The organism is Novosphingobium sp. BW1, from assembly GCF_008107685.1.
In the GTDB taxonomy this organism is placed as follows: Bacteria; Pseudomonadota; Alphaproteobacteria; order Sphingomonadales; family Sphingomonadaceae; genus Novosphingobium.
Map to the genome: position 1 here is coordinate 1 of NZ_VIRF01000084.1, position 57671 is coordinate 57671.

Genomic DNA, 57671 nt, shown 5'->3' on the forward strand with positions numbered 1-57671 from the left:
AGTGGGAAGGGCGGGCAGGCGGTCGATGTGTTCATAGAGAACATCGGCGGCGTAGGCGAGGATGAGTACGGGGCGGGTTTCGTCATTCGCGGCGGGCACTTCGCGCGGGGCGCGCAGCACCGCGCCATAACCCACGCGGTAGGCATCGCCCGAATCGAGCATCTCGCGGATTACGGCATCCACGCGCACCGGATCGGCATGGGCGACGCCAATGCGCGCCTCCTTGCGGGTGTCGAACCAGGGGAAGAACCAGGTCTGCTCCAGAATGCGGTTCCACAGCCAGGTCAGGTGTTCGCCGTAGCCGCGGGGCTGGAAGGGCGGGAGGTAGCTTGCCGAGAAGGCCTTGCTCTCCTCCTCGGTCCAGATCGCGTAGCCGCCGATGGCGAGCGCGGTGAACCGCTGGGGCGCGCGCTTGAGCGTGTTGACCAGGATCGTGCCGCCCGAGTGAAAGCCGTAGGCCGCGACTTTCTCCAGCCCCAGCGCGTCGAGCAGGTCGACCAGCGCGTCGGAGAAGTCATCAATGGTGGCATCTGCGTCGGGCAGGGGATCGGACTGACCAAAGCCCGGCGTGTCGGGCGCTATGCAGGTGAAGTTCGCGCCCCAGGTGCGCATGAGCGCCTCGTACTCGGTCGAGGAGCGCGGGCTCTGATGTACCATGAGCACGACGGGGCCCGCGCCGCAGCGGCGATAGTGGACGCGCCGGGAGCCGACATCGACGAAGTGGCGGGTAATTTCCATGGAAGCGAGGTCTTTCGGTTGGTTCAGGCGAGAGGGCAGGGGGGGCTCAGGCGTCGCCGAGTGGCGCGCCGTCAATGTCAACGAGTTCGAAGACCGAGGCCAGGTATCCTTGCGCCTCGCCTTTGATGTAGAGACGGTCGGCGTCGCGGCTCAGCCACATGTCGTAGGGCGGATGGTCGTTGACGATGCCGCGCAGGCGCACCCGGTTGCATTGAAAGGTGCCGGCCGGGACCGTCACTTCCTCCGTCCCCAGGAATTCGAAGCCCGAAGTGGTGGTCGCAAGGCTCGGCCCCGTGGCGCCCAGGTGATGCAGGCTGTGCATCAGGTTGCGGCCCTTGAACTCGACATGGCCCACACCCTTCTCGAAGGGGAACGTGGCGGCGAGCCAGCCATCGGACTGCACGGCATGCAGGCCGAAGCCGCGCATCGGGCGCTGAATCTCGATAGTCTGGCTGACCCGGCCCAGATCCTGCGAATAGCTTTCGCAGTGGGCCTCGGTGTCGGTGAAGCGGAACCAGCCGCTGCCTGTCAGCTGCCCCTTGTTCATGATCCGCACGTAGGCCTCGCAAGGGTGGAAGTCGGCGTGGACCGAGATCACGCTGTCACGCACCACGACGTCGCCCGCAATGGCGAGTTCACAGTGCGAGGTGAGGGTGCGCATGCCATCGGCGCCGAGCGTGATGTCCCATTCCTCGAAGCCCCAGGGCGCGGTCTCGTCGACCTTGCGATAGTTGATCCGGCCGCGGCGGCGCGGGAGCGGAGCAAAGGCCGCGCTGGCCGAACCGGCAGGAGTGGAGGTGGGGTTATTCATCGGTCGACGGTCTCCCTTTTTCAGATGTCAGGCCATGGGTGAGCCGGACTCTCAGGCATGCATATGACGATGCCGTATTCGCCCGTCGGACAGGGTCTGGGGCCTGCGCTTTGCGGTCTCCTGCCTTGGATATGTCTGGACAAATTATCGCCTGTCAAGCGCTCTGGAATGCCCTGCGGGTCTCGCTGCGCTGTCCCGTCTTGCCAATAACATGCCGTAAAATCGGCACTTTAGTTTTATAATTTGTATGATTCGTACGGCCTGCGGGCATTTTGTAATGGGGTTATATCAAAAAAGTCAAGTGGCGCCATTTCTGGCTTGACAGAATGCCTCCCGGGACGAACCTTCGTAAGGGAAATCCGGAGCAGTTCGACGCAGATCGAGCGGTCCGGCGCAAATGGCTCCTTCTAGGGTGTGGAGCCAGCCCGAACGGCCACTTCGGTAGCCGCGCTACACAAAGGGATGGAACATGAGGAAAGCAGTACTGACGGCCAGCACCGCGCTTTGCGGTCTCCTCGCAATTGCGACCCCGGCACTTGCCCAGGACGGGGATGGTGAGAGAGTTCGCCGCCCCGCGGCCCAGGTCGCGGAGATCGTCGTCACCGCACAGCGCCGCGAGGAAACCGCGCAAAGCGTGCCGATCGCAATCTCGGCCATTTCGGGGGCGGAGCTCGATGCGCGCGGCGTCACCAACACGCTTCAGGTCGTGCAGTACATCCCCAACATGATCGGCATGAACAACACCGGCGTGGGGTCCTCGAACACCTATTACATCCGCGGTATCGGCAGCACCGAATCCATCGCGACTTTCGATCCCCCGGTCGGCACCTACGTCGATGACGTCTACATCTCGCGCCAGGGCGCCAACAACTTCTCGACCTTCGACATCGACCGCATCGAGGTCCTGCGCGGGCCGCAGGGCACGCTGTTCGGCCGCAACACCACGGGCGGCGCGGTCTCGGTCCACATGGCGCAGCCCGAGTTCGATTCGATCGGTGGCTTCATCGAGGGCGGCTACGGTACCTATGAGGCCAAGACCCTGCGCGGCTCGATCAACGTGCCGCTCAGCCCGACTTTCGCGGCCAAGGTCTCGGCCTACTGGCAGGACAGCGATGGCTATGTGAAGAACACGACGACGGGCGACCGGCTCAACGACATCGACGGGTGGGGCGCGCGCCTCGCGCTGCGCGGCGAGCTCAGCGATTCGGTGCGCTGGGCGGCGGGCTACACCCACATCGTCGACGAGTCCGAGAATATCCTGAACTTCGACTGCGACCCGGCGGATCCCAGCAAATGCAGCGGACGCTACGCCTCGAGCGGCTACACCGAGGCCTCCTCGGATGTCTTCCGCAACTTGGGCGTGACGGGCGACAAGGCCGACTATGGCCAGCACAGCAAGTCGGTGACCGACCTCATCACCTCCAAGTTCTCGGTGGACGTGTCCGACGGGGCGACGGTCGAGTTCATCACAGGTTACCTGCGCCAGAACATGGAGTATGGGCTCGACTTCTACGACGGCCGCTCCGCACCCTCGACGGCTAACCCCTATCCGGCGGTGGGCGGCTATCCCTTCGGCGGCTTCACCATCCTGGCTGACATCTGGACTGACCAGATCAGCCAGGAAGTGAAGGTCAACGGGTCGCTCTTCGATGGCTTCCTCGACTACGTCGTGGGCGGCTTCTACATGAAGGAGAAGAACAACACGAACACGGCCGACATTTTCGGCCTGTCGTCCTCCTTGGCGCTGCTGCTCGATGACAAGGTCATCAAGAACTCGACCGAATCGCTGGCGGGCTATGCCCAGTTCGATGCCAACGTCACCGACCGCCTCAAGCTGACCGTGGGCATCCGCTACACCGACGAGACCAAGAAGGTGGGCGTGACCGACCTTCGCGAGCTCTGCTTCACCGGCGGTGCGGCCTGCCTTAATAACGGCAACCTTCAGGCCGCGGGCATTCCGCTGCAGCAGAAGACCAAGATCTGGACCCCGCGCTTTGCGATAAACTACCAGATCAACCCGGACGTGCTGCTCTATGCCAGCGCCACCAAGGGCTTCAAGTCGGGCGGTTGGGCCTCGCGCGCGACGCGCCCGAGTGAGTTCCTGCCCTTCGGCCCCGAACGCGTGTGGAGCTACGAGGCGGGCATCAAGTCGGAATGGTTCAACCGCATGCTGCGCGCCAACCTCACCGTTTACTGGATGGACATTTCGGACCTGCAGACCCCGGCGGGCTTCGTGCGTGACGATGGCTCGATTGCCTTCCTCACCCGCAACTTCGCCGACTACCGCAACAAGGGCGTGGAAGCCGAGTTCGTGCTCGTGCCGACGCCTGGCCTGAACCTGCACCTCACCGCAGGCTACCAGGACGACAAGTACATCATCGACCGCGACGCGCCAGTTGCCGACGAGTACGGCGTGCTCTCGGTTGCGGCGCAGCAGGCTGATTGCCTCTCGGGCGTAGCCTCGCGCTGCGGCGTGGGTATTGTGACCGACAGCGGCGCTATCTCCACTCCGGTCCGTACGCCCGATTGGACGCTGGCCGTGGGTGGCAGCTATGAGATCCCGATGGGCGATCTCTCGCTCGTTCCTTCGGTCGATGCCACTTGGCGTTCGGCCATGGAAGTCCAGTCGGCCAACCGCACCATCTATTACGACGCCGATACCGGCACGGGCACTTACGAGGCTTCGGGCAACCGGTATGTCGTCGGTTCGCACGCCAAAGCGCAGTGGATGCTGAATGCCGGGGTCGCGCTTAAGGGGGCTGACAACCAGTGGCAGCTCTCGGTCAACTGCCAGAACTGCACCAACGAGGTCTATGCCCAGAGCTATCTCGGCTATTCCTACATTAATGCACCGCGCACCATCATGGGTAAGCTGCGCTACAATTTCTGATACCATGAAACCCAAACACGATCGTCGAGGCACAAAAATTGGCTAGTGAATTCAAGAAGGGGGGGAAGGTCGTCTTCGCCGCCCTCCTCGCAACCGCGTGTGGCGCCTCGCCGATCCCGTTCAACGTCTTGCCGCTCGTCATGGGGCCGATCCATGACGAGTTTGGCTGGGACTATACCCAGATCAGCGCCGCCACGCTGATGTGGGGTGTGCTGGGCGCCATGCTGGCCCCGGTCTATGGCGGCTTTTGCGACCGCTTCGGCGTGCGCCGGGTCGGCATCCTCTCGATGCTGGCCTTCATTGTCGTCTTTGCCTCGTTCTACTTCGTGCCCGATTGGCTGCCCGGCTGGTACATGTGGTGGGCCGCGCTGGGCCTTGTCGCCATCGGCTCGACACCGGTGACCTGGAGCCGCGCGGTCGCGATGTGGTTCGACCGGCACCGGGGCCTTGCTCTTGGCATCATGCTTCTGGGCACCAGCGCGACCGCCATGTTCGTGCCCCACTTCGTCAACTTCGCAATCAACCTGGGCGGGTGGCGCGCGGCCTTTCCGGCGGCCACCGTCTTCGCGCTGTTCCTGGCGATGCCATTCATCCTCGCCTGGTTTCGCGAGCCGCGCCCCGAGGAGCGCCCCGCCACGCTGGAGCAGGCCGCCGATGGCGATGTGGCGGGCCTTTCGCTGCGCCAGGCTATGCATGGCCGCCAGTTCTGGATCCTGTTGGTAAGCACGCTGCTGATCTCGTTCTCCTATGGCGGTGCGCACATCCACATGGCGCAGATGGTCGAGCTGCACGGCTTTACCGCGGGCGATGCGGCGACGGTGATGAGCTGCGTGGCGCTGGGCATCCTGACCGGGCGCCTTGGCATCGGCTATCTCTTCGACCGCTTCTGGGCGCCAGGTGTCGCGTTCCCTGCGATGTTGCTGCCCGCGATCGCCTGCTACCTGCTCATGGGCACCAGCACGAGCTTCCCGCTCATCCTCCTCGGTGGTTTCCTGATCGGTGTTGCGGCCGGGACCGAGACCGACATTGTCGCCTTCATGACGGCGCGCTATTTCGGCTTGCGCCACTACGGGCGGATCTATGGCTTCCTCTATGCCCCCTTCGGCATCGGTTCGGCGATTTCGCCCATGCTCTATGGCTATGTGCGCGACACGACTGGCAGCTACGATCTCATGCTGACGGTTGCGATCGTGCTCTTTGCCATCGGCGGCGCGGGGCTGCTGGCGCTCGGGCGCTATCCGGGGCGTGAACAGCTCTCCCGCCGGGACGTGTGATTTCAAGGGTCTGAGCCTATCCTCCTGACCTCATCCGAAGATCACGAGACGAGGCCTGCGCACATGACGACATCGATCCAGCCATCCCTACCCAGTTCGGCGCTGATCCGTTCGACCATCTTCGTGCGCGATATTGCGCGCTCGGCCGCCTTCTACCGGGCCATCGGCCTGTCGGAGACCTATATCGAGGCGCATCTCGCGCACCCTTCGGCAACCACGATCCTGGGCTTCGACGATCCGCGACCGTTCGACATCTGCATCCTCAAGCGGCCGGGGCCGAACTACGGCATGGTCGGCCTGTTCCAGCTTGCCGACGGGACAACGCACGAAGAACTTCCCGCACCGGCCGGCCCCGCGCGCATCGGCGAGGTGGCGCTGGTCTTCTACGTCACCGATATCCTGGCCACGATGGAGCGCTTGCGGGCGCTGGGCGCGACCTGGGCGCCCGAGCCGCAGACGTTCGCGATGGAGCACCGCGCCCAGCTCGAGGTGTGCCTGCGCGATCCCGACGGGGTTCTGATCAACCTCGTTGAAACCGACCCGGCCGAGCAGGAACGCACGCGCCCCGAACTCGACTACGCGGGCCCCGATAGGACCGCTTGAGGCAGGTTAGCCCTGCGCCGCAAACTGCGGCTCTGCCGCGCGTTCGCGGCGGCGCAACTGCAGGACTTCGGGGCCAAGGAGGGCAAGCGCGCCCAGAACCAGAGCCGCATCAATGAGGACGGAGCTGAACGGCAGCGGGCCGGCAAAGACGGCATGGCCGATCCCGGTCAGCGCCAGTCCTGCGGCCAGGACCCGCCGCAAGGTGGGTGAGGGGGCAAGGCCAGGGCGCACCGCGGCCAGAAGGCTCGCCGCCGCCAGAGCAGACCAGAACAGGGCCGCGAAGGGCAGCTGTGGCCCCGCAGTCACCCGCAGCCAGTAGGCCGCGAGCATCAGAATCGGGCTCCCCCAGATCGTGACTGCCCAGACCGCCTCGAGGCGGGGCGAAGCCAACCCCTTGGCGCGACGCTTCATCAGCCACAGCGTGGTGCCGGTCGAGATGATGGCGCACAAGGCGAAACCGAAGACGAGGTAGGCCAGCTCCACGGGGATGCCGCCATAGGTGCCGAAGTGCAGCTTGTAGACCGAGGCGGCCGCCTGTTGGCCGAGAGCGCCATCGGCAAGGCCCAGAGTCTTCTTGAAGTTGCCTTCGCCGTCGAAGAGATAGTTCTCGCCGTAGATCAGGCGACGGGGATGCTCGGCAAGGACCGAGATCTGCTGGCCTGCGGTCCCGGTCTCCTCGATGGTGACGTAGCTGACGAACAGGTCGGGGTGGTGCTGCGCCATCCATTCGAGCGCGCGGTCCGCTCGGGCAATCGGGGCTGGCGCGGGGTTGTGGGCCGGGTGCGCGCCGAAGATCGGGGCGAAGGCCTCTTCCAGATTGCCGTCGTGACGTTCCTGTGCGGCCGTATAGAAGACCAGCTGGCCCAGGCCTATGACGGCGCCGGTAAAGCCGAGCGCGGCGATGAAGGGGAGGAGCCAGACGCCGAAACGGTTGTGCAGGTCCGCGCGGGCGAGCTGGGGCTGGGCGCGCAAGCGCATGCGGAAAGCGTCGCGAAAGATGCGCGGGTGGGCCAGGACGCCGGAGACGACGGCCGCGACCAGCATTGCGCCGAGCGCGCCGGTGACCATGATCCCCCAGAACGCGGGCAAGTTCAGGTAATAGTGTAAATAGAGCACGAACTGCGTCCAGGCGTGCGCCTCGGGCCGATCGTAGTCGCCTCGCGCATCGACATAGTTCGCGCCGTTGTCGGTGGTGACGACGGTGCGGGGCAGGCCGCGGGTGGGCATGTGGACATAGGCATGGTCGGTGGCCTTGCCCTGGCGTTCGAGGGTGCCCTCGATCGCACGCTGTATGGCCGCGGGCGACATCGAAGTCATCTCGGCCGCGCCGGGTTCTTCCCAGCGCTGGAGTTCCTGCTGGAACACGGCCAGCGCGCCGGACAGGCAGACAAGATAGAGCAGCGCGCCCGTGAGCAGGCCAAGGGCTGCGTGCCCGTTGAGTGCACGCGCTACGAAGCCGCCCTTGGGGGCAGGGGCAGCCTCCGCCTGGACGTCGGGATTTACAGCGTCAGCCATGGAAGTCCTCCGGCGATGGCCACGGCAAGTGTGGCCAGAAGCATGTCGGTGATGCGAATGCGGGTCAATTGCCAGCTCGCCAGAAGCGCCCAGCACAGCGGCAGGGCAAACAGGCCCACGATCAGGGCGTCGGCCTCAGCCATGCCCGAAAGCCAGGCCAGGCGCTGTGCGCCCCAGCCAAACGCCAGCGAGGCGACCAGATCGGCAAGGCCAACGATGAGGAAGATGCCAATGCGCCGCGCGATATCGGGCAGGTTCGGGCGCGCCGCGCGCCGGGGGGCGGGTTCACGCGGAGTCCGGGCGCGGGCCGGGGCGGGGCTGCGCAGGGCCTCCACGGCAAGAAGACCAAGCGCGACCAGCGAAGCCAGCGTTGCGCCTACCGCAAGGCCCCAGGCGCCGCCTGTCGTCAGCGTCAGGACGAGCGCAAAGCCCAGCGCCGCCCAGCCCAGCGCGACCGCCGGGCGCGGACCGTTCCAGCCTATCCGCAGGAGGAGAGGGCCTCCCGCAGCGAGCACGAAGCCGGTCGATAGGAGAAACGCCGAGCCCATCAGAAGCTGACGCCGAGCGTGCCGCGCCAGGTGCGCGGCGCATCGTAGAGCCCCTGCGCGAACTGGATGCTCTGCCAGTACTTGGCATTGGTGACGTTATCGAGGTTGAACCCGAGCGAGATGTTGCGGGTCAGCTGGTAGCGCGCCATCAGGTCTACCACGGCGTATTCGTCCTGAACGGCTCCATCGTTGGTGATGCGGCTCTGGTAGCGGACCGAACCGCCCAGGCGCAGCGCTTCGAGCACGGGGGGATTGTAGACCGTGCTGAGGCGCACGGTGTGGCGCGGGATGAAGGTGCGCGCGTCGATCCCGTCCTTGTCCTCGATATCGACATAGGCATAGCCGCCGGTCAGCTGGAGGCCCGGCAGGAGTTCGCCCGAGACATCGAACTCGACCCCGCGCGAGGAATTGTCGACCTGGATATAGGCGTTCTGGACCGAGTTCTCGACGAGCTCTCCGGTGGCCTCGGCCACGTTCTGCTGGTCGGTCTTGAAGACGGCGATGGCGGCGTTGAGGCGCCCGGCCAGCCATTCGCCCTTGATCCCGGCCTCGTAGGTCTTGCCCTCGAGGGGATCGAGGACCGACCCGTCGCGGCGCATGTTGATTTGCGGGTTGAAGATCGTCGCGTAGCTCGCATAGGCGCTGAGCGAGCCGGTGAGATCGACTGTCAGGCCAGCGAAGGGGAGGACGCGCGTCTTGGTGAAGTAGTTGGGTGTGCCGTAGGACTGGCCCTCGCGCTCGGTGCGCGTGACATTGCCGCCCAGGAGCAGGTGGACCGGATCGGCCAGCGAGAGGCGCAGCGTGCCGTACCCGCCGTAGGTCTTGGTCGTGTAGGCCGCTTGGAGGCTGTACGCACCAAAGTCAGGGCGCGCGAAGGCGCCGCCGAAGGCCTCTTCGGGGGTAAGGGGAAGGTTCGTTCGCGTGGGCGCATCGGCCTCGTCCTCGCGCAGGTGCGCCTCGCCATAGTTTGCGCCCAGAACCAGGTCGTGGCTGCGCCCGAACAGGGTGAAGTTGCCCGTCAGGTGCGCATCGAATGTGGTTTGGGTGTGACGGTCGATGTAGGCGCCCGGCCACGAGTAGAGGCCGTTGCCGTCATCGTCCTGCGCGCCATAGAGGTAGAAGAGTTCCGCCTCCATTGTGCGCACGCGGCGAAAGACAGAGACCTTGCCCTCCCATCCGTTGCCGAAGTCATGGGTGATGTCGCCGAACAGGTCGCGGCTGATCGAATGCCAGCTGGACCAGGGCTGGGCCGTGGTGATCGAGCGGTCGTATTCGAGCATGTCGCCGTTGGCATCGAGGAAGGGCACGCCGCCCCAGGTAACGCCGGCCGGATCGTTCTCCTGCCAGCCGTAGCCGACCGTGGCGACCGTGCTCGGCCCGAGGTCGGCTGAGAGCGTGCCGTAGAGCGTCAGGCGCGAATCGTGGTAGAAATCGAGATGGCTCTCGCCGTCCTCGTAGGCGCCCACAAAGCGCGCGCGCACGCCGCCATCCTCCGTCAGAGCCATGTTCACGTCGACATCGCCGCGCACGCGATCGAAGCGGGCGTAGGCGAGGCTGGCATGGCCGCCGGTTTCGCGGCGCGCTCGCTTGCGCACGTAATTGACTGCGGCCGACGGGTTGCCGGTTAGCGAGGTCAGGCCGCTCGAGCCGCGCACGACCTCGACGCGCTCGAAGGTGGCGGTGTCAATCGCGCCGATCTGGAGGCCGGAGGGCAGCGGCTGGCCCACGCCGTCGTACTGGAAGTTGATGATGTCGAAGCCGCGCGCGTTGTAATAGGTGCGCGTCGTCTCGGCGCGTTCCACATTCACGCCCGGGGTCATCAGCAAAACATCGTTGATCGTGTCAAGGTTGAAGTCCTCGATCTGCGCGCGCGAGATGACCGTGGTCGCCTGCGGTGTCTCGCGCAGCGAAAGATCGAGGCGAGTCGAGGTCGACTGGTCGTCCACCGTGTAGTCATCGGGGACGGCCCCAGTCACGATGATCCCGTCGGCAGGGGCGGCGTCGGCGTGCTCGGCCCGGGCGGTCGTCGCGCCGAGGGCGGCAAAGGTGGCGAGCGTGCCGAAGGCACAGCTGCGCAGAAGCGCAGACTGGCGGGAGCGACGCACTTCCTTCGCAGAATGCTTTATCAGGAGTGCCCCACACATCGCGGCCATTGCTTGAATCCTTATATTGAGAATGCGTTGCATTAACTGCATTGCCGCGAGTTAGCATGCACGGGTTCACTGTCAAGCCATGCCGGACATCGCGGTTCGGGTTGCGCGCGCTCAGGCCTGGATGCACCCGTTCCGAAGATGGAGGGCAGGCCGCTGTCGGGGCCGGCGCATTACGGCGAGAGACCGTGGCCAAGGGGAGGCAAATGCGGTCAGGCTTCGGGTGAGGGGCGCTCGAACAGGGCAAGGATGTCGACGAACTCGGCGCGGATCTGGTCGCAGATGTCGTAAGACGGGAACAGAGCGTGACGGCGGATCTGGCCAAGGCTGAAGTCCGAGAACAGTGCGTCCTCGGTCGCCGTGATCGTGCGGTGCGGGCCCACCAGCGATTGCAACAGGCCGCGGCCGGTGCGGCCGCGTAAGTAGCGCAATTGTCGTCCGAAATGGGACAGGGCCGGGTCGCGGGCGACTGCGAGGAACAGTTCATTGCGCGCTCTCTCGCGCGTCGCGCTGGAGATGCTGTCGGCAATCGCGTGGATCACGGCGTCGAGATCGGCAGAGGAGAACCTGCGTGGGTCGAGCTTGTCGACCGTCGCGCTGTAGGCGCCTTCGAAGGCGGCTCCCAGCAATTCCGACTTGGTCGGGAACTTGTGGGATACCGTGCCCAGCGTCAATTCGGCCCGGCGGGCCACGCGACGGTGGGTGAGGTGCGGGCTGCCCCCTTCGGCGAGGACCTGCTGCGCGGCGACAACAATGCGCCGGGCCGTCTCGTCACGCTCGGGAAGCGCGGGCATCGTCTCCAGTGCGAGCGCGTGGGTATGGTCACGCCATGGGGTCGGCGGTGGCGGAGTGCCCGCGAACCAACTGCCAAGTGTACGCGACAATTCGCCCAGCGCGGCCTGGTCAATGGCGCGGTGCCATCGCATCAGGTGAAACATGCTCTCGGTATCGAAGATGCGCTTGGTGATCACGTGGCCGTGAACCACCTGAAAGTGGGCGCAGGCCTCGCGCCAGAACTCATACCAGAGTCGCTGCCAGGCCTGGGCCTCACCTTGAATGAGGTGTTCGGTATCGGGGGCGGAATCGCACTCGCGCCAAGCAAAGGCGAGATGGCGCTGCCCTTCGCACCACGCGTCGATCACATGCGCGAAGAAGCTGCCGAACGCCACGGGGCTGGCGGGAAAATCGCCGATTGCCTCGAGCAGTGCGGCGCACCAGTTCTCAGCCTCGTGGCGCGCGCGCTGCTGCGCGTAGACCTGCAATTCGTCAAGCGAATCAAAATGATGATAGATCGAGGAGACCGGCACATCGGCAAGCGCGGCCAAGCGACGGGCCGTGATGCCCGAGGAGCCTTCAATCTGCCATTGGTTCAGGACAGCCTTGATCAGACGGTCCTGCGTGGGGTGGGGGGAAAGTGCCAGAGTTGCCATCGCGAAACATTTCCTGCCGAATTTGTACGGCAATTGGCAAGGGTTATTTGCAGATAGCCCTAACTGTTAACAAAAGCTTGTCAGGCGCTCTCAGACCGGCGTGTCCTCGGTGTTGCGCATCCAGTCGGCGAGTTTGGCCATGGCGTTGCCGATGGCCACGCGGGCGGGCGCGTCGGTGATACATTCGTCGAGCGCGCCGTTCATGCACAGCATCCACTGGTCGCGCGCGGAATTGCCGATGGGCACCTTCATGTGCCGCATACGCATGCGTGGATGCCCCTTCTCGCTTGAATAGAGGGGCGGTCCTCCCAGCCATTCGGTAAGATAGTTCTGGAGCATGAGGGTCGTGTGGGCGAGATCGGCCGGGTGCAGCGCGCGCAAGGGCTGCGCTTCCTCCAGCGTGTCCATGCGTTCGTAGAAGCGCACGACCAGCCGGTCGATGACCTCCTTGCCGCCGATACGGTCGATGATCGGCTGGTCCTGGCCTGCGGTCACCTCGCTCATGCGCCTTCGCCCCCGGCGGATACGGACAGGAATGTCTCGAAGCCTTCGAAACGCGGCGGGCCCAGGTACTTGGGCTTGCTTTCGGAGGCTTGCGAATGCGCCTTGCGGAAGGCCTCGCTCTTCGTCCATGCCTCGAAATCGGCGCGGCTGCGCCAAAGCGTGTGTGAGGCATAGAGCGTGTGATCGTCCGCCGCGTCGCCGCGCAGCATATGAAAGCCCTGGAATCCGGGCACTTCGTCGAGATAGGTCGTGCGGTTTGTCCAGAGCGCCTCGAAGGCGTCTTCCTCGCCCCGCAGCACCTGAAAACGGTTCATCGCGATGAACATGATCGTACCTCCTTGGCTGGGCTCGGGCCTTACCCGATGGCGCCCGCTCCCGAAAGGGGACGCGATGTCCTTCCCCAGGTCCTCCCCTGCGCGCGAGGCCGGTCGGTGTTCCCGGGCCGGTACATAGGCAATCTTGCGATGGCACCGGCGCGCAAAGGCGTCTATGGCGCGGCCATGATCCGACTTTCCGACCTTGCCCTGCCGCTCGACCATGCGAGCGGGGACCTCGAGGCAGCTGTCATCGCGCGCCTTGGCCTGGCTGCGAGCGAACTCCAGCGCCTCGCCATCGCGCGGCGCGGCAACGACGCGCGCCGCAAGAACGCCATCAAGCTCATCTACACCCTCGACCTGCAACTGGCCGACGAGGCCGCGATCCTCGAGCGCTTTGCCGACGACCCGCATGTGCGCAGGACGCCCGACACCAGCTACAGGTTCGTAACCAGGGCCCCGACTGACTATTCGGGCCCCCGCCCGGTTGTGATCGGGGCGGGCCCATGCGGTCTGCTGGCAGGGCTCATACTCGCGCAGATGGGTTTCAAGCCGATCATCGTCGAGCGCGGCAAGGCCGTGCGCGAGCGCACCAAGGACACCTGGGGGCTGTGGCGCAAGTCCGTCCTCGATCCCGAAAGCAACGTCCAGTACGGCGAAGGCGGCGCGGGCACCTTCTCGGACGGCAAGCTCTATTCGCGCATCAAGGATTCGCGGCATCTGGGTCGCAAGGTGCTGACCGAGTTCGTGAAGGCGGGCGCGCCTGAGGACATCCTCACCGAGGCCCACCCCCATATCGGCACCTTCCGCCTCGTCACCATGGTGATGTCGATGCGCGAGACAATCGAGAAGCTGGGCGGCGAATACCGCTTCAGCACGCGGGTCGACGATTTCGAACTGGAGACACGAGAGGACGGTGTCCAGAAGGTTACCGGCCTGCATCTGTCCACGGGCGAGTTCCTGCCCGCCAGCCACGTGATCCTGGCGGTCGGCCACTCCGCGCGCGATACCTTCGAGGTGCTCCACAAGGCGGGCGTTCACGTCGAGGCCAAGCCCTTTGCGATCGGCGTGCGCATCGAGCATCCACAAGGCTGGATAGATACTGCGCGCTATGGGCCCAACGCGGGCAACAAGATCCTGGGCGCGGCGGCCTATGCGCTCTCGCACAAGTGCTCGAACGGGCGGACGGTCTACTCGTTCTGCATGTGTCCAGGGGGGCGCGTGGTGGCCGCGACCTCGGAAGAGGGGCGCGTGGTTACCAACGGTATGAGCCAGTACTCGCGCGCGGAGCTCAACGCCAATTCGGGCCTCGTCGTCGACATCAGCCCCGAGCGGGACTTTCCTGGCGACGTCCTGGCGGGCGTGGCGCTCCAGCGGCGCCTCGAAGAACTGGCGTTCAAGGCGGGGGGCTCGAACTACAAGGCGCCGGGCCAGAAGCTGGGCGACTTCCTCGACGGAAAGCCGTCGAGCGAATTTGGTGTTGTCACACCCAGCTACCAGCCGGGCGTCCACCTGACCGACCTTGCCGAGTGCCTTCCCGATTTTGTGATCGAGGCGATCCGCGAGGCGCTGCCTGTCTTCGGACGCCAGGTACCTGGCTACGACCATCGCGATGTCGTCCTGACCGGGGTCGAGACTCGCACCTCCTCGCCCGTGCGCATTACGCGTGGCCGTGACTTCAACAGCCTCAACACCCGCGGGCTCTACCCGGCAGGTGAGGGCGCGGGCTATGCAGGCGGCATCCTCTCGGCCGCGGTCGATGGTATCCGTGTCGCCGAGGCGCTGGCGCTCGACCTTGTCGGGGCGGCGGAGACGGCCAGCTCGTGAGCGATACCTATGATGCGATAATCCTGGGGGCTGGCGCGGCGGGTCTCTTCTGCGCGCGCGTGGCCGGCTTGCGCGGGCGGCGCGTGCTTGTGCTCGACCATGCCGAGAAGCCGGGCAAGAAGATCCTGATCTCGGGTGGCGGGCGCTGCAACTTTACCAATATCGACACGCTTCCAGAGCGTTACCTCTCGAACAACAGGCACTTTGCGAAATCGGCACTGAGCCGCTTCACTCCGCGCGATTTCCTCGATCTGGTCGACGCGCACGGGATTGCCTGGCACGAGAAAACGTTGGGCCAGCTGTTCTGCGATGGCAGCGCGAAGCAGATCGTCGAGATGTTGCTGGAGGAATGCGCCCAGGGCGATGTCACGGTTCACTGCGGTGATGCCGTTGCCAGCGTCGAGCGCGACGATGAGGGCTACACGGTGCGATATGGCGCGGCTCAGGCGAAGGCCCCTTCGCTGGTGATCGCGACGGGCGGCCCCTCGATTCCCAAGATGGGAGCGACGGGATTCGCTTATGATCTGGCGCGCCGGTTCGGCCTCAAGGTGGTCCAGCCGCGTCCCGCGCTGGTGCCGCTGACGCTTCCGGCCGACGAGGCGCTCTTCCGCGAGCTTTCGGGCGTTGCGACCGAGGTCGTCGTGACGTGCGGCAAGACCGCCTTTCGCGAGGCCGCCCTGTTTACGCACCGGGGGCTTTCGGGGCCGGCTATCCTCCAGATTTCAACCTACTGGCAGCGCGGGGACACGGTCCACATCAACTTCATGCCGGGACAGGAGAGCGGTTGGCTCAAGGCCGCCAAGCGCGCACGGCCCAAGGTCGCCTTGCGCAAGGTGCTGGCCGAGGCGCTGCCCGACCGCCTGGCCCAGGCATTGGCCGAGCGGCTGGCGCTGACGGGCGATCTGGGGAATTTGTCGGACAAAATGCTGGACGGGGCCGAAGCTCAGCTGGCGCGCTGGCCCTTTGTGCCCGACGGATCGGAAGGCTTTGCCAAGGCGGAAGTGACCGTGGGCGGAATCGACACCGCCGGGCTTTCGTCCAAGACGATGGAGGCGCGCAAGGTGCCCGGGCTCTACGCCATCGGCGAGGCGGTCGATGTCACCGGATGGCTGGGAGGCTACAACTTCCAGTGGGCCTGGGCGAGCGGCTTTGCTGCCGGTGAGGCGATCTGAGCCGGTTCAGCGTGTGTAGAGCGCCGGAAATTCACGTTTGAGCCTGGCTACCTTGGGCTTGTCCCAGCGCACGATATAGGCGTTGCGCGGGTTCTTGCGGGCAAAATCCTGATGCACGTCCTCGGCCTTGTAGAAGGCCCCCTGTTCCAGCTTCGTGGCGATCTTGCGCCCGAACGTGCCCGCGCTGTCGAGCTGGGCGATGTAGCTGCGCGCCATCTGCCGCTGGAGCGGGGTCTGGGGAAAGATCGCCGAGCGATAACTGCTCCCGACATCAGGTGTCTGGCGGTTGAGCTGCGTAGGGTCATGAGCGACGGCAAAGAATACGTGGAGCAGCTGGCCATATCGAACCTCCTCGGGATCGTAGACGATGCGCACGGCTTCGGCATGACCGGTCCTCTCGCTGGCGACGCGCCGGTAATTTGCATCCGCGCGGGTGCCCCCCGCATAGCCCGAGGTGACCGTGCGCACGCCTTTTACATGTTCGAACACGGCTTCCACGCCCCAGAAGCAGCCGCCGGCAAAGACCGCCGTCTGGAGGCCACTGGGGACCGGGCCTGCCTCACGCGGTGGGGGCGGCAGGTCCTGCGCGGTGGCGCTTGAGCGAAAGGTGAAAACGGCCGCTCCTGCAAGTGCGAGTAGGCAGGTCGCGGGCAGTGCGAGCGAGAGCGCATAGGGGCGGGCCTCGCGGGAAGGCTCTCGTTCCGGCGGTCTCGGCGATGGTGTCACGTCCACTCTCCCGCTTGCGGCCGCGTGCAGCGGCTGTGGGGAGGGAACGTGGAAATGGCCCGGTGCGTTCCCGAAGAGGCGTGCCGACAGGCGTTTCAGCGCCGGATCAGAGCGCGCGCAGGATCGCCTCGCGGGTGGCGGGCGCACCGTCCCAGTTCAGTGCCGCCGCCAGGAGCGCAATCGCGACGTCGCATCGGGCCGTATCCTCGCCCACGTTCTGAAGGGCCTCGCGCACGGCGGCATCGGAAAGGCCGGTGCGCGCGATGATCGCGTCGATGAGGGCGCTTGGAATGGGAACCGAGGTATCCTCCTCGCCCGGGTTCTCAGCCGGGAACGGGAAACTGGCAAGGCGCGCGGCAGCGGCCCGTTCGCGCACGCGCAGCGGCTCGGAATAGGACGATGCCTGTTCGGGCATTTGCCCGTCATGGAGCAGGGCGAGGCAGGTGGCAGGGGCCATTTCGCGGGCGGCGCGCAACTGGTCGAGGCGCAGGCGCATGGCGACCTCGCGGGCCTCTCCGGTGAGGGTGTGGCCCTTGGCGTGTGTTGCCGCGCGTACGAGGTTGACGGCCGCGCGGGTGGCCGCCTCGGCGCCGCCCCCGCTGTCCAGGCTGGCGCGCACTTGCGCGACAATGCGCCGGGCCAGTTCGGCGTCGCGGTTCCACAGCCAGGTCAAGTCATGGCCCCGTCCCAGGCTCTCGGCAACTGCGGTTTCGACGTATTCGCCAAAGAGCGTGGGCCCCGGACCGTCCTCGGCAAGCTCGATCCGGGTGCCATCGGGCAGCTCGTAGCCGGGGGACCCGAAGGGCCAGGACAGGCCCAGCAGGTTGGTAAGAAGCGCGAGCCAGCACAGGCCCAGGACCACGCGCGGCCAGATTACCGGACGGTTCCACGAAGCGATCCGGCGCGGGTCGAGATCGTCTTCCAGGTGCGCGAAATTAGCGCGCAGGCCCGAGAGTACGAACTGCACGTCATCGCGCGATGCGCGCAGCCAGCGGAAGGGGCCAGCGGGTCCCTTGCGGTTCAGCTCGCGCCAGGCGGCGTGGTAGCGGTGCCCGGGGTCTTCCACGCGCGCCCGGAACCGCGCACCGCGAAGGCGCGCGCCGATGAAGCGCACGGCGGGGCGCGCATCGAAACGGTGCCACTCCTCGTGCCAGCCGAACGCCTGGGTTGCCGTTTCGAGCAGCGGAGCCGAGCGCGGCCAATGGGTGGCGAGAAGGCCCGCCAGCCAGTTTTCGATCTGTTCCTGCCGGTCGATCCCTTCCGAACGGGCTTCGCCGATCGCGGCCTGCAGCGCACGCAGCGCGACGATGCGTTCGGCATCGGTCAGTACGGGGTCATCGCTTTCGGCCAACACCGCCTCAAGCCGCTCGCAGGCACTCTGTCCCGGGATCAGACCAAGAGCGGCCTCGATCTCGCCGTAACCGGAAAGGGTGGGGGCAGCGAGGCTCTGGTGCGGGCCAAGTTCCAGCGTGGCGGCAATCGGCGTATCGGTGGGGGCATCGGGAAAGATCGTCTCGAAGCAGGGGCGACCCTGATCAGGCTCGGGGACCTGCGGCGCACTGCGGACAGAGCCTTCCCCCAGCGGGCGCAGCAGGCGCGGGGCCGCCAGCGGCCAGAACCCGGAGCTGGGCGGGGAGGCGGCCTCGTCCTCGGATACGCGGTTCACACCGCCTTCGGGAATGTCGCGAAAGACCGGCGGCGAAACGGCGTCCACCGGCGCCTCCTTGGCCAGTGCCAGCGCGTGGTCACGCGCGCTGCGAAGCTGCGCGTAGCCCTCGACCTCTGCGTCGATGTCCATGGCTTTTACGGAGGCGGCATAGGCCTTGCGGATCGCCTTGCGATCGCTGGTCGGGGCGATGCCCAGCACCGACCAGGGGAAGGTCTCGCTCATAACGGGGCACTGCCCTCGATGGCGTCGAGCTGCGCGCTGAGGCGGTCCCTCGCCTCGGCGATGAGGCGGGGTTCCTGGGTGTCGAGGATGCCGGTGAACCGCGTGATCGCGCGGCCCAGGTTCTGGCGGACCGGCCCGATATGGTCTTCGTAGCAGCGCTCGGCGCGCGCGAGCAGCGCCATGTTGGCCGCGTCCTCGCGGGGGTGGAACTTTAGCGCGGCCAGTGCCTCGCGCCGGGCGGCCAGGCTCTCGGGACCCTCCCGGTCTTCCTCATCCAGGATGACGAGATTGTGGCGGCTGTCGTCGAGTGGGATGTGCAGGTCCACTTCGAGAAGACCTGAACTGTCGTAGGAAAAGCGCACGTCGACATCGACTTCGCCTGCCGGGCGCGCGGGCACGGGAATGCGGATTTCGCCCAGGCGAATGTTGCGGGCGACTTCGCGCGCCTCGCCTTGGTAGATGCCGAACTCGATCTGCTTCTGCCCGTCCGACAGCGTGGAGTAGGACTGCACGCGGCTGACCGGGACGGGCGTGTTGCGCTCGATGATGGGGGAGAACAGGCCTTTCTGGAGCCCGCCGCTGGGGGTGGGCTCGGCCACTTCGACCCCCAGCGTGTAGGGACACACATCGGTAATGCGCACCTCGTCAAGCGCGGCATCGCGTGCGGCCAGGCCCGCCTGGATCGCCGCGCCAAGCGCCACCGCGTGGTCGGGGTGGACCGTGGCGTTGGGGAAACGCCCAAAGAGGCGGGTGATCGCCTTGCGCACGGCGGGCATGCGGGTCGCCCCGCCCACCAGAACGATCTCGGAAAGGTCTTGTGCGGCGATGTCGCTATCACGAAGCGCACGTACGATGGGATCGCGCAGCCGGTCGAGGAGCGGGGCGCAGGCCGTTTCGAACTCGTCCTGCCCGATGGTGAGGGAGAGCTGCGTTTCGGCATCGAGGGTGACAGTAAAATCGGCCTCGGCGGCGCTGGAGAGTGCTTTGCGGCAGCGCTCGGCGGCGCGGGCGAGAAGCGCCTCGCGCCGTGTCTCGGCGATGGCGGCGAGGCGCCCGTCGGGATCGAGGCGCGGGGCGGCGAGCGCGATCAGCGCGCGGTCGAAGTCATCGCCGCCCAAGCGGTTGTCGCCCGCCGAGGCGCGCACTTCCACGATGCCTTCGTACATCTCGACAATGGAGACATCGAAAGTGCCCCCGCCCAGGTCGAAGACGAGAAAAGGCTCGCGGTCGCCCTTGTCCTGGAGGCCGAAGGCGAGCGCGGCCGCGGTCGGCTCGTTGATCAGGCGGCGCACGGTGAGCCCGGCCAGCTCGCCCGCCTGGCGCGTGGCCTTGCGCTGGCGATCATTGAAGTAGGCCGGGACGGTAATGACTGCCTCGGTGGGGCGGGTGCCGGTCTCGGCGGCGATATCTTCAACGAGCGCGCGCAGGACCAGCGCGGAGAGATCCTCGGCCCGAAATTCGCGGCCGGCAAGGTGGAACAGGGTGTTCGTGCCCATGGCGCGCTTGAAGCTGGTGGCGGTGTCGGCGGGGTGAGCCGCGCGGCGGTCGCGCGCAGGCGTACCGACCCAGGTCGCACCGGCAGCCTCACAGCTTACCGCGGACGGGGTCAGGAGCGCGCCATCGGCGCCCGCCGGGATCAGCCGGGCGGCCCCCTTCTGCCAGATCGCCGCCGCGCTGTTGGTCGTCCCGAGGTCAATCCCGATCAGCATGCGACGTCGAACATGGGTCTTGGCAATTCCTGCTCATGGGGTCCGTGCGCCGTCGAGCCCAACCGGGGCGGCGCCTGCTCGGCGCTGTCTAGCGTGGGGCGCCCGGCACCGGAAGGCATGGTCTGCCCTTGTGAGCGAGATTACCGCGAAGCGATGCCGGGAAGACACGCCCAAATCGGAGCAGGGCCAGAAAAGGGCGCGTCGAGACTTACTTTACAAACTAACGAGTAGAATCCCGGAAGATAAGCGTGGGGGCCATGACCTCGCTTGGCGCGAGTTGACCCGCGATCCGTGCCTTGAGCTTCTCGACCATCAGGTGCGCGCCCCTCTGGATCTCCTGGCGCAGGGTGGAAAGCGGCGGGAAGGTCTGCGCGGCGAGCGGGAGGTCATCGAAGCCGATCACCTGCACGTCAGCGGGAACCTGGTGTCCGTTCTCGAACAGGACGCGCAGGGCCGACATCGCAATGAGGTCCGAGGCGGCCACGATGCCGTCGAACTCGATACCGCTACCATAACCGAGCGCGGAAGAGACCTCTTCGAAGACCTGCTCGTGGGCCATGTGGACGGGAAGGTGGGTGACGGTGAGGCCAGCTTCGCGCGCAGCGGCGAGCGTGCCCTCGAAGCGCTTGGCGATCTCGATGCCGACCGTGCTGCCCAGGAACGCCAGGCGACGGGCGCCGCTCTTGATCAGGTGCTCGGCGGCGAGGCGTCCCCCCTCGAAGTTGTCGCTGCCCACCGAGCAGTGGGTCTGTCCTTCGCGGTGATGGCCCCAGACGACCATGGCCGGGTAGTGGCGGGCCACCCGTTCGATCGTCTCGAACTGGTTGGACTGGCCGATCACGATGACCCCGTCGACCATGCCCGAACCAGTCATGCGCTCCAGCCAGTCGCTCGTCTGGTCGGGAATCGCGCGGCTGAGCATGAGGTCGTAGCCGCTCTCGGTAAGTTCGTCCGCAAGGGCGCCGAGCAGCGTTAGGAAGAAGGGGTCGGAAATATGCTGGCGCTTGTCATGCCCGAGGGGAATGACCACCCCGACGACGCCCGTGCGACGCGAGCGCAGCTTGCTGGCCATCTGGTTGGGGCGGAAACCGTGCTTGCGGGCAAGCGCTTGGATCCGCTCGCGGGTCTCGGCATTGACCAGCGCCTTACCGGCCAGCGCCCGTGACACCGTGCCCGCCGAAACGCCCGCCAGGCGAGCGAGATCGGCAAGAGTGCGCACTTCGATCTCTTCGGTGAGGGCGAGTTCGGAAGAATCCGCCTCAGCCTCGTTCCTCAATTTTTCCACCATCGTGGGCATTTGTAGCACCCTATTGGTCAATCGGATAGACATGCGACGCTATTTCTTGCGATTCTGTCGCAAAAAGGCAGAAACGCTGGCATTTCCTGACAGAAAAATGGCTAAGCCTCCGGCCATCATGATGAATCCCGCCATTACAATCGCTTGCGATGGGTCGCTCCCAAGCAGGTGGCGGTAAAGCAGGGGCATGGTCACGGTCTCGGCGATCATGGGGAGCACGATGAAAAGGTTGAACAGGCCCATGTAGATGCCGATCCGGTGCGCTGGCAGGCAGCGCGCGAGAAGGGCGTGGTTGTTGCCCATGAGGGCGGCCCAGCCAATCCCGATGCCGACCATGGCCAGCGCCAGCGAGGTCGGCGATCGGGCCTCGGCAAGAAGGAGCATCGAGAGGCCGCTCAGGGCAAGACAGGTCGCATGGACCGTGCGGATCGGCCAGCGTCGCAGGAGCGGGATCAGGGCGAGCGCGGCGACAAAGGCAATGGCGTTGTAGAGCGTACCCAATTGCTGGGTGAGCAGGATCGCTTCGCGGTAGGCGTCGGACGCCGGGTCGCGGGTGCCCATGAGGTGGCGCGCGATGGCATCGAGCCAGAACTGCCAGTATACGAACATCGCGTACCACTGGCACAGCATGGGGAGCGCCAGGCGGCGCATGGGCGCGGGCATGGTGCGCAGCGCAGTCCAGATTTCCGCAAGGAGCGGGCGTCGGGGCAGGCGGACCAGCGCCTCACGTTCGCTGGGGGAGAGGCTGGGTTCGGGAACGCGCAGCAGCGAGTAGAGGATCGTGGAGAGCGTTATCACCGCGCCTGCGCCAAAGGCGATGCGCACGGTCAGCGGTATGCCGTTAGCATCGACAAGCCGGTGGTCGATGAGCGCGGCGAGCGCCCAGGGCAGGAGGTAGGCCAGCGTCTGCGCGGCACCGGTAAAGGCGCTCTGGACGAGGAAGCCGCGCGGCAACTGGTCGGGCGGCAGGCGGTCGGCAACGGTCGCGCGGTAGGGTTCGAGCGCCAGGTTGTTGGCCGTATCGAGCACCCAGAGTAGGGCGACCGCGACCCAGAGTGCGGGGGCCAGGGGCATGGCGAGCAGGCTGGCCGCGGCGAGCACGCTGCCCGCTGCCAGAAAAGGCGTGCGCCGCCCGAAGCGCGACGTGGTCCGGTCGCTAAGCGCGCCGACGAGAGGCTGGACGAGCATTCCGGTCACGGGGCCCGCGATCCACAGGAGCGGGAGTTCGCTTTCCTCGGCGCCGAGGCTGCGGAAGATGGGCGAGGTGTTGGCGACCAGCAGGCCAAAACTCAGTTGCAGGCCGAAGAAGCCCAGGTTCAGTTCGACAATCCGCGCCAATGACAGGCGGCTCTTTCCCCTCGGCTCCATCACCGCTTTGCCAACCGCGCTGTCTTGCGGCCTCAGGGGCCTTTGCAACCATTTGCCCGGCCTGTGTGGTGGCCATGCCCGCATTTTTGCTTCCCCTTGCGGCCTGTGCGATGGCTACAATCGTTATTGCCTACCAAGGTCTGGTGCGGACGGGTCTCCGTAGACCTACGTGTTCGGCTCCGATTACGAGCCAACTTGGGCGCTTGGTGGAACGGTTCGGGAAGGAAGAGGCGCGTGCACAGGTTGGCGGGAATCGAGTTGGGTGGGACCAAGACGGTCGTCGTGCTCGGGCAGGCGGGACGAATCGACGAGCGCGTCGAATTCGCGACCCGCCAGCCACAAACAACTCTGGAGGAGGCGCTTGAGGTTCTGTCCGGTTGGCAGGACACGCAGGCACTCGATGCCGTCGGGATTGCGAGCTTCGGCCCGATCCGTCTCGATCCGGGGGCCACCGATTTCGGACGCATGCTGGCAACGCCCAAGCCGGGGTGGAGCGGCGCGGATGTGCGCGCCCTCTTTGCGAAGGAGCTGGGCTGCCCGGTCGGGCTCGACACCGACGTGAACGGCGCGGCGCTCGGCGAATACCGGCATGGGGCGGGGCTGGGCTGTACCAGCCTAGTCTATGTCACCATCGGCACGGGTATCGGGGGCGGGGTGCTGGTCGAAGGCCATCCGGTCCATGGCAGCCTGCACCCGGAACTGGGGCATCTGCGCCTGCGCCGGGCGCGTGGGGACAATTTTGCGGGGGCTTGCCGCTTCCATGGGGACTGCGTGGAGGGATTGTTGAGTGGGCCTGCGCTCGCCGCGCGCCTGGGGTGCCATCCGGGCGAGGTGCCTGCCCACGATCCGCGCTGGGAGGTGACCGCGCAGGATCTCGCCGAACTGCTCGTCCATCTGCTGCTGGCATTGGCGCCGCAGCGGATCATCGTGGGGGGAGGTGTGATCCATCGCCAGCGGCATCTGCTGGCGCGCGCGATAGATCACGTGCCGCATCTGCTGGGTGGCTATCTGGAGGATGCAACGCCCGCCGTTCTCGCACAGCGGATCGTTCTACCGAGGCTGGGGGACGATGCGGGGCCGACAGGAGCCCTTGAAATCGCGGCCCGGGCGCTGGCGCAGCGGCCCGGGCACGCGGCTTAGGTCAGGTCTGGCTATTTAGAGCGAGCCGATGGCGAGGAAACGTTCCTCGCGCTGGCGCACGAGCGCCTCGGCGTCGAGCTTGGACAGCTTGGCGAGTTCCTTCTCGATCGCGGCGGCGAGCGCCTTGGCGGTCTGGGCCGGATCGCGGTGCGCGCCGCCCAGGGGTTCCTCGACGATGCCGTCGATGACCTCTAATTCCAGAAGGTCCTGCGCCGTCACCTTCATCGCGGTGGCCGCGTCGGCCGCCTTTTCGGGTGTGCGCCACAGGATTGAGGAGGCACCTTCGGGCGAAATTACCGAGTAAACCGAATGCTCGAGCATGAGCACCTTGTTGGCCGCGGCAATGGCCACCGCGCCGCCCGAACCGCCTTCGCCGACGATGGCCGCGACCATCGGCACACCCAGGGCAAGGCAGGCCTCGGTCGAGCGGGCGATGGCTTCGGCCTGGCCGCGTTCCTCGGCCTCGATGCCGGGAAAGGCGCCGGCGGTGTCGACAAGCGTGACGACCGGCAGACCGAACTTTGAGGCCATCTCCATCAGGCGGATCGCCTTGCGGTAGCCTTCGGGCTTGGCCATGCCGAAGTTGTGCTTGACGCGGCTGGCCGTGTCGTGGCCCTTTTCGTGGCCGATAAGCATCACGCGCTGGCCATTGAGGCGGGCAAAGCCGCCCAGGATCGCGCAATCCTCACCATAGAGGCGGTCCCCGCCCAGCGGCACGAAGTCGGTGAAGGCCATCTCCACGTAGTCGACGAAGTGCGGGCGTAGCGGGTGACGCGCGACCTGCGTCTTCTGCCAGGGCGTCAGCTTGCCATAAGTGGAGGAGAGCATGGCCTCGCTCTTGGCGGCAAGCTTGGCGATCTCGGCTTCGATGTCGATGTCGCTGCTGCCGTCCTGGGTCGCGCGCAACTCGGCCACGCGCGTGTCCAGTTCGGCAATCGGCTTTTCGAAGTCCAGGTAGGATTTCATCGGTTTGGTCATGCTTTCGCTTAGCCGGCGCGCTTGGCCAGCCACTCCTCGAGCCACTTGATGGTGTATTCGCCCGCGTTGAACCCGGGGTCCTCCACCAGAGCCTGGTGCAGCGGGATCGAGGTCTTGGGGCCTTCGATCACCATTTCGCCCAGCGCGCGCTTGAGGCGCATGATGGCGCCCGCGCGGCTGCGACCCGAGACGATCAGCTTGCCGATCATCGAATCGTAGTAGGGCGGGATCGAGTAGCCGGCGTAGAGCCCGCTATCGACGCGCACGTTCATGCCGCCTGCGGCGTGGTAGTTCGAGACCTTGCCGGGCGAGGGCGTGAAGTTCCAGGGGTCTTCCGCGTTGATGCGGCACTCGATGGCGTGCCCCTTGAACTCGATCGCGTCCTGCGTGAACGAGAGCGGCTGGCCGTCGGCGATGCGGATCTGCTCGCGCACCAGGTCAACGCCGGTGATGGCTTCCGTCACGGGGTGTTCCACCTGGAGACGGGTGTTCATCTCGATGAAGTAGAACTCGCCCTTTTCCCAGAGGAACTCGATTGTGCCCGCACCGCGGTAGCCCATGTCGGCCATCGCCTTCGAGACGATACCGCCCATGCGGTCGCGCTCCTGGGGGGTGATGACGGGCGAGGGGGCTTCCTCGAGCACCTTCTGGTGGCGGCGCTGGAGCGAGCAGTCGCGCTCGCCCAGGTGGACCGCATTGCCTTCGCCGTCGCCGAACACCTGGAACTCGATGTGGCGCGGGTTGCCGAGGTACTTTTCCATGTACACGGTGGCATCGCCGAAGGCGGCTGCGGCTTCCGAACGGGCCTGGCCCATCTGGCTCTGCAGTTCCTCGGCCGAATTGACGACTTTCATGCCGCGGCCACCGCCGCCCGATGCGGCCTTGATGATGACCGGATAGCCGATCTCCTCGGCCAGCTTGCGCGCCTCGTCGAAGTCCTCGATCGCGCCGTCCGAGCCGGGCACCAGCGGCAGGCCGAGGGCCCCCGCGGTGCGCTTGGCCTCGACCTTGTCGCCCATCGTGCGTATGTGCTCGGGCTTGGGGCCTACCCACTTGATGCCGTGGCTTTCCACGATCTCGGCGAAGCGGGCGTTTTCCGAAAGGAACCCGTAGCCGGGGTGGATCGCGTCGGCATCGGTGATCTCGGCGGCCGAGATGATCGCGGCGACGTTCAGGTAGCTGTCCTTGGCGGCCGGCGGACCGATGCACACGGCATGGTCGGCAAGGCGGACATGCATGGCATCGGCATCGGCGGTGGAGTGCACCGCGACGGTCTCGATGCCCATTTCCTGGGCGGCGCGGTGGATGCGAAGCGCAATTTCGCCGCGGTTGGCAATCAGGAGGCGTTTAATGGCCATGGAAACGCTCTACCTCAGCCGATCACCACGAGCGGCTGGTCGAATTCGACCGGCTGCTGGTTGTCGACGAGGATCGCCTTGATCGTGCCCGACTTGGGCGCGGTGATCTGGTTCATAACCTTCATCGCCTCGACGATGAGGAGAACGTCGCCTTCCTTGACCGACTGGCCGACCGCGATGAAGGGCGCGGCGCCCGGCTCGGCCGACATGTAGGCGGTACCGACCATCGGCGACTTGACCGCATCGACGGGGGCTTCGGGCGCCGGTGCGGGCGCGGCGGCCACGGCCGGCGCGGCAGCTGAGGCGGGCGCCTCGGTGGGATAGCCCACCGGGGGGAGCGTCGCGCTCATCTGCTGGATCATCTGGCGGCTGACGCGGATCTTGCGTTCACCGTCCTCCACCTCGATTTCCGAGAGGCCGGTTTCCGCAAGGAGCTCGGCGAGCTCGCGGACAAGGGCGCTGTCGATATTCACTGGGCTTCCTTTCGTTCAAGGTATCCGAGGAGCTGTGCCAGCGTGCCTTTGAGGTTCTTGCGGTGCACCACCATGTCGACCATGCCGTGGTCGTGGAGGTATTCCGCGCGCTGGAAGCCATCGGGAAGTTTTTCGCGGATCGTGTCCTGAATAACGCGCTGGCCGGCAAAGCCGATGAGGGCGCCGGGTTCGGCGATCTGGACGTCGCCGAGCATCGCATAGCTCGCGGTCACGCCGCCGGTGGTGGGGTCGGTCAGGATGACGATGTAAGGGAGGCCCGCGGCCGCAAGACGGCGCGTGGCGACCGTGGTCTTGGGCATCTGCATGAGCGAGAGGATACCCTCCTGCATGCGGGCGCCGCCCGCGGCCGTGCAGATGATGTAGGCGCATTTTTGCGCAATCGCCTTCTCGACGCCGGCGACGAAGGCTTCGCCCACGGCCATGCCCATCGAGCCGCCCATGAACTTGAAGTCCTGGACGCCGAGCACGGCCTTGTAGCCTTCGATCGTGCCGGAGGCGTTGGTCAGCGCGTCGGGATAGGGATTGGCCGCGCGCGCGGCCTTGAGGCGGTCCGAGTACTTCTTGGTGTCGCGGAAGTTCAGGGGGTTCTCTTCCACCTCGGGCGTGGGCAGCACTGTAAAGCCAGCGTCGAGGATCTGCTCGAAGCGGGTCTTGGCGGTAATGCGCCCGTGGTGCTCGCAGCGCGGGCACACCGAGAGGTTGGCCTCGAACTCCTGTGTGAAGAGCATCTCGCCGCAGCTCGGGCACTTGATCCAGAGGTTGTCGGGGGTGTCACGCTTGTTCAGGCTCGAAAGCGAATTGCGGACCTTGCTCAGCCAACTCATGTAGGGTTCAACCAATCTCTTGCGAAAAATCTCTGTCCGGTCGGGTGGGAAACGCCGCCGCGAATGCGGGTAATGCCATATCTTAATCCGCGGGGCATGCCCATCGACCCTTTATCCGGCGCGCCCGTTTAGGGTAAGTCCGCTCCGCCAAGCAAGCCAAATTGGCACGATGGGGCTCGCAGGGCGGGATTCGCCCGTGGAAAACGCGTATGCAGATTGCGATGAAACCATGCATTTCGGCCATTTTCTGATCGCTGCGGCAGGGAGCCTGCGGCCATGAGCGGAGGCGGTCCGGGCACTGTTGCGGCCCTGTTCGTGCGTGCAGATTACACACAAGGGGCGATTTCGGAGCCGGCCAGAGAGCATCTTGTGGCCATCGAATGCCCCGTTGCAATCGAGATCAACGGCATTGCCTTTGCCGTCATGATGGCCTCACCATTGGACCTTGAGGACTTCGTGACCGGGTTCCTTCTGGCGGAGGGACTGGCGCGGGCCGAACAGGTTGGCGAGATCACGCTGTCGCGCGTCGACAAGGGCGCTTGGGGGCAAGGCATGGTCGCGCGGGTCAGTCTTCCCGCCGAATGCCTCGGGCCCGTCATGGAGCGCGCTCGGCGCCGGATCGGGGACAGTTCCTGCGGTATCTGCGGGATGGATGGGATCGAGACCGCGCTGCGCCCGCTGCCCGTGCTGGAGCCCACCTTGCGCCTCTCGCGCGCCGCGGTGGGCGGGGCGCTGGAGGCGATGCGCGGACGGCAGGTGCTGGGGCAGGCCACCCGCGCGACCCATGCCGCCGCCTTCTGCACGCCCGAGGGCGAGGTACTGATCGTGCGCGAGGATGTCGGGCGCCACAACGCGCTCGACAAGCTGGTGGGGGCGCTGGCACGAGAGGGGCGTGATGCGGGCGCAGGCTTCATCGTCATGACCTCCCGCTGTTCCTATGAACTGGTCGAGAAGACCGTGCGGGCGGGCTGCGCGCTCCTCGTCACGATCTCCGCGCCGACCGATCTCGCGGTGCGCCGTGCCGCGGCAGCAGGACTGACCTTGTGCGTTGTTGCACGCGGCGATTCCATGTTGATGGCGCAGGTCGACGGCCATGGCCCCTTCATCGACGACTAGGGCGCTCAGCTATCGGTTTTTCTTGTAGAGACGGGCGCCCAAACCTACCTTGTCCGTCCAGTACCGGGTAAGATGCAGGACAAGGACTTTCACGAATGGCGAGCACGACCGACACGGCTGTGGCTGACGAACTCAAGCTGACGCCGCCCGATCCCGTGCCCACCGTGCAGGCCGAAAAGGCCGCCGGGCTCGTGCCGGTGGACGAGGAGCAGAAGTCCAAGCTGCAGGTGCGCGTGGACGAGTTTGTTTCCGATCTTGTCTCGCAGGACGCCAGTTCGCCCGATTTCGGCCGCCGCGTCGACCAGATTACCAACATGGGCCGCAAGGAGATCTCTGAGGCAGCCGGGCACTCCAACCGCTTTCTCGACCGCCCGATCCGTGCGATGGATCGTGACAGCGGCGTGGGCGCGGATCTGGCCGAACTGAGGAAGACGGTAGAGGATCTCGATCCCTCGACCAAGGGTGACCTGCTTTCCAAGCGCAAGATCTTCGGGATCATTCCCTTCGGATCGAAGCTGCGCGACTATTTCGACGGCTACCAGAGCGCGCAGGGGCATATCTCGGCAATCCTTACCCGTTTGCAGAACGGCAAGGACGAACTCCTGATGGACAACGCGGCCATCGACGTGGAACGGCAGAACCTGTGGGCTTCGCTCGGCAAGCTGGAACAGATGATCTGGATGTCCAAGGCCCTCGACACCGCGCTCGAGGACAAGGCCGCCGATCTTGACCACAGCGATCCTGCCAAGGCCAAGGCCGTGCGCGAGAGTGCGCTGTTCTATGTTCGCCAGCGCACGCAGGACCTGCTGACGCAAATGGCTGTCTCGGTGCAGGGCTACCTCGCGCTCGATCTTGTGAAGAAGAACAATGTCGAACTCATCAAGGGCGTCGACCGCGCCTCGACGACGACCGTGGGCGCGCTGCGCACCGCGGTGACCGTGGCGCAGGCGATGGCGAACCAGAAGCTCGTGCTCGACCAGATCACCGCGCTCAACACGACGACCGCCAACATCATCGAGGGCACCGGCCAGATGATGAAGGACAACACCGCACGCATCCACGAGCAGGCCGCGAGTGCGACCATTCCGCTCGAAACGCTGAGCCGCGCCTTCCAGAACATCTACGATACGATGGACTCGATCGACACCTTCAAGGTCAAGGCGCTCGATTCCATGAAACAGACGGTGACCTCGCTCGAAGGCGAGATCGACCGTTCCAAGGCGTACATTGCCCGCGCGCAGGGCCAGACCGAGGGGCTAGCCGAAGGCGATACCAAGGCTGCGCAGAACCTCTTGGAAGCGCTTGACGAGAAGTAAGGCCGGGTGCCCTCTGCAGGGGGCCATGACGTAACGACAGCAGGAGAGAACGAGAGACATGGCACAGGTGCCCGCGCGCCGGGTTTCAAAGGAGATCGTCCGGGCCGCGCGCCGCCAGCGCGCCGCGCGCCTCTACACCGCGAAGAAGCAGCGCTGGGCCTTTCGCCTGCGCCGCCTGCGCCGCGCGGTGCTGGCCGTGGGCGCGATCTTCGTGGCCGCGCTGACGACCGCGCTGATCCTGGGGGGGCTCACGTTCGTGACCACGGTGCTGGTGACGCTGCTCGCCTTCGTCGTCTTCTGCTTGCTCTCGATCTACCCGTCCGCGCCGCGCACCCGCGCGGGCGATCTGCACGAGACCGAACTGGCCGAACTGGCGGGCTCGACCGAGATCTGGCTGGAGGGCAAGCGCCGGGCACTGCCCAACGCGGCGGTCGATGCCATCGACATGATCGGCGTTCACCTCGAACAGCTCGCGCCCCAGCTCGCCACTATGGAGGAGAGCGGGCCCGCCGCGCGCGAGGTGCGCAAGCTCCTTTCCGAGCACCTGCCCAGCCTGGTCGACAGCTACACCCGCATTCCGCCCTCGCTGCGCGCCAGGCCCGGCACCTCGGGCCTTTCGCCCAACGAGCAGCTGGTGGACGGCTTGTGCGTCATCTCCGATGAGATCGAGGCGATGAGCGAGGATCTCTCGCGCAACGACGTTGATGCACTCGCCACGCGCAACCGCTTTCTGGAAACCAAGTACATCGACGCGAGGGACCAGGGCTGATGCTCGATTTCCTGACGGCGGGGGAGAATCTGCCGTTCTCGGCCGCGCTGGGTGTCGTCCTTGTCTTGGCGTTCGTGCAGGTATTCGGCCTTGCCGATGCGCTGGAAGGGGACGCAGACGCCGATATCGATCTCGATTCTGGTCTTCTCTCGCTGGTCGGGCTGGGGCGCGTGCCCTTGATGGTCTGGCTTACCGTTCTTTTCAGTGTCTTCGGGATCCTGGGCTTGTGCGCGCAGGAACTTCTGGCAGGGCTGACCGGAGCGGCCTGGACACCCTGGCTGGTCGGCCCTGCAACGGGCATCGTCGCGCTCCCGCTGACGGGCGGGCTCTCGCGTCCCCTGGCACGCCTGCTGCCGCGCGACGAGACCTCGGCGATCGACCGATCCTCCTTGGTCGGGCGTGAGGGCGAGATCGTGATTGGAACCGCCTCGCAGGGCTCGCCGGCACGGGCCAGGATCCTCGACCACTTCGGGCAGGTTCATCACGTCATGCTCGAACCGGACAACGCGGGGCAGACCTTCGTCACCGGCGAGCGCGTCCTCATCGTGCGGCGCGAGGGCGACCTGTTCAAGGCGATCGCGCGCGGGGATCACTACCTGCCCAGACTGAGGTGATCTGCCGCGCGGGTCTATCTGCAATCGACTCGCAACAATCCGGTTTTCCTAGGCAACATATTGCGATTTCGCTATGTAAGTCCCAACCGAAACAATGAATTGTCAGAGCGGGGCGATGGGCTGTCCGCAGCGTTGTTTCTTGGAGTTTGGACTATGTGCATCGCCTTGAACCGGGCTTGATGCCGAAGCCATCTTGAAAACCGGACCTGCGCTTCGCGCATCTGTTCAAACTGTCTGCGTTTTTCACACATAGCCTTGGCAGGCGTGCAGAATTGAAGTCATTTGAGCTCAACCGCGTCTTCGCGTGCGCGGTTGAGTTGGGATGAGTTCAAGAGCGGGGCGTTGGGCCATCCGCTGCATCCCGCTCAAGGAGAGAGTGAAATGACGGGGCTTTACAGCATCGCCGTGATGGTCGGAGCGATTGTCGTGGCGCTTATGGCCATCGGCATCGTGATGGCGCGCCTGTACAAGCGGGCGAGCAAGGAGATCGCGTTCGTGCGTACGGGCGTAGGGGGCGAGCGCGTTGTGATGAACGGCGGTGCGCTGGTGCTGCCGGTTTTCCACGAGACAATGCCGGTTAACATGAACACTGTGCGCCTGGCCGTGGAGCGCAAGAATGGGGATGCGCTCATCACGCTCGACCGCCTGCGCATTGACGTGAAGGCCGAGTTCTACGTGCGTGTCCGACCGGACGCCGGCGCCATTGCCATGGCCGCCCAGACGCTGGGCGCGCGCACCATGCACCCCGAAGCCCTGAAGGACCTGGTCGAAGGCAAGTTCGTGGACGCGCTGCGCTCGGTCGCGGCGGGCATGTCGATGAACCAGCTGCACGAGCAGCGCGCCGACTTCGTGCAAAAGGTGCAGCAGGTATCGTCCTCGGACCTCGCCATGAATGGACTGGAGTTGGAGTCGGTTTCGTTGACCGGGCTGGACCAGACATCCATTGAGCACTTCAACGCCAACAACGCGTTCGATGCCGAAGGTCTCACCAAGCTGACCGAGCAGATCGAGCTGCGCAAGAAGACGCGCAACGACATCGAGCAGGACACGCGCGTCCAGATGGAGTCCAAAAACCTGGAGGCCGACCGCCAGTCGCTCACCATCCAGCGCGACAACGAGTTTGCGCGCCTGGAGCAGGAGCGCGAGGTGGAAATGCGCCGCGCCGAGCAGATGGCGGAGATCGCCCGCGAGCAGGCCAAGCGCACCCGGGAATCGGACGAGGCCCGGATCGAGGCCAAGCAGCAGGTCGATGGTCGCCAGATCGAGGCCGACCGTACCATCCAGGAGGCGCAGATCGCGCAGGCCCAGGCCGTCGAACTGGCGCGCCAGGAGCAGCAGATCGCGATCCAGAACAAGAGCCGTGAGGAAAGCCAGGCAAAGAGCCAGGCCGACGAGGCCCGTGCCAAGGCGGTCGCCGCCGAGGAGCAGGTCACGACCAGCCGCGAAACCGAAGTGGCTGAGCGTCTCAAGAGGATCGAGCTGATCGAGGCGGCCAAGGAAGCCGAGCGCCAGGCCATCGCCATCAAGGTGGAGGCCGAGGCTGAGAAGGAAGCCGCGTTCAACCGGGCCGAAGCGGTGCGCCGCGAAGCCGAGGGCGAGGCGGAAGCCGAGAAGCTCAAGGCCGAAGCTGCGCGCGTGCGCATGGAAGTCGAGGCGGCTGGCCAACGTGCAATTAACGAGGCGGCGAACATCCTCTCCTCGGAGCAGATCTCGCTCCAGATGAAGATGGCGCTTCTGAAGGTTCTGCCCGAGGTCGTGCGTGAGAGCGTCAGGCCGCTCGAAGCGATCGACTCGATCAAGATCGTTCAGGTCGACGGCCTCACCCATAAGGGTGGCGCGGGCGCTGTGGGCGGAACCGGGGCTCCGGTTGGCGGCTCGGGCAATCTCGCCAGCGACGCGGTCAGCGCCGCGCTTGCCTACCGCGCGCAGGCGCCGATGATCGACGGGCTGATGAAGGAACTGGGCCTTGATGGCTCGACGCTGTCGAACATGGTCCAGGGAGCAGGCGTGATGCCGGTCCCGGCCGCTCCGCAGGAGGCCGACAACGACGGCGCAGAGCCGACGGGATCGTCCGAGGGGCCCTATCGTCCCAAGACGATCGGCTGATCTCTCGCGGGGGGGTGGGGGCGAGTCGTTCGCCCTTCTTTAAAAATTCCGGCCTGGTGGGAACCAGGCCGGAGTTTGTTGCGTTTGGGCCCATCAGGGTTAAAATATGGAAATTGGGAAGTTGCACCAGCGCAATGGGATGGTTTCTATAAAATTAACCAATTAAGTTTTGAGGATCTTATTTTTGTAGGCGCTTGGGTGATTTCGATTGCAACTGTCGAAAGCCGCGAACCGCCATGCCTTACCCGGCATTCCTGACCCGTCTGCGCTCCGATCGCTCGGGAAGTATTCTTACTTTCACCGGGATCGGCTTCGTGACCCTGATCGGCGCTGCGGGTCTCGCGGTCGATACCGCGCAGTGGTACTTGTGGAAGCGCCAGTTGCAGCAGGCCGTCGATGCGGGCGCGCGTGCGGGCGCGCTCAGCATGCTTCAGTCCGAAGGGGCAGAGCCGGGGGCCCGCAAGGAAATCGGGCGCAACGCGGACAACACTCTCAACGTCCTCGTCGAGCGGATCAGCAGTCCGCCGTACTCGGGGGCCTTTACCGGCGATACGGGCGCGGTGGAGGTCATCGCGACAACCAGTCAGAAATTGCCGTTCTCCAGCGTATTTCTCGATGTCGCGCCAACCATTCGCGCACGCGCGGTCGCCACGCGTACCGACGAGGGCGAATACTGCGTCATCGCGCTAGCGCCTGTCGGGATGGGCGTGCGCGCGGTCGGCACGGCCGATGTCAACCTGGGCTGCGGCGTCGGGGCCAACTCGGGCATTCAGGCGGCCATCGACCTGACCGGCACCAGTTGGATCAACGCACCCAACTTCCATGCCGTGGGCGGCATCGATGCCAGCTCGCGCAACATTCCCGAAGATGCCGTGCTCCAGCCTTACGGCCTTCCGATCCAGGATCCGCTTGCGGGCCGCGAACTCGAGGCGCCCAGCGAACCGGAAGGGTGTACGTACAACAAGTACTCGAACAACCCCAAGGACGTGCAGACGCTTACCCCAGGGCGCTACTGCAACGGTTTGACCCTGAAAGGGGTTACGACCCTTTCGCCCGGCACCTACATCATTGATGGCGGCCTCCTGGATGTGGCAAGTTCGGCCACGGTAATCGGGGATGGTGTCACCTTCGTGCTGACCGGAAGCGGGACGGGCAATGCCGCCTCGGTCAAGATCACCGGCGGCGCCACGATGGACCTGACCGCGCCCAGCGCCGCGCAGAGCCCGACCTGGAAGAACGTCCTGTTCTTTCAGGATCAGATCGGTTCCAGCAGCGAGAGCAATTTTGCAGGTGGCAGCGAACTCGATCTCACCGGCGTCATCTACATGCCCAACGGCGATGTGCGCTTCACTGGTAATTCGGGCCAGTCGGCCGAGTGCCTGCTGCTGATCGCGAATCACGTCACTTTCGCGGGCACATCCTCGCTCAACAACAACTGCACGGTCGACTACGCCAATCTCGACCTGTCGGCCCCGGTCGTGAAGGTGGTCGAATGAGTTTCGCCGAACTGGGCCGGCGCATCGCTGCGCTGCGCCGCGACCGGCGCGGGGCGAGCGTGATCGAACTGGCGCTGGTTTTGCCGCTGCTGCTCATGATTCTGGCCGGCATGGTCGAGGTCTCGCGCTTCGTGGTTGCGCGCATCGATGTCGAGCTGGCCGCGCAGCGCACTACCGACTTTGTGCTCGCCAAGCGTCCGCAGAGTTCGGACACAAGCTATATCGTCACCGAGGCAATGGCCGCAGCGGACGTCGAGGCCGGGCAGGTGACGGCCGAGCTCTTCCTTGAATGCGACGGAGTGCGCAAGGACCAGTTCGATTCTTACTGCGCGGCGGGCGAGGAATCGGCACGCTATGTCGAGGTCTCGATCAAGAAGACGGTGGAGATGCAGTTCGACTGGTCCAAGCTGGCAAGCCTGTTCGGTTCGCAGGTCCTGGGCTCGACGATTACCCTTGAAGGCACCAGTCTGGAGCGCATTCAGTGAACTTGCCTCACGCTTTGAAGCGCCTCGCCGCGAACCGGGAAGGCGCCTCGGTGATCGAGTTTGCCCTCGCCATGCCGGTGGCGGCCGCGCTCATGATCGGCATCCTGCAGTTTGCGCTCGTGCTTCAGGCAACCGGCGCAATCCGCCACGCGGCAGGTGAGGGCGTGCGTTACGCCAATGTCCATCCCGACGCGACCGAGCGCCAGGTCTCCGAAAAGGTGCGCAAGGAAATGGCTGGCCTCAACGAGGATGGCATCGTGCGCATTGCCCTAGAGCGGGGCATCAGCGATGGCGCGCAGTTCGACAAGATCGCTATCGAGTACCAGCTCGAACCCGTTGTGCCGTTCATGCAGCTCGATCCCATCTCGCTGAACGAGACGGTTCTCTCTTACGTTCAGAGTTGAGGTACGCATAGGCCGGGTGCCTGCGCCGCAGTTCCCCGGCTTGCCCCGCCCCCGTGGTGGCGTCTAGTCTCCCCGCCAACAGAGCGTGGGCAATCCGCGCCGCACATACCGGACAAGGGAGGCGCACGTGCCCAGCGTCAGCATCGAGAGGATCGAGCGGGACATCACCGCCATTTCGCGCTTCGGCTTCAATGAGGCCGATGGGGGCGTCTATCGACAGGGCTTCAGCCCCGAGGACATGGCCGTGCGCGAATGGCTGCGCGGGCGCTTTGCAGAGCTGGGCATGACCCACCGCATGGACGGTGCGGGCAACGTCATCGGCCGTTTCGATCCGTCCGGGCGGGGCGAGGACGTGCCCGCCGTCATCATCGCCTCGCACACCGATTCCGTGCCCGCGAGCGGCATGTTCGACGGGGTCCTGGGCGTCGTCGCAGGGCTTGAGGTTGTGCGCACGATGAAGGCGAATGGGATCGAGCCGCTCTATCCGGTCGAAGTCATCGCGACCGCCGAGGAAGAGGGGCGCTTCGGGGGCATGCTGGGCGCCCAGGCGATGACCGGGCAGCTGACGCGTGAGTGGCTCGATGCCGCGGCGGACGAGCGCGGCGTGAAACTGGTGGACGCCATGCGCGAGGCGGGGCTCGATCCATCCCGCGCGATGCACGCCTACCGCCCGCCCGAGACGATCCGGGCCTACCTTGAACTCCATGTGGAGCAGGGGCCTGTCCTCGATACCGAGAAGACCACCATCGGCATCGTCGAGGGTATTTCCGGTGTCTTCAAGTGGATGGTGCGCCTCATCGGCAAGGCCGACCATGCCGGGACCGCGCCGATGAACATGCGCGCCGACGCGCTAATGGGCATGGCCGATTTCGCCCACGAGATCCCGCGCATCATCGAGGAAGAGGGCACCGGCAAGAGCCGCATCACCATCGGCCACGTCAACTGCAAGCCCGGCTTTCCGCATACGGTGCCGGGCGAGGTCGACTTCACCATCGTCGGGCGCGACCTCGATCACGAGAAGATGAAGGCGCTGGCCAGCGCGTGCGAGCGGGTTCTGGCCGCCATCGCGCGGCGCAACAAGCTGCACTTCGAATACGAGCAGATGTCCTGGCTGGCCCCGGCCTATTGCGACACCGGGCTGATCGCGCTGATTGAGGGCAAGACGAAGGAGCTGGGCTACAGCTACAAGATCATGCCCTCGGGCGCAGGCCACGACGTGCAGTTTTTTTGCGAGCATTCGCGTGCGGGGCTGTTCTTCGTGCCCTCGGTGAAGGGCGTGAGCCATGCGCCCGACGAATGGACGCACTGGGTCGATTGCGAGCGAGGAACGCGGCTTCTCTACGAATGCGTGTGCGAACTTGCCTGCAACGAGCGCGCGCTGGAAGAGGCCGGACAGGCCGAGCGGGTCTGACACGGCGGGCGCCCGTCCCTGGACCAACCGGCCCCTGACCGCCCAGCGAGCAGCGCAGGCAGGGAGCGCTTGCCCTTGATGCTGCGCTGCGACAAGGTGCCGCGATGAGTGGTTCCCTTTCCGGCGCCGTGCGGCGCGAATTTGCAGAAAACTGGCTGACCGTGTTGGCCGCAGGGCTTGCCATTGGCGTGGGCATGATGGGCATCGGCTTCTATGCTCTGGGTCTTTTCGTCACGCCGGTGCAGGAGGAGTTCGGCTGGAGCCGCGCGGCGGCTTCGGGGGCCGCGACCTTCGAGCAGCTGGGCATCTTCCTCTCCGCGCCGATCGTGGGCCGACTGGCCGACCGCTACGGCGTGCGCGTGATCGCGATTGCAAGCTATATCGCGGCGCCCATCGGCTTTGTCCTCCTGTCGCGGGCCGGGAATTCGGTGGCGATGTGGTGGGGGCTGTGGCTGCTGGTCAGCCTCGCCGGATGCGGCACGACGCCGGCTATCTGGGCGCGTGCGGTTTCAGCCAAGTTCAATGCCGGGCGCGGTCTGGCGCTCGGGCTGATGCTGATGGGATCGGGTCTCGCCGCCTTCCTCGCGCCTGCGCTGCTGGGGCCGATCTTTGCCTCGAGCGGCTGGCGCACCGCCGCGTTGGCCATGGCCGCCACGATCCTTGTCGTCGGCCTGCCGGTAAGCCTGCTCATGCCCCGCGAGAAAAAGGCTCCGGTAGCCAGTGCCGAGCCCAAGGTGCGCGGCCGTTTCGAGGTCAACCGCCAGACCCTGACCATCGTGGGCATCGCCGTCCTGCTGGGCTTCTTTGTCGCGGGCCTCATCGTGCATCTGGTGCCCATGGTGGTCGACCGGGGTATGCCGGCCGCCGAAGCCGCGCAGGTCGCGGCCAAGATCGGCATCGCCGTGATTGTCGCACGCGTGATCGTGGGCTATCTCTTCGACCGCTTCCACGCGCCGTTCGTGGCCGCGCTGTTCCTGCTCTCGCCGGTGGTGGCCGCCTTGCTGCTCGCCTTTGGGGGGCCGGTGACAGCCGCCGCGCTCATGCTGGGGCTAGCCGCGGGCGCCGAGGTTGACATGCTCGCCTACTTCACCGGGCGCTATGCGCACCTGCGCAATTACGGCGCGACCTATGGCGTGGTGCTGGGCATGTTCAGTTTCGGCGCGGCCTTTGGCCCTGCGGCCTTCGGCTGGTCTGTCGATGCGACCGGCAGCTACCACTTCGCGCTGATCGCATCGGCGCTGGCGTTGGTCATCGTCGTCGCGCTGATCGCGACGCTCGGCGCCTACCGCGATCCGGTCGTCGCCGAGGTTCTGGAAGGTTGAGTGCGCCTGGCATTACTTTGGCAGAAGTATGATTTTTGGGATTTCCATGGCGCGAAATGCGCGATTCATGGAGAGCCAGCTTTGATGGAGGCTGGCGATGGCAAAGGACTGGCAGGCCGACGAACTGGTCGGCGGTGACGGAGCCTGGCTGATCATCGAGGACACCGCCCTGCCGAAGAAGGGCAAGGCGTCAGCTGGCGTCGCGCCCCGATACGCTTCGGCGCGGGGCAAGAACGCGAACTGCCAGACACTGGTATCCGTGACGCTGGCTTCGGGCGAAGTTCCGGTCATGCTGAGCTTGCGGTTGTTCCTGCCGGTAAGCTGGACGAGTGACGTGCCGCGAATGGAAAAGGCTGGCGTGCCTATCTTCTTGCGTGCGTATCGCACGAAGCCGGAAATCGCGATTGAAAAGATCGATCGCGTTATCCGGCCGACGTGCAACGGATATTGCCGGTGGCAGGCCGCGGACGACCGCGGATGCGACACGTGCCGGACGTCAAATCTCGGGCCGCATACACCATGCTCGAAGACGCGAAGTGGCGTCAGGTCAGTTGGCGCAATGGCCTATGCCTCCCTGCAGAGCCGCCGGATCGCTCAGGCGAGACGAAAAAAAGAGATCTCGGCCCGCCGCCGCAACCCAGCCTGCCAGCAGTGCGCCAAGCCATTCTTGACCTCCTGTAACGTTCCCCACCAGCGCAATGCCCTCACTGCGGATGCTCACCCGACCTCAACCCGATCACACTTGTGCCAAAGTAGTGCTAGGTCAGCAGCTCTTCCACCGCGTGAAGGCCGATGGCGTGGTTGAGGATGATGTCCATGCGCGTGTTCTGCGCATGGTCGTCCGAGGCGCGGTAGTCCGCGATTGCCGCGCCTAGCTTCGCAGGATCGAACAGGCCCTTGGCAGCCAGGCGCTGCGGCGATAGCCAGCGCGCGATCAGCTTGTCGATCTCGGCGGTCTTCTTTGCATCGGTGTGGGCAGGCGGGGCCATGAAGGCGAACTTTTCGCGCTCGTAGAGGACGTGCGGGAGGACATGCTTCATGGCCTCGCGCACCACCCACTTCTCGACGCCGCCGCGTACGCGCACCTGCGGGGGGATGCGCATCGCGAGTTCGGCGACGTGGTGGTCGAGGAAGGCCGGACGGCTTTCGAGGCTGTTGGCCATGTCCACTCGATCCCCACCCCAGTTCAGGATCTGCCCCTCCAGCATCGTCTTGATCCAGGAATACTGGACCTTGTCGAGAACGTGGCGACCCTCCAGCATGGCGGGATCAAGGCTGTGGGCAATAGCGGCGATGGGATCATAGTCACCCAGCTTCGCCTTGAACTCCTCGGACAGCAGCGGCTTTACCCGTTCGAGGGTGAGCATCCAGGGCTGAATCCAGCTGGGGGTGAAGCCCATGACGTCCTCGAAGGCGGGGTGGCTGATGGTCTCCTCGGCGAGGACCGAGCCGGAGAACAGCGCGTTCCTCTTGCGCATTTCCTGCGCCGCCGGTGTCGCGGCGTATTCGGGATCGTGCAGGAACAGGTCGGCCTTGAACTGAGCATAGCCGCCGAACAGTTCATCCGATCCCTCGCCGGTGATGACGACCTTGTAGCCGACCTCGCGTACGTGCTTGCTCATCAGCATCTTGGCGACGCCCAGCGTGTTGTAGAAGGTCCGCTCGGAATAGCGGATCGCGTCCTCGAAGTTGGAGCCGTAGAGGTCCTCCGCCTTGAGTTTCAGAATATCCTGGTCGGCGCCTGCCATCTGGGCCATCTCGGTGGCGATATGGGCCTCGTCGTAGCGTGCATCGTCAAAGGAGATGGTGAAGGCCTTGACAGGCGACTGCTGGATCGCGGCCGCCATGCCCAGGATCGAGCAGCTGTCGATGCCCCCTGAAAGGTAGCAGGCGACCGGCACGTCGGCTTCGAGCCGGAACGTGATCGATTCGACCAGCGCGGCGCGCACCGCCTCAATGTGGTCTTCATCGCTCTTGACGTCGTGCTCGCCCTCGCGCGGGAAATTCGCGTCCCAGTAGCGCTCCTCGCGCACCGCCACGCCATCGCCTGCCTTCTCGATAATGAGCATGGTGCCCGGCTTTACCGCCTGGATTCCCTCGTAGAGCGTCATGCCCGGAACCATGACCTGCATCATCTGGTGCAGCTGGGCCTTGGGGCAGACATCGCGTGGCACGTCTGGGTGGGCAAGCAAGGCCTTGATCTCGCTGCCCCAGACGATCCCGCGCGGCCCGTGGTGCACGAAGAGGGGGCGGATGCCGAAACGGTCGCGCACCAGTACCAGGCGCTGCCTGTCCTCGTCGAACAGGGCAAAGGCAAATTCGCCGCGCAGGTGCTCCACGAAATCGAGGCCATGCTTGGCGTAGAGTTTCAGGGCGATTTCGCTGTCCGACTTGGTCGAGAACTGGAAGCCGTCGGTGCGCAGGAGACCGCGCAGGCGCTTGTAGTCGTAGAATTCGCCGTTGACCGTGGCGGCAATGCCTCCCGTGCCATCGTCGCTGCGGCCATGCAGCGGTTGCTCGCCGGCGTTGAGGCCGATGATCGAGAGCCGCGTGTGCGCTATGGCAAGGCCGTTTGCGGCGTCGAAATGGAAGCCGCGCCCGTCGGGGCCGCGATGTTCCAGCTGGTCGGCCATCGCCTCGGCGTGGCGGGGCGTGTCTTGGTTATAGCCCGAAGGGGTCCAGAGACCGGCAATGCCGCACATATCGGGAGGTTCCTTGGATGAAAAAGCTGTTGGGGCGGTTAGGCAGATCAGGCGTAGGGCACAGGCTCGTTGTCGAGCATGTCGGGGGGCACGATGTCGGCCACCCGTCCAAAGATCGCGAGGAGCAGCGCCTGGCGGATCCAAACGGCCCCGTCGGCCTGGTTGAAGTAGAGATTGTGGGGGGTGTCATCGAGGCTGACGTCAAGTTCGAGCCCGCGCGCAAGGGGGTGCAGGATCACCGTGTCGGGCTTGATCCGGCTCTCGGATGAGAGCGAGAAGGCGTCGGCGAAGAAACGGTAGCCATCGCCGATATAGGCGATCGCGTTCATGTAGATGACGTCGAGGTATTCAAGGTTTTGCTTCAGGCTTTGCGAAAAGCCGATGCTGATCGGGCTGTTCTTGGTCAGCTCGCGCAGTTCCTCGCCCAGCGGATCGGCCATCTCGGAGAAGATGGTTATGCGGTTGATGTTCTCGTGGAAGAGCAAGGCGAGCATCAGGAAGCTCTTGACCGTGCGCATGTTGCCCGGTGTGCCGATGATGCCGATGTTGAGGCGAAATTCCTCGGGCAGGCGGCCGAAGGTGATCTCTGGGCGCCATTTCAGCAGCGCGTACCAGTCGGCCAGCGCCTGCGTGGGGTGCTCGTCCGAACCGTTGCCCCCGTTGATGAGCGGCACGCGCAGGTACTCGCACATTTCGGACAAGGCGGCCTGCTCGGTGTGCCGGACTACCACGACATCGGCGTAGGAATTGAACATCTGCCCGATGTCGCGCATGGATTCACCCTTGGCGACGCCGGTGGTCTTGCCATCGGCCACGCTGATCGTCTTGCCGCCCAGGTGCAGCATCGCGCTCTCGAACGAGAGGCGGGTGCGGGTGGAGGGCTCGAAAAAGGCGGCGGCCATGATCTTGTCGCTCATCGCGGTCGCGACGTCGAAGCGCTTGAGCTGGAGATAGGCGGCGAACTTGGCCAGTTCGGTGAGGAGGTCCTTGTCGAACAGTGCGGCCGAAAGCACCGACTGCCCGCGCAGCCGGTCGAGTACGGCGCGGCGGATCTGCGGGGCGTTGGCGATGTAGTCCGCCGGGTTGGGGCAATTGCCGATCTTGCCCGGCCGCTTGACGATGACCGGCGCATGGCAGACGTGCGCGGCGGGAGAGACGCTGCGGGTCACCAGATCTCTCCACGCCGGATGTCGCGGATGAGCAGGCCGCCAAGACCCAGCGCGGTGAAGGTGCACCAGCCTAGCGATCCATAGACGAGCACGGCGAGGAAGGAACTTGAGAAGGTCATCAGGAGGCCTCTCGCAGTTGGCTCCAGTCGAAACGGGAGCGGGAAAGAAGCGCGCAGGCCAGCACCCAGACCATCGAGACGGCCGTGGCGACGAGCGAGGCGACGTAGAAACCAATGGCGAAATAGCTGACGAGCCCGACCCCGGCGCCCAGCAGCATGCCGCCCACCGCGCCCGTGGTGCTGGCGCGGCGCCAGTAGAGGCCGGTGACGATGGGCCAGATCATCGCGCCCACCAGCGGCCCTGCGAAGAACAGCACCGAGGCTAGCGTGCCGACGCGCGGCAGGCAGACCACCCAGGTGAAAAGACCCAGCCCCAGCGTGATCCACTGCGCGGTGGCCTTGAGCGTCTCCGGGCTGGCCGAGGGGCGCAGGAGGCGGCGATAGACATCTTCGGTGAGCAGGTCCGAAGTCGCCGCCAGCAAGCTGTCGATCGAGGAGGCGAGCGAACAGAATACGATGACGAAGATACCTACCGCGCCGCCGATGCCCAGGACCTTTGCCACCACCAGCGGGCCGACCATGTCGGCGCTGGGGACAGGCACGTCGAGCGCGCCCGAAGCCAGCGCGATGAAGCCGGCGGCGAAGGGAATGGGAAACCAGATCAGGCCGCCCAGCGCGAAGGCCTTGCCCGCCAGGCCTTCACGGAAGGCGAAGGCGCGGCTCCACCACACGTTGTTGTGGAACACCTCGCCAAGGCCGAAGAGCAGGTTGTTGAAGATCGCCATGAGGGCTGCGGGAAAGAGCACGTTGAGAAGCTCGGGCCGCTCGCGCGAGAGGTTTGCGTGGATCTCGTCCACCCCGACGTGGGCCAGGACGGCGATGCCGACCACGACGATACCGATGATGATGATGAGGCTCTGAATGAAGTCGGTGCCGATGACCGCGCCCAGCCCGCCGCGCATCGTGTAGGCGACGCACACGGCCAGGATCACGCTCATCCCCCAGCCATAGGGAATGCCCGAAAGCGTGTTGAGCAGAATGCCGCCTGCCATCGCCATCGAGACGAGCCATGTCAGCGAATAGAACAGCGTGAAGGCGAGGAAAATGCCCCAGGCCACACGGCCATAGCGCAGGCGGAAGAAGTCGCCGCTGGTGTAGCCTGTCGGCATGAGCTGGCGGATGCGTGTGGCCATGGGCGCGAAGAGAAACAGGCCGAGCGAGGCGGTCGAATAGGCGAGCATTCCCCACACGCCCAATTGCAGCGCCATCTGCGGGGCGAGCATAGTCGTGTTCGAGGTGATCCAGGTCGCCGCCGCCGTCGCCGAGCCAAGCGCAAGACCAATGTTGCGCCCGGCCAGGGCATGGTCCTCGAAGCTCTTGTTGCGCCGCCCCCAGTAGGCGCCAAGCCCGATCCAGAGCACCGAGAAACCCAGCAACAGCGTCCAGCCAAGCCAGGGCGGGAGAAGAGCCTGTTCAACGCTCACGGCGGGCTCCGCGTAGGATGACGAAGACGATGGCGGCGAAGACCAGCGCGCCCAGAGCGGTCAGCCAGAGCGCGCGCGAGAGCGACTGGTGCGTGACCGCCAGATGCAGCGGAGGCGAGGGCGCGGCCCCCGGCGCGGCATCGGCGATCGTGAAATAGTAGTTGCCATCGGGCAGTCCGCTGACGAAGAGGCGCGTGCCGGTCCCTTCGAAAATGGTGCGGGCCGCGCTCATGGCCGGGGTGGAGGCCTGGTGGACCACGACCGGACGCACCGCGTCCCATTCCAGCGTGGTGTAGCCGTTTTCGCTGGTCAGTGCCTCGTCGTGCATGAAGGCGGGCGTCTGGCTTCGCGCGCCTGCGGAGGTGGCCGACGTGGCCGGGTGGGCAAGCGCAAGCGTGCCGATCAGCGCCAGAAGCGCACGGGCTGCGAGAGCAAGGATGCGCCAGTGCGAGCGCGGGTAGGGGCCATCTAGGTGGCCCGGCGGTCTGGTCCTGCCTGCAAGGATAATTCTCTTCCCGTCCGCCGACCGTGGTGTCGGTTCTCTGGCTGGTTCCCCTAAATGCGGAAGGCGCCCCTAGCAGATACGGCCATTTAAAAGAACCCTAAGCCATCCGAAGCGGTGTCATTGCATTCATGTAGCTAGTGCGGATTGGGTGCAATTACACGTTTCGTGCTATGTCCAATGGTATTCACTGCGGTGCAGCTGTTCGATGGAAGGACTGCTTGGTTATTCATTATTCCATGGCAGCTTGCGGCGGTTTTCATCGATGCTGGACTGCAGCATTGGCGTGCACGCGGGAGGCGCGATGTGAAGGGGATTCCCACATGGGCGCATGGCAGGGGACACGCTCCCAGGAGAGACTAGCGGGCTCCCTATCTGCAGGCATCTTGTGCTGCCAGTCTCTTGGCCAGCGCGCGCCAAGCCCCGGTAAGGCTTGCGCGCACGGGTCCGATTCGGTCCCCGCTGCGCGAGGCTAGCCGTGTACTTCCTTTACCGCCTCCATGACCACGAAGGTGGAGGTCGTCGCCACGTGGGGGAGGTTGGTGATCTTCTCGCCCATGACCTTGCGGTAACGCCGCATGTCAAGCGTGCGGACTTTGAGCAGGTAGTCGAAGCTACCCGCGATCATGTGGCACTCTTCCACTTCGGGAATGCGGCGCACCGCCTCGTTGAAGTCGGTGAGCGCTTTCTCATGCGTGCTGGCGAGGCCGATCTCGACAAAGGCGATGTGGTCGAGACCAAGCGTCGCCGGGTCCACGACGGCCTGGAAGCCGCGAATCACGCCGCTGTCGATCAGCCGCCGCATGCGGATCTGGCAGGGCGTTTTCGAGATGCCGACCTCGCGCGCCAGATCGGTGACGGTTTTACGGCCATCTGCGCGCAATACCGCGATAATTCGGCGGTCTATCTCATCCAGATCGCCTGCAAACGTTTTTCTGACCATCCAAATCGCCCAAGATGAAACTAAACTTTAGCCCATACGCTTTGGAAGTAGACGCCGAAAAGGCAGACTGCCAACTGCAAAAAAGATAATCTGGGATCATGACCGCGACACAAACCAAGCACACGCCCTTCGCCTCCTTCGCCCCACCCGTGCGCGAGCCCAGCGCTTTGCGACGTGCGGTGACCGGCGCCTGCCGACGCGAGGAGGGCGAAGCGATGGCCCCCTTGATCGAGGCGGCGAGGTTCCCCGGTGAAATGCGCGATTCCATCCGCAAGACCGCGACCGACCTTGTCCAGATGCTGCGCGCCAAACAGAAGCAGCAGGCGAAACTGGGCGGCGTCGATGCGCTGATGTACGAATATTCGCTGTCGAGCCTGGAGGGTGTGGCGCTGATGTGCCTGGCCGAGGCGCTGCTGCGTATTCCCGATGACGATACGCGCGACGCGCTTATCCGGGACAAGATCGGCAAGGGCCAGTGGCACGAGCACATGGGCGGCGACCGCTCGCTCTTCGTCAATGCGGCGACCTGGGGGCTGGTCGTGGCGGGAAAGCTGTATGGCGGCGTCGATGGCAGCGTCGATGATCAGGGGCTGGGGCGCGCACTCAACCGTTTGATCGGCCGCGCCGGTGAGCCGGTCGTACGCCGCGGTGTCGACATCGCCATGCGCATGATGGGTGAGCAGTTTGTCACCGGGCAGACCATCGCCAAGGCGATCAAGCGCGCCAAAGAGCTCGAAGCCAAGGGCTTCCGCTACAGCTACGACATGCTGGGCGAGGCTGCGGTCACGGCCAAGGCGGCCGAGGACTATTACGAGGATTACGAGAACGCAATCCACGCCATTGGTGCGGCGGGCGAGGGGAAGGGCGTCTACAAGGGCCCGGGTATCTCGATCAAGCTCTCCGCGCTCCACCCGCGCTACATGCGCATGAAGGCGAGCCGTGCGGTCGATGAACTGCTCCCGCGCGTCAAGGAACTGGCACTGCTTGCCAAGGGCTATGACATTGGCTTCAACATCGATGCCGAAGAGGCGGATCGTCTCGAACTCTCGATGGACCTTCTCGAGACGCTGGCGCTGGATGAGGATCTGGCCGGCTGGAATGGCCTTGGCTTCGTGGTGCAGGCTTATGGCAAGCGCTGCCCGCAGGTAATCGACTGGCTGATCGATCTTGGCAAGCGTGCCGAGCGGCGCATCATGGTGCGCTTGGTCAAGGGCGCTTATTGGGACGCCGAGATCAAGCGCGCGCAGGTCGACGGGCAGTCCGACTTCCCGGTATTCACCCGCAAGCGCCACACCGACGTCGCCTACATCGCCTCGGCTCGCAAGCTGCTGGCCGCGCCGGACGAGATCTATCCGCAGTTCGCGACCCACAACGCGCAGACGCTCTCGACCATCTACCATATGGCCAAGCCGGAGACCTTCACGGTCGAGCAGTACGAGTTCCAGTGTCTCCACGGCATGGGCGAGGCGCTCTATTCGCATGTGGTATCCAAGGACAACCTTGCGCGCCCCTGCCGCATCTACGCGCCGGTCGGCACGCATGAGACGCTGCTCGCCTACCTCGTACGGCGCCTGCTCGAGAACGGCGCGAACTCCTCGTTCGTCAACCGCATTGCCGATCCGAAGGTGGATGTCGCAACGCTGGTCGAGGACCCGGTGGAATCGCTCCTCGAACTCGACGATCCGGCGGGCAAGCACGACAAGATCGACCTGCCGAGCGAGATCTATCCCGACCGCGCCAACTCGGCCGGGCTCGACCTTGCCGACGATGCGGTGCTGGCCGATCTCACAATCAAGCTTGCCGGCACCGTTACCCATTCCTGGCACGCCGCGGCCGACGGCGTGGAAGGCGAAGGCGAGGACGTCATAAACCCGGCCGACCACTCCGATGTGGTGGGCAAGGTGGTGGTGACGCCCACCGACATGGCCGAAGCGGCGATGAAGCGCGCCGTGGCCAGCACGTGGGCTGAGACCCCGGTGAGCGAACGCGCGGCCATGCTCGAACGCGCCGCGCAGGCCATGCAGGACGAAATGCCCGTGCTCATGGGCCTTGCGATGCGCGAGGCGGGCAAGTCGGCGGCCAATGCCATTGCCGAGGTGCGCGAGGCGATCGACTTCCTCAACTTCTACGCGCTCCAGGCGCGCCAGACCTTTGGCGCAGCGCAAGTCCCGCTGGGCCCGGTGGTCTGCATCAGCCCCTGGAACTTTCCGATGGCGATCTTCACAGGGCAGGTTGCGGCCGCCCTGGTTGCGGGCAACACGGTGCTTGCGAAGCCCGCCGAAGAAACCCCGCTGATCGCGGCCGAAGCCGTGCGCATCCTGCACCAGGCGGGTATTCCGGGCGACGCGCTGCAGCTCCTGCCCGGCGATGGCTCCATTGGCGCGGCGCTGATCGAGCAGCCTGAGGTGGCGGGCGTGATGTTCACCGGCTCCACCGAAGTGGCGCGCAAGATCCAGAAGCAGCTTTCGACGCGCCTGTCGGACGAGGGGCACGCGATCCCGCTGATTGCGGAGACCGGCGGCCAGAACGCGATGATCGTCGATTCCACCTCGCTTGCCGAGCAGGTGGTGGGCGATGTCATCGTCTCGGCCTTCGACAGCGCGGGCCAGCGCTGCTCGGCGCTGCGCATCCTGTGTCTGCAAGACGAGATCGCGAGCCACACGCTTAACATGCTCAAGGGCGCGCTGGCCGAACTGGAAGTGGGCAATCCCGATCGCCTTTCGGTCGACGTGGGCCCCGTCATTACCACCGAGGCGCGGGACAAGATCAACGATCACATCGAGACGATGCGTTCACGTGGGCACACGGTCCATCAAATCGATCTGGGTGAGGAGTGTGCCAAGGGCACCTACGTCGCGCCTACGATCATCGAGATCGACAGTGTCGAGGACGTCGAGCAGGAGGTTTTCGGGCCGGTGCTTCATGTCCTGCGCTTCAAGCGCAATAACCTCGATGCGCTGATCGATTCGATCAATGCGACAGGTTACGGTTTGACCTTCGGCCTTCACACTCGCATGGACGGGACCGTTGCGCACGTCCTGTCGCGCATCCGCACCGGCAACCGCTATGTCAACCGCAACCAGGTCGGCGCCATCGTCGGCGTGCAGCCCTTTGGCGGCCGCGGCATGTCGGGCACCGGCCCCAAGGCTGGAGGCCCGCTGTACCTGGGACGCCTCGTGCGCCAGGCGCCGCTGGTCCTGCCGCCCTCGGGCGTGCGCATGCCGCTCGTCGATGAGTTCGTGGGCTGGCTGGCGAAGAAGGAGTGGTTTGAGGGCGCCGCCCAGGCCCGCGCGATCCACACCGCAAGCCGCCTTGGCGTGCAGATGGAGCTGCCCGGACCTGTGGGGGAACGCAACGAATACGCGCTTCATCCGCGTGGGCGAATCTTGCTGCGGCCCAAGACCCGCTCGGGGCTCGTGCGCATGATGGCGCTGGTGCTGGCTACCGGAAACACCGCGAGCGTCGAGGGCATGGACCTCCCCGAAGGTCTGCCCGAGGGCATTGCCGCCGCCTTCAAGCCCGAACCGGACGAGCCGCTGGCGGCCTGTCTTGTTGAAGGCGGAAAGGACGCGCTGCTCAAGGCTTGCGCCGACATGGCCGAGCGTCCCGGGCCGATCGTGCCCGTCCACGCAGCGGGCCGTCCGGGGCCGGGGCTTGCCTGGCTGCTCGAGGAAGTCTCGATCTCGATCAACACCACAGCGGCAGGCGGCAACGCCAGCCTGATGATGATCGACTGATCGCGGTGGGCTATGATGGATCAAGAAGGGGCCGGAAAGCACTGCTTTCCGGCCCCTTTTTTCTGGTGTCAGGTGAGCGTCAGCTCAGGCCGTGGCAAGCGCGCTCTGGCGCTGGTCACGGCGGTAGAGCGCGAGCGTGACGAGGTAGACGGCCAGCCCGCCGAGCGAGAGTACCGCGCCGATCCAGCCCGTGGAGGGGAGGCCCAGGCCTGCCGTGATGGCCAGGCCGCCCAGCCACGGACCGAGCGCGTTGGCGGTGTTGAACGCGCTGTGGTGGGCCGCAGCGGCAAGCGCCTGCGCATCGCCCGCCACGTCCATCAGGCGCGTCTGCAGGATCGTGCCAAGCCCGCCTCCAAAGCCGATGAGAAGGACGTCGAAGGCCAGCAGCCAGACATTCTCGACCACGAGCGGGAACAGGGCAAGGGCAATCGCGACCCACACGAAGGCAGTGATCGCTGCGCGGTCCTGGTCGCGGTCGGCGAGCCAGGCCCAGAACAGGTTGCCTGCCGTCATGCCCACGCCATAGACGGCAAGGACCACGGGTACGAGCGTTTCGGGCGTCCTGGTGACCTCGATCATGGTTGAGGCGAGATAGGTGTAGACGCAAAACATGCCGCCAAAACCGATCACGCCGGTCAGCAGCGTGAGGAGCACCTGCGGGCGCCTGAAGGCGCCCAGCTCGCGCAAAGGGGTGGCGTCGGGATCGGCGCCGTGGCGTGGGGCGTAGAGCGCGACGAGTGCCATCGTTGCCATCGCAAGGAACGCGACGATGCCAAAGCCGTAGCGCCAGCCCACGATCTGGCCGAGCAGGTTGGCCGCCGGCACGCCGATGATGGTGGCGATGGTGAGGCCCAGGAAGACCTTGGCAACGGCCTGGGCGCGCTTCTTGGCGGGCACGAGCGAAGCCGCGACGAGGGCGGCGACGCCGAAGAAGGCGCCGTGGGGAAGCCCGGCGAGGAAGCGGAAGATGAGCAGCGTCGAATAGCTCGAGGCCATGGCGCTCAGCGCGTTGCCGACCGCGAAGATCGCCATGAGGCCGATCAGCATGGTCCGGCGCGAAAGGCGCGCGCCCAGTACCGAGAAGATCGGCGCGCCGACCACGACGCCGAGCGCATACATGCTGATTGCGTGGCCCGCCTGCGGGTCGGTCAGGCCAAGGTCGCGTGCGAAGTAGGGGAGAAGGCTCATCGCGGCGAACTCGGTGGTGCCGATGGCAAAGGCACCCACGGCAAGCGCGAGAATGACGAGGGCCGGATGAACCGGCTGGGAGGGGGGCAAAGTCTGTACGGTCATGTTGCGCCGCAATATAGGGCAAAGCGCGGCTCGACTGCAGGGGGAAACCTTGCGGTTTGTGCGCGCAGATGGTGCAAATGGCGCAAGTATCAGCGTGGATGGTGCAAGTGTGACGAGCTCGTGAGGGCGTGGTCCTGGCCTGTGTATGTCCTCGCGATTTGTACTATGGGGAATGCAATGAGTGATGTGCGCATCGGTGCGAAGCCGGCACGTTTGGCAAACGCGCAGAATCTGCTCTTTATGGTCGATGGCCAGATTGTCGATCTGGGCGAGGGCGAGGCTGCGGCGAACCTGAAGCCGGGCAAGCCTACCGTTTCGGCGTTCCTCATCCGCAAGGACGGGGAAAGCGGCCCGGTCGGTCGGCGGTGAGGTCACACCACTTCAGTCCGAAAGTGGTGAGGTGATCGGCACGCTGCGGGTCGAGGTCACCGACTGGGGCGAAATCAACCGGGTGAAGAGGACCATGCACATCGGCTGACGCAGTCTGGAAATACACGAAAAAAGGGGGGCGCACCCAGCCTGGGTACGCCCCCCTTTTACTATCCGGTATCGGCCGTGCGTTCTTGTCAGAACACCGGATCGAAGCCGGGCGGGAGATCGCTGGCGGGGCCGTTGCCATTCTCGCCGGGCTTGTGGATGCCGCACTCGGTCTTGTCCCAGCCCCTCCAGCGGCCCGAGCGCGGGTCTTCGCCCGGCGCGACCTTGCTGGTGCAGGGCATGCAGCCGATCGAGGGATAGCCCTGCGCCACCAGCGGGTGGGGCGGCAGGTCGAATTCCTGGATGTAAGCTTCGAGCCGTTCCGGGCTCCAGTCGATCAGCGGGTTGATCTTGAGGCGGCCCTGTTCGTCGGTCGTATCGATCTCGAAGCGGGGCAGGGTCTTGCGGGTAGACGACTGGAAGGCCTTGCGGCCCGTGATGGTCGCATCGAACCCGGCAAGGGCCTTGGCCAGCGGCTTGACCTTGCGGATCTCGCAGCAGCCATCGGGATCGTAGGACCAGCGAAGTCCGCTCTCGTCCTTCTTGGCCAGTTCCTCTTCGTCCGGCGTCAGGTTGACGAGGTTCTTCAGGCCAAGGCGTTCCACGAGGTCGTCGCGGTAGGCGAGCGTCTCGGGGAAGTGCTTGCCCGTTTCTAGGAAGAGCACCGGCAGGTTCGGATCGATCTGGCTGACCAGGTGGAGGAGCACTGCGCTTTCGGCACCGAAACTCGACACCTGCGCCACGTCGCCCGCCATGCCTTCCTTGAGCAGCGTCTCGAGCATCTCGCTCGTGTCGGAGCCGCGGAAGAGGCGGTTGAGGCGCACCGCGTCGGCCTCGACGAAGCGAGGGCCGGTTTCGATGCGGTCGCGGATGCGGCCTTGGGTGTCGTTCTGTTCGGTCATCGGGTGCTCCCTCCTGACAGCGGGGACCTTACGCCGGGTGGCGCTTGGCCCAGATCGGCGGACGGCCATCGACGACCGTTGCCTGGTACACATTCTCCCAGCGCGCGAAGGCGGCTTCGGCATCGCTGGTGTTGAGCGGCTTTTCGGGTGCGAAGGCATCGAACCCGCAGCGGCGCATGTGGTGCAGCATGTCGATCACCAGATCGCCGGTGGCGCGCAGTTCGCCGGTGTAGCCCGCCTCGCGCAGGATGCGCGCTGAGGAATAGCCGCGCCCGTCGGTCCAGGCCGGGAAGGCCACCTCGACCAGCGCAAGCCGGTCGAGCGAGGGCAGCAGGTCGCGGGCATCGTCGCTGGGCTCGATGCGCACCGCGGTGGCGTTGGACTGCTCGGTGAAGGCGCTGACCGTCACGGCGGGATCGTTGACCGCTTCATCGTCGCGGAAGCGGAACTGTACATCAACCATAGATTGCCTCCTTGAACGGGGCCATGCCGATACGGCGGTAGGTGTCGAGAAAGCGCTCGTCGCCCTGCTTGTTGGCAAGGTAGACATCGATGGCCTTTTCGGTGGCGTCGACGACGCCGTCCTCGTCGAAGCCGGGACCGGTGATCTTGGCGAGCGAGGTGTCCGCGCCTTCCGAACCGCCGAGCAGGAGCTGGTAGTTCTCTTTACCCTTCTTATCGACGCCGAGGATGCCGATGTGACCGGCGTGGTGGTGACCACACGCGTTGATGCAGCCCGAGATCTTGAGCTTGAGTTCGCCGATCTCGGCCTGGCGTTCCGCCGTGCCGAAGCGCTCGGAGATCTTCTGCGCGACGGGGATCGAGCGCGCATTGGCGAGGCTGCAGTAGTCGAGGCCCGGGCAGGCGATGATGTCGCCCACGGTGTCTAGGTTGGGCGTCGAGAGGTCGGCCTTCTCCAGCTTCTGCCACAGCGTATAGAGATCGTTCTTCTTCACGTGCGGGAAGACGATGTTCTGGGCGTGGGTGACGCGCAGTTCATCGAAGCTGTAGTCCTTGGCGAGCTCAGCCATAAGGCGGATCTGATCGCTCGTCGCATCGCCCGGAATGCCGCCAATGGGCTTGAGCGAGACGTTCGCGATGACATAGCCCGGAGCCTTGTGGGCGAAGGTGTTGCGCTCCACCCAGAGACGGAAATCGGGATCGGAAAGGTCCAGATCGTCCGAGAGGCCGGTTTCGAAAGCGGGATCGACGAACATCGCCTGGATGCGCTCCAGCTCGGCGAGCGGCGGCTCGATCGGCTGGGTGAGGAGGTGCGCAAACTCGGCGTCCACTTCCTTCGAGTAGGCCTCTAGGCCCAGCTCGTGGACGAGGATCTTGATGCGTGCCTTGTACTTGTTGTCGCGGCGGCCGTAGCGGTTGTAGACGCGCACGCAGGCCTCGGCATAGGTGACCATCTGGTCGATGGGCACGAAATCCTTGATTTTCTTGGCCACGAACGGCGTGCGTCCCATGCCGCCACCCACGTAGAACTCGGCGCCGACTTCGCCCGCGTCATTCTTGACCAGGTTGATGCCGATGTCGTGAAGGCGCATCGCGGCACGGTCGATCTCGCTGGCAATGACCGCGATCTTGAACTTGCGCGGCAGCACCAGGAATTCGGGGTGGAAGCTCGACCACTGGCGCAGAAGCTCGGCGTAGGGGCGCGGATCGACGACTTCGTCGGCCGAAGCGCCCGCGTACTGGTCCGAGGAGATGTTGCGGATGCAGTTGCCGCTGGTCTGGATGGCGTGCATCTCGACCTTGGCGAGATCGGCCAGCGCGTCGGGCGTGTCTTCCAGCTTGATCCAGTTGTACTGGATGTTGGTGCGCGTGGTGAAGTGGCCGTAGCCGCGGTCGTACTTGTCCGCGATGTCGCCCAGCATCTTCATCTGCGCGGAGTTCATCGTGCCATAGGGCACCGCGACGCGCAGCATGTAGGCGTGGAGCTGGAGGTACAGGCCGTTCTGCAGGCGCAGCGGCTTGAACTGGTCCTCGGTCAGCTCACCGGCAAGGCGGCGGCGCACCTGGTCGCGGAATTCCGCAACGCGCGTGTCGACCATCTGCTGGTCATATTCGTCGTACTTGTACATCAGATCACCCAGTTCACGGCGTTGGCGTCGGCGGGCTTCACCGTCAGGTCCAGGCGGACCGTCGGGCCGAAGGCGCGGATGCGTTCCTTGATGTGCGCGGGGCGCACGCCCTGGCCGTCCTTCTCGGCGTCGATCACGTAGGCCGAAACGGCGTTCTGCGCGCCTTCCTCGCGGGCAATGACCCTGGCGCCATCTTCACCCACATCGGCGGCTTCGTCGACATCGATCGACCAGCCCACGCCGGTCCACCATATGACGGCCCCACTCTTGAGGTCATTTGCGGTCACGATCTTCACTGCTCTGCCTCCAGCGCCATGGCGCGAATGGTATGGTCGGCAAGGCCGCCCTCGATGCGGGCAACCTCGCCGATAACGATGAGAGCCGGGCTCTTGACGGCGTGGTCTGCGACCAGTTCGGCAAGTCCGGCGAGAGGGGCGCGCAGGACGCGCATGTCGGAACGGGTCGCCTTCTCGATGACGGCGACGGGAACATCGGGCGCCAGGCCATCGCCCATCAGCTTTTCGCTGATCTGGGCGGTGGTGGCGAGGCCCATGAAGATTACCAGCGTGCGGCCCTTGCCGGCAAGGCCCGACCAGTCCTGTTCGGAAAGGCCCTTGCACTGGCCTGCGACGAAGCTGACGATCGAGGCGTGGTCGCGGTGGGTGAGCGGGATCTGGCTCGCCGCCGAAGCGCCCAGCGCGGAGGAGATGCCGGGCACGACGTGCACCGGGACACCGGCTGCGCGGCAGGCTTCGGCTTCCTCGCCGCCCCGGCCGAACACGAAGGGATCACCGCCCTTGAGGCGCACCACGTCTTGACCGGCAAGAGCTTCGGTCACCAGAAGGGCGTTGATGTCCTCCTGCTTCATGGTGTGGCGCGAACGGCTCTTGGCCACCGAAACGAGGCGGGCGCTCGGGCGCGCCATCTCGAGAATGCGCGGACCGACAAGGCCATCGTGGACGATGAGCGCGGCGCCCATCACCAGCCGCGCCGCGCGCAGGGTGAGCAGGTCGGGGTCGCCGGGACCGGCGCCGACCAGGTGGACGGTGCCGACAGGCCCCGCGTGGCCGGGAAGAGCGGAGTGAACGGTCATGGTCCCCGACATGGACAGCTTGCTTGGGCGATGCCAGCCAGAATGCCTTGGGTGTGCCCAAAGGCATCTTTAGTGCCCGGTGAAATGGGCCGTTTTCCGGGCCTTGCAGTCTGGATGCCGGTGGCGGTGTTCCCTTTTCAGGTCGCGCCGAGAGGTGTCGCCGTGATCAGCGGGCCGTGCGGGCTCTCGCCGGAGGAAAGGCTGCTTTTGGCCAGAAGTTGGCTTGGCGCATGACCGGGGCGCCCCAGGAAATAGCCTTGGGCTTCGTGGCAGCCCTCGCTGATCAGAAGGTCGAGGTGGCCAGCAGTCTCCACCCCTTCGGCCAGGACCGGTATCTGCAGCGACTGGCCGAGCCCGAGCACCGCGCGGATGATCGCCTGGGCCTGCGCGTTGCTGTCGGACTGGAGCAGGAAGGACTTGTCGATCTTGATCTTGTCGAACGGAAAGGACTGCAGGGTGTCGAGCGAGGAATAGCCGGTGCCGAAATCGTCCATGGCGATGGCAACGCCCAGGGCCTTGATCTGGCGCAGGTTGTGCAGGGCCCGGGCCTTGTCCGAGATGATCGAGGTTTCGGTGATCTCGAGCTCGAGGCGTCTTGCCGGCAGGCCGGTTTCGAGCAGGACGCGGGTCACCGTCTGGGCGATGTCGGGCTGGACCAGCTGGATCCCCGAGAGGTTGACTGCGATGCGCAGGTCGTTGTCCCAGTGTGTGGCCTCCAGGCAGGCCTGGCGCAGCACCCATTCGCCGATCGGCAGGATGAGGCCGGCTTCCTCGGCAATGGGTATGAATTCGTCCGGCGAGACCAGGCCGCGGGTCGGGTGATGCCAGCGCAGGAGCGCTTCGTAACCCGAAAGATTCCCGCCTTCGATGTAGCACTGCGGCTGGTAGAGAAGCTCCAATTCTTCCCGCTCGATGGCTTGGCGCAGATCACTGGCGAGCTTGCGCCGTGCCCGCGCGCTCTCGTCCATGCTGGGCTCGTAAAAGCACACGTTCTCGCCGATCTGGCCCTTGGCGCGGTACATTGCGAGATCCGCGTTGTTGAGAAGCGTTTCGCGGTCGATCCCGTCATCGGGGAATGTCGAAACGCCGATGCTGGCGCCGAAATGGAGGGTCTGGCCTTGATGCTCGATCGGCTCGGCAAAGCAGCGCTCGAGGCGGCGCAGGAACTCGGTGAGCTGGGTATCCGTGGTGTAGATCTTGCCGGCGCCGAACTCGTCGCCGCCCAGCCGCGCGGCAAATTCGCCGTCGGCGAGGGTCTCGTTCAGCCTGCGGGCGATTTCGGCAAGGACGATATCGCCCCAGGCGTGGCCGAAGCTATCGTTGATGTCCTTGAAACGATTGAGGTCGAATACCGTGATGGCCAGCTTGCGCCCATGGTGGCGGGCGCTCGCAATCGATTCCTCCAGCCACAGGTTGAGGCGGGTCCGGTTGGGCAGCCCGGTGAGCCCGTCGTGCAGCGCCATGTGCTCGATGCGCGCCTCGGACTTGCGCTGGTTCGTGATGTCATCGATGGTCGAGACCCAGCCCCCATCGGGCAGGCGACGGCTGGCGATCGAGACGATGAAATTGTCCGAATATTCGGCCATGACCGGGGAGAGACTGGGGTCGCGCAGGCTCATCTGGACGAGGTTGCGGGTTGTTTCCAGGTGTTCGGGGGCAAGCGACTGGCCAGGCCCGGAAGTGCGCGCGGCCTGGATAACCTCGTCCTGTGTCATGCCAATTCGAAGGTCATCCGCGCCAAGGTCGTACATTTCGAGGAAGCGGGTGTTGTAGAGCGCCAGGCGTTCCTCGGCGTCGAACAGGCACAGGCCCTGGTGCATGTGGTCGAGAGCGGCGTCGCGCTGCATGCCGATTGCGTTGATGCGGTCATGCGCCTCCTTGTACTGGGTGACGTCGCGGGTGATCTTGGCAAAACCGATCGGGCGCTCCTTCTCGTTCTTCAGCAGTTCGATCGTGACATGCGCCCAGAAGCGGGTTCCGTCCTTGCGCTGGCGCCAGCCTTCGCCCGTGAACTTGCCGGTACTCGCTGCAATTCCGAGGGCGCGTTCGGGAAGGCCCGCCGCGCGGTCTTCGGGCGTGTAAAAGCCGCCGAGCTGCCGGCCCAGAGCCTCTTCGCGGGTGTAACCCTTGAGGCGCTCTGCGCCTGCATTCCAGCTGGCGACCCGGCCATCGAGGTCGAGGATGTAGAGTGCGTAATCCGAGATGCCCTTCACGAGCAGCGTGAACTGGCGCTCGCTTTCGCGGATCACGGCCTCGGTCTTGCGCACGAGGATGACTACGGTGATGGCCAGGCCGACCAGGCCCATCGAGATCACGCTGACCGCGAAGGCCATGGCGCCCGGGGAGATAAAGTTGGAGTGGACGGGCAGGTTGGCGGGGATCACCGCGAGGCCGGTCATGCCGATGAAATGCAGGGCGACGACGGACAGCGCGAGCAGCGCCGCCGCGCCAGCGAAGCTGACGTTGCCGTGGCGCTTGAGGCCCAGGTGAAAGGCGGGGAAGAGGGGAAGTACCGAGGCGAAGATCGAGGCGACGATATAGGTGCCGTCCCAGGTGATGCGGGCGGGCAGTTCCAGGCCCAGCATTCCGCAGTAGTGCATCGCGCTGACGCCGCTACCTA

At 65.3% G+C, this 57671-nt stretch carries 48 protein-coding genes and 1 pseudogene (1 of these 49 running past the window's edge); 19 read left to right on the forward strand and 30 right to left on the reverse strand.

Going from position 1 to position 57671, the window contains the following annotated elements:
- Both FMM79_RS15895 and FMM79_RS15900 read right to left on the reverse strand, forming a co-directional pair.
- Positions 1–738: alpha/beta hydrolase (locus FMM79_RS15895; RefSeq protein ID WP_148628434.1), on the reverse strand; the 738-nt coding region annotated here is incomplete at its 3' end.
- Between the two features lie 46 nt (positions 739–784).
- A complete protein-coding gene (locus FMM79_RS15900; protein WP_148628435.1) occupies positions 785–1549 on the reverse strand; it encodes a DUF3108 domain-containing protein in 765 nt (254 codons plus the stop codon).
- A 469-nt stretch (positions 1550–2018) separates the two neighbouring features.
- Between FMM79_RS15900 and FMM79_RS15905 the strand changes: the two genes are divergently transcribed.
- From FMM79_RS15905 to FMM79_RS15915, 3 genes are all read left to right on the forward strand, one after another.
- Entirely contained in the window at positions 2019–4439 is a 2421-nt protein-coding gene (locus tag FMM79_RS15905) for a TonB-dependent receptor (protein WP_148628436.1), read from the forward strand.
- A gap of 38 nt (positions 4440–4477) precedes the next feature.
- Positions 4478–5713 (forward strand): MFS transporter, encoded by a 1236-nt coding sequence (locus FMM79_RS15910; protein WP_205466695.1) that lies wholly within the window; start codon positions 4478–4480, stop codon positions 5711–5713.
- Between the two features lie 63 nt (positions 5714–5776).
- A complete protein-coding gene (locus FMM79_RS15915) occupies positions 5777–6316 on the forward strand; it encodes a VOC family protein (RefSeq protein ID WP_148628437.1) in 540 nt (179 codons plus the stop codon).
- A gap of 6 nt (positions 6317–6322) precedes the next feature.
- Here the strand turns inward: FMM79_RS15915 and FMM79_RS15920 are convergent, their stop codons facing one another.
- From FMM79_RS15920 to FMM79_RS15945, 6 genes are all read right to left on the reverse strand, one after another.
- A complete protein-coding gene (locus tag FMM79_RS15920) occupies positions 6323–7831 on the reverse strand; it encodes a PepSY domain-containing protein (protein ID WP_148628438.1) in 1509 nt (502 codons plus the stop codon).
- Positions 7816–8379 (reverse strand): hypothetical protein, encoded by a 564-nt coding sequence (locus tag FMM79_RS15925; RefSeq protein ID WP_148628439.1) that lies wholly within the window; start codon positions 8377–8379, stop codon positions 7816–7818. The genes FMM79_RS15920 and FMM79_RS15925 overlap by 16 nt, the downstream gene beginning before the upstream one ends.
- Positions 8379–10484: a TonB-dependent siderophore receptor gene (locus FMM79_RS15930; RefSeq protein ID WP_162528531.1), complete on the reverse strand. Its 2106-nt coding sequence runs from the start codon at positions 10482–10484 to the stop codon at positions 8379–8381. The genes FMM79_RS15925 and FMM79_RS15930 overlap by 1 nt, the downstream gene beginning before the upstream one ends.
- 257 nt (positions 10485–10741) lie before the next feature.
- The gene (locus tag FMM79_RS15935) at positions 10742–11959 is read right to left on the reverse strand and encodes a TetR family transcriptional regulator (RefSeq protein ID WP_148628441.1); all 1218 of its coding nucleotides are present in this window, start codon (positions 11957–11959) and stop codon (positions 10742–10744) included.
- 90 nt (positions 11960–12049) lie between these two features.
- Positions 12050–12463 carry a group II truncated hemoglobin gene (locus FMM79_RS15940; RefSeq protein WP_148628442.1) on the reverse strand — a complete coding sequence of 138 codons (414 nt, stop codon included), beginning with the start codon at positions 12461–12463 and terminating at the stop codon, positions 12050–12052.
- Positions 12460–12789, reverse strand: coding sequence for an antibiotic biosynthesis monooxygenase (locus FMM79_RS15945; protein WP_148628443.1), 330 nt, complete (start codon positions 12787–12789; stop codon positions 12460–12462). Before FMM79_RS15945 ends, FMM79_RS15940 begins: the two co-directional genes overlap by 4 nt.
- A 174-nt stretch (positions 12790–12963) precedes the next feature.
- Between FMM79_RS15945 and FMM79_RS15950 the strand changes: the two genes are divergently transcribed.
- Both FMM79_RS15950 and FMM79_RS15955 read left to right on the forward strand, forming a co-directional pair.
- A complete protein-coding gene (locus tag FMM79_RS15950) occupies positions 12964–14604 on the forward strand; it encodes an NAD(P)/FAD-dependent oxidoreductase (protein WP_148628444.1) in 1641 nt (546 codons plus the stop codon).
- Complete coding sequence (locus tag FMM79_RS15955) at positions 14601–15776, forward strand: NAD(P)/FAD-dependent oxidoreductase (RefSeq protein WP_148628445.1); 1176 nt, start codon at positions 14601–14603, stop codon at positions 15774–15776. The genes FMM79_RS15950 and FMM79_RS15955 overlap by 4 nt, the downstream gene beginning before the upstream one ends.
- A 6-nt stretch (positions 15777–15782) precedes the next feature.
- On the opposite strand, the gene msrA is transcribed toward FMM79_RS15955, so the two are convergent.
- The 5 genes from msrA to FMM79_RS15980 form a co-directional block, all read right to left on the reverse strand.
- Positions 15783–16430: a peptide-methionine (S)-S-oxide reductase MsrA gene (gene msrA / locus FMM79_RS15960; RefSeq protein WP_148628480.1), complete on the reverse strand. Its 648-nt coding sequence runs from the start codon at positions 16428–16430 to the stop codon at positions 15783–15785.
- A 178-nt stretch (positions 16431–16608) separates the two neighbouring features.
- Positions 16609–18393: a hypothetical protein gene (locus FMM79_RS15965; protein ID WP_148628446.1), complete on the reverse strand. Its 1785-nt coding sequence runs from the start codon at positions 18391–18393 to the stop codon at positions 16609–16611.
- Complete coding sequence (locus tag FMM79_RS15970) at positions 18390–20102, reverse strand: Hsp70 family protein (RefSeq protein ID WP_148628447.1); 1713 nt, start codon at positions 20100–20102, stop codon at positions 18390–18392. The genes FMM79_RS15965 and FMM79_RS15970 overlap by 4 nt, the downstream gene beginning before the upstream one ends.
- A gap of 220 nt (positions 20103–20322) precedes the next feature.
- On the reverse strand, positions 20323–21390 hold the full coding sequence (locus FMM79_RS15975; protein ID WP_148628481.1) for a LacI family DNA-binding transcriptional regulator: 1068 nt from the start codon (positions 21388–21390) through the stop codon (positions 20323–20325).
- A 48-nt stretch (positions 21391–21438) separates the two neighbouring features.
- On the reverse strand, positions 21439–22737 hold the full coding sequence (locus FMM79_RS15980) for an MFS transporter (RefSeq protein ID WP_240339249.1): 1299 nt from the start codon (positions 22735–22737) through the stop codon (positions 21439–21441).
- Between the two features lie 264 nt (positions 22738–23001).
- On the opposite strand from FMM79_RS15980, the gene FMM79_RS15985 reads away from it, so the two are divergent.
- Positions 23002–23907: an ROK family protein gene (locus FMM79_RS15985; protein WP_148628449.1), complete on the forward strand. Its 906-nt coding sequence runs from the start codon at positions 23002–23004 to the stop codon at positions 23905–23907.
- A 15-nt stretch (positions 23908–23922) separates the two neighbouring features.
- Here FMM79_RS15985 and FMM79_RS15990 read toward each other — a convergent pair whose 3' ends face one another.
- The 4 genes from FMM79_RS15990 to accD are packed head-to-tail and all read right to left on the reverse strand — an operon-like array spanning position 23923 to position 27561.
- Positions 23923–24873 carry an acetyl-CoA carboxylase carboxyltransferase subunit alpha gene (locus FMM79_RS15990; protein ID WP_148628482.1) on the reverse strand — a complete coding sequence of 317 codons (951 nt, stop codon included), beginning with the start codon at positions 24871–24873 and terminating at the stop codon, positions 23923–23925.
- A gap of 20 nt (positions 24874–24893) precedes the next feature.
- The gene (gene accC, locus FMM79_RS15995; protein ID WP_148628450.1) at positions 24894–26243 is read right to left on the reverse strand and encodes an acetyl-CoA carboxylase biotin carboxylase subunit; all 1350 of its coding nucleotides are present in this window, start codon (positions 26241–26243) and stop codon (positions 24894–24896) included.
- Positions 26244–26257: 14 nt separating this feature from the next.
- Positions 26258–26716 carry an acetyl-CoA carboxylase biotin carboxyl carrier protein gene (accB, locus tag FMM79_RS16000; RefSeq protein WP_148628451.1) on the reverse strand — a complete coding sequence of 153 codons (459 nt, stop codon included), beginning with the start codon at positions 26714–26716 and terminating at the stop codon, positions 26258–26260.
- The gene (accD, locus tag FMM79_RS16005) at positions 26713–27561 is read right to left on the reverse strand and encodes an acetyl-CoA carboxylase, carboxyltransferase subunit beta (protein WP_148628452.1); all 849 of its coding nucleotides are present in this window, start codon (positions 27559–27561) and stop codon (positions 26713–26715) included. The genes accB and accD overlap by 4 nt, the downstream gene beginning before the upstream one ends.
- A gap of 276 nt (positions 27562–27837) precedes the next feature.
- Between accD and fdhD the strand changes: the two genes are divergently transcribed.
- The 11 genes and pseudogenes from fdhD to FMM79_RS16060 form a co-directional block, all read left to right on the forward strand.
- On the forward strand, positions 27838–28677 hold the full coding sequence (gene fdhD, locus FMM79_RS16010; RefSeq protein ID WP_148628453.1) for a formate dehydrogenase accessory sulfurtransferase FdhD: 840 nt from the start codon (positions 27838–27840) through the stop codon (positions 28675–28677).
- Positions 28678–28772: 95 nt separating this feature from the next.
- Positions 28773–29993: a toxic anion resistance protein gene (locus FMM79_RS16015; protein ID WP_148628454.1), complete on the forward strand. Its 1221-nt coding sequence runs from the start codon at positions 28773–28775 to the stop codon at positions 29991–29993.
- Positions 29994–30051: 58 nt separating this feature from the next.
- Positions 30052–30762, forward strand: a complete 711-nt coding sequence (locus FMM79_RS16020; protein WP_148628455.1) for a hypothetical protein — start codon at positions 30052–30054, stop codon at positions 30760–30762.
- Positions 30762–31376, forward strand: a complete 615-nt coding sequence (locus FMM79_RS16025) for a YqiJ family protein (RefSeq protein ID WP_148628456.1) — start codon at positions 30762–30764, stop codon at positions 31374–31376. Before FMM79_RS16020 ends, FMM79_RS16025 begins: the two co-directional genes overlap by 1 nt.
- A 408-nt stretch (positions 31377–31784) precedes the next feature.
- Positions 31785–33482: a flotillin family protein gene (locus FMM79_RS16030; protein ID WP_371710945.1), complete on the forward strand. Its 1698-nt coding sequence runs from the start codon at positions 31785–31787 to the stop codon at positions 33480–33482.
- 236 nt (positions 33483–33718) lie between these two features.
- Positions 33719–34978 carry a TadE/TadG family type IV pilus assembly protein gene (locus FMM79_RS16035; RefSeq protein WP_148628458.1) on the forward strand — a complete coding sequence of 420 codons (1260 nt, stop codon included), beginning with the start codon at positions 33719–33721 and terminating at the stop codon, positions 34976–34978.
- Complete coding sequence (locus FMM79_RS16040) at positions 34975–35463, forward strand: TadE/TadG family type IV pilus assembly protein (RefSeq protein WP_148628459.1); 489 nt, start codon at positions 34975–34977, stop codon at positions 35461–35463. The genes FMM79_RS16035 and FMM79_RS16040 overlap by 4 nt, the downstream gene beginning before the upstream one ends.
- Positions 35460–35867 carry a TadE/TadG family type IV pilus assembly protein gene (locus FMM79_RS16045; protein WP_148628460.1) on the forward strand — a complete coding sequence of 136 codons (408 nt, stop codon included), beginning with the start codon at positions 35460–35462 and terminating at the stop codon, positions 35865–35867. The genes FMM79_RS16040 and FMM79_RS16045 overlap by 4 nt, the downstream gene beginning before the upstream one ends.
- A 127-nt stretch (positions 35868–35994) precedes the next feature.
- Positions 35995–37278, forward strand: a complete 1284-nt coding sequence (locus tag FMM79_RS16050) for a Zn-dependent hydrolase (protein ID WP_148628461.1) — start codon at positions 35995–35997, stop codon at positions 37276–37278.
- Between the two features lie 104 nt (positions 37279–37382).
- The gene (locus FMM79_RS16055) at positions 37383–38600 is read left to right on the forward strand and encodes an MFS transporter (RefSeq protein WP_148628462.1); all 1218 of its coding nucleotides are present in this window, start codon (positions 37383–37385) and stop codon (positions 38598–38600) included.
- A gap of 112 nt (positions 38601–38712) precedes the next feature.
- Positions 38713–39164, forward strand: a pseudogene (locus FMM79_RS16060) (transposase); the annotation flags it as partial.
- Positions 39165–39358: 194 nt separating this feature from the next.
- On the opposite strand, the gene asnB reads toward FMM79_RS16060, so the two are convergent.
- From asnB to FMM79_RS16085, 6 genes are all read right to left on the reverse strand, one after another.
- Positions 39359–41302 carry an asparagine synthase (glutamine-hydrolyzing) gene (asnB, locus tag FMM79_RS16065; RefSeq protein WP_148628463.1) on the reverse strand — a complete coding sequence of 648 codons (1944 nt, stop codon included), beginning with the start codon at positions 41300–41302 and terminating at the stop codon, positions 39359–39361.
- A gap of 47 nt (positions 41303–41349) precedes the next feature.
- Complete coding sequence (locus tag FMM79_RS16070; protein WP_240339250.1) at positions 41350–42471, reverse strand: aspartate carbamoyltransferase; 1122 nt, start codon at positions 42469–42471, stop codon at positions 41350–41352.
- Positions 42468–42590, reverse strand: coding sequence for a hypothetical protein (locus tag FMM79_RS22100; RefSeq protein ID WP_256376811.1), 123 nt, complete (start codon positions 42588–42590; stop codon positions 42468–42470). Before FMM79_RS22100 ends, FMM79_RS16070 begins: the two co-directional genes overlap by 4 nt.
- Positions 42590–44014 (reverse strand): sodium:solute symporter family protein, encoded by a 1425-nt coding sequence (locus tag FMM79_RS16075; protein ID WP_148628464.1) that lies wholly within the window; start codon positions 44012–44014, stop codon positions 42590–42592. The genes FMM79_RS22100 and FMM79_RS16075 overlap by 1 nt, the downstream gene beginning before the upstream one ends.
- Positions 44004–44342: a hypothetical protein gene (locus tag FMM79_RS16080; RefSeq protein ID WP_148628465.1), complete on the reverse strand. Its 339-nt coding sequence runs from the start codon at positions 44340–44342 to the stop codon at positions 44004–44006. Before FMM79_RS16080 ends, FMM79_RS16075 begins: the two co-directional genes overlap by 11 nt.
- Before the next feature lie 646 nt (positions 44343–44988).
- The gene (locus FMM79_RS16085) at positions 44989–45459 is read right to left on the reverse strand and encodes an Lrp/AsnC family transcriptional regulator (RefSeq protein WP_148628466.1); all 471 of its coding nucleotides are present in this window, start codon (positions 45457–45459) and stop codon (positions 44989–44991) included.
- A gap of 98 nt (positions 45460–45557) precedes the next feature.
- Between FMM79_RS16085 and putA the strand changes: the two genes are divergently transcribed.
- Entirely contained in the window at positions 45558–49196 is a 3639-nt protein-coding gene (gene putA / locus FMM79_RS16090; RefSeq protein ID WP_148628467.1) for a bifunctional proline dehydrogenase/L-glutamate gamma-semialdehyde dehydrogenase PutA, read from the forward strand.
- A gap of 84 nt (positions 49197–49280) precedes the next feature.
- Here the strand turns inward: putA and FMM79_RS16095 are convergent, their stop codons facing one another.
- On the reverse strand, positions 49281–50489 hold the full coding sequence (locus FMM79_RS16095; protein WP_148628468.1) for an MFS transporter: 1209 nt from the start codon (positions 50487–50489) through the stop codon (positions 49281–49283).
- 177 nt (positions 50490–50666) lie between these two features.
- Between FMM79_RS16095 and FMM79_RS16100 the strand changes: the two genes are divergently transcribed.
- Entirely contained in the window at positions 50667–50858 is a 192-nt protein-coding gene (locus tag FMM79_RS16100) for a hypothetical protein (protein ID WP_148628469.1), read from the forward strand.
- 197 nt (positions 50859–51055) lie between these two features.
- Here FMM79_RS16100 and FMM79_RS16105 read toward each other — a convergent pair whose 3' ends face one another.
- The 6 genes from FMM79_RS16105 to FMM79_RS16130 form a co-directional block, all read right to left on the reverse strand.
- Entirely contained in the window at positions 51056–51868 is an 813-nt protein-coding gene (locus tag FMM79_RS16105; protein ID WP_148628470.1) for a phosphoadenylyl-sulfate reductase, read from the reverse strand.
- A 28-nt stretch (positions 51869–51896) separates the two neighbouring features.
- Positions 51897–52331 (reverse strand): DUF934 domain-containing protein, encoded by a 435-nt coding sequence (locus FMM79_RS16110; RefSeq protein ID WP_148628471.1) that lies wholly within the window; start codon positions 52329–52331, stop codon positions 51897–51899.
- Positions 52324–53958, reverse strand: a complete 1635-nt coding sequence (locus FMM79_RS16115; protein WP_148628472.1) for a nitrite/sulfite reductase — start codon at positions 53956–53958, stop codon at positions 52324–52326. The genes FMM79_RS16110 and FMM79_RS16115 overlap by 8 nt, the downstream gene beginning before the upstream one ends.
- A complete protein-coding gene (locus tag FMM79_RS16120; RefSeq protein WP_148628473.1) occupies positions 53958–54254 on the reverse strand; it encodes a DUF2849 domain-containing protein in 297 nt (98 codons plus the stop codon). Before FMM79_RS16120 ends, FMM79_RS16115 begins: the two co-directional genes overlap by 1 nt.
- On the reverse strand, positions 54251–55063 hold the full coding sequence (gene cobA, locus FMM79_RS16125) for a uroporphyrinogen-III C-methyltransferase (RefSeq protein ID WP_240339251.1): 813 nt from the start codon (positions 55061–55063) through the stop codon (positions 54251–54253). Before cobA ends, FMM79_RS16120 begins: the two co-directional genes overlap by 4 nt.
- Before the next feature lie 125 nt (positions 55064–55188).
- Positions 55189–57671: the 3' portion of an EAL domain-containing protein gene (locus tag FMM79_RS16130; protein WP_148628475.1), read on the reverse strand. It continues 361 nt past the right edge of the window; only the last 2483 of its 2844 coding nucleotides appear in the window; its start codon lies beyond the right edge, outside the window — the gene reads right to left on this strand; the stop codon is at positions 55189–55191.

Coding starts and splice junctions, on each gene's coding strand:
- FMM79_RS16025 (WP_148628456.1), top strand. CDS start 30,762: ATGCTCGATTTCCTGACGGCGGGGGAGAATCTGCCGTTCTCGGCCGCG.
- FMM79_RS16080 (WP_148628465.1), bottom strand. CDS start 44,342: ATGCACGACGAGGCACTGACCAGCGAAAACGGCTACACCACGCTGGAA.
- FMM79_RS16115 (WP_148628472.1), bottom strand. CDS start 53,958: ATGTACAAGTACGACGAATATGACCAGCAGATGGTCGACACGCGCGTT.
- FMM79_RS15965 (WP_148628446.1), bottom strand. CDS start 18,393: ATGAGCGAGACCTTCCCCTGGTCGGTGCTGGGCATCGCCCCGACCAGC.
- cobA (WP_240339251.1), bottom strand. CDS start 55,063: ATGTCGGGGACCATGACCGTTCACTCCGCTCTTCCCGGCCACGCGGGG.
- FMM79_RS16035 (WP_148628458.1), top strand. CDS start 33,719: ATGCCTTACCCGGCATTCCTGACCCGTCTGCGCTCCGATCGCTCGGGA.
- FMM79_RS15900 (WP_148628435.1), bottom strand. CDS start 1,549: ATGAATAACCCCACCTCCACTCCTGCCGGTTCGGCCAGCGCGGCCTTT.
- FMM79_RS15935 (WP_148628441.1), bottom strand. CDS start 11,959: ATGGCAACTCTGGCACTTTCCCCCCACCCCACGCAGGACCGTCTGATC.
- FMM79_RS16055 (WP_148628462.1), top strand. CDS start 37,383: ATGAGTGGTTCCCTTTCCGGCGCCGTGCGGCGCGAATTTGCAGAAAAC.
- FMM79_RS16105 (WP_148628470.1), bottom strand. CDS start 51,868: ATGACCGAACAGAACGACACCCAAGGCCGCATCCGCGACCGCATCGAA.
- FMM79_RS16100 (WP_148628469.1), top strand. CDS start 50,667: ATGAGTGATGTGCGCATCGGTGCGAAGCCGGCACGTTTGGCAAACGCG.
- fdhD (WP_148628453.1), top strand. CDS start 27,838: ATGAGCGGAGGCGGTCCGGGCACTGTTGCGGCCCTGTTCGTGCGTGCA.
- FMM79_RS16040 (WP_148628459.1), top strand. CDS start 34,975: ATGAGTTTCGCCGAACTGGGCCGGCGCATCGCTGCGCTGCGCCGCGAC.
- FMM79_RS15915 (WP_148628437.1), top strand. CDS start 5,777: ATGACGACATCGATCCAGCCATCCCTACCCAGTTCGGCGCTGATCCGT.
- FMM79_RS16020 (WP_148628455.1), top strand. CDS start 30,052: ATGGCACAGGTGCCCGCGCGCCGGGTTTCAAAGGAGATCGTCCGGGCC.
- FMM79_RS16085 (WP_148628466.1), bottom strand. CDS start 45,459: ATGGTCAGAAAAACGTTTGCAGGCGATCTGGATGAGATAGACCGCCGA.
- FMM79_RS22100 (WP_256376811.1), bottom strand. CDS start 42,590: ATGACCTTCTCAAGTTCCTTCCTCGCCGTGCTCGTCTATGGATCGCTA.
- FMM79_RS16110 (WP_148628471.1), bottom strand. CDS start 52,331: ATGGTTGATGTACAGTTCCGCTTCCGCGACGATGAAGCGGTCAACGAT.
- putA (WP_148628467.1), top strand. CDS start 45,558: ATGACCGCGACACAAACCAAGCACACGCCCTTCGCCTCCTTCGCCCCA.
- accC (WP_148628450.1), bottom strand. CDS start 26,243: ATGGCCATTAAACGCCTCCTGATTGCCAACCGCGGCGAAATTGCGCTT.
- FMM79_RS15975 (WP_148628481.1), bottom strand. CDS start 21,390: ATGGTGGAAAAATTGAGGAACGAGGCTGAGGCGGATTCTTCCGAACTC.
- FMM79_RS15990 (WP_148628482.1), bottom strand. CDS start 24,873: ATGAAATCCTACCTGGACTTCGAAAAGCCGATTGCCGAACTGGACACG.
- FMM79_RS15905 (WP_148628436.1), top strand. CDS start 2,019: ATGAGGAAAGCAGTACTGACGGCCAGCACCGCGCTTTGCGGTCTCCTC.
- asnB (WP_148628463.1), bottom strand. CDS start 41,302: ATGTGCGGCATTGCCGGTCTCTGGACCCCTTCGGGCTATAACCAAGAC.
- FMM79_RS15920 (WP_148628438.1), bottom strand. CDS start 7,831: ATGGCTGACGCTGTAAATCCCGACGTCCAGGCGGAGGCTGCCCCTGCC.
- accD (WP_148628452.1), bottom strand. CDS start 27,561: ATGAGTTGGCTGAGCAAGGTCCGCAATTCGCTTTCGAGCCTGAACAAG.
- FMM79_RS15940 (WP_148628442.1), bottom strand. CDS start 12,463: ATGAGCGAGGTGACCGCAGGCCAGGACCAGCCGATCATCGACCGTATC.
- FMM79_RS16095 (WP_148628468.1), bottom strand. CDS start 50,489: ATGACCGTACAGACTTTGCCCCCCTCCCAGCCGGTTCATCCGGCCCTC.
- FMM79_RS16015 (WP_148628454.1), top strand. CDS start 28,773: ATGGCGAGCACGACCGACACGGCTGTGGCTGACGAACTCAAGCTGACG.
- FMM79_RS16030 (WP_371710945.1), top strand. CDS start 31,785: ATGGTCGGAGCGATTGTCGTGGCGCTTATGGCCATCGGCATCGTGATG.
- FMM79_RS15950 (WP_148628444.1), top strand. CDS start 12,964: ATGATCCGACTTTCCGACCTTGCCCTGCCGCTCGACCATGCGAGCGGG.
- FMM79_RS15925 (WP_148628439.1), bottom strand. CDS start 8,379: ATGGGCTCGGCGTTTCTCCTATCGACCGGCTTCGTGCTCGCTGCGGGA.
- FMM79_RS15970 (WP_148628447.1), bottom strand. CDS start 20,102: ATGCTGATCGGGATTGACCTCGGGACGACCAACAGCGCGGCGGCGATC.
- FMM79_RS15945 (WP_148628443.1), bottom strand. CDS start 12,789: ATGTTCATCGCGATGAACCGTTTTCAGGTGCTGCGGGGCGAGGAAGAC.